The following is a 57,671-nucleotide window of genomic DNA, read 5'->3' on the forward strand; positions in this document are numbered from 1 at the left end:
GTCCGGTTCGTAGTCAGCGCGGGCCCCGCCGAGAGGCGGGGCCCCTCCTTTGTCCAGGAGCCGCACATGGAACTGAACAGACGCACGGTCATCGCAGGAGCCGCGGCGGCGGGTATCGCCGCCACCACCCTCGGCAGCGGGGTCGCCGAGGCCGCCTCGGGAGGCAGGAAGCCGGTGAAGGAGTCCTTCGGGAAGCTCGCCGACGGTACGAAGATCTACCGCTGGTCGCTGGAGAACGGCGGGACCCGGCTGAAGGTCCTCAACTGGGGCGGTGTCGTCCAGACCCTGGAACTGCCGGACCGCCGGGGCCACTACGCCAACGTGGTCAACGGCTTCGACACCATCGACGACTACGTGGCGAAGTCCCCGTACTTCGGCGCCCTCATCGGCCGCTACGGCAACCGCATCGGCAAGGGGCAGTTCACCCTCGACGGCAAGCACTACCAGCTGTCCGTCAACGACGGCGCGAACAGCCTGCACGGCGGCGCCCAGGGCTTCGACAAGCACGTCTGGGACGTCGAGCCGTTCGTGAAGGGCTCGGACGTCGGCCTCGTCCTGCACTACACCAGCGTCGACGGCGAGATGGGCTACCCGGGCACGCTCAGGACGAAGGTGACGTACACCCTCACCCGGCGCGGCGAGTGGATCATCGACTACGAGGCCACCACCGACAAGGCCACGGTCGTCAACCTGACCAGCCACGTCTACTGGAACCTCGCGGGCGAGGGCAGCGGCTCCATCGAGGACCACGAGCTGACGATCGCCGCGGGCCGCTACACGCCGACCGACTCGGGGCTGATCCCCACGGGCGAGCTGGCCACCGTGCGCGGCACGCCGTTCGACTTCCGGGAGACCAAGACGATCGGCCGGGACATCCGCGCCGGGCACGTCCAGCAGGTGCAGGCCAAGGGCTTCGACCACAACTGGGTGCTGGACAAGGGCGTCACCGCGAAGCCGGAGCACGTCGCGACGCTGCGGGACCCGCGGTCGGGCCGGACGCTGAAGATCGCGACCGACCAGCCGGGGCTGCAGTTCTACTCCGGGAACTTCCTGGACGGGACGCTGACGGGGACGGGTGGGCGCACCTACCGGCAGGGGGACGCGCTCTGCCTGGAGACGCAGCACTTCCCCGACTCGCCGAACCACGCGAACTTCCCGTCGACCGTGTTGCGGCCGGGGCACGTGTACAGGACGCGGACGGTGCATTCGTTCGGCGCCTGAGGTTGTGGGGGACTGCGCGGCCGGTAAGGGGCCGGCCGCGCAGTTCCCCGCGCCCCTGTCACGGGAGCTGACACCTTTTTTCACACCGGTTGAACAGGGACTCAACCGCCCCCGTATTCAGGGGTGGCCCGTGCTCCCCCGCGCGGGCCGCCCAAGACGACGGGCCCGGACGTCCCCATCGGGCCCGCCTCATACGGAGGTTCCATGGCCGGCAACGTCACCTCGTTGTTCCGCAGCGGTGCTCACAGCCCGTCGATGGCGGCGCTGGCGCGCGAGGGGGGCGACGGGACCGGCCCGGTCGACTTCTGCGTCCCCTGCAACCCCTACTTCCCCACCCCGGCCATGATGGAAACCATGGCCGCGCGGCTCAAGGACATCATCACCTTCTACCCGAGCAGCGCCGACACCATCACCGCCGAGCTGTGCAACCTCCTCCAGCTCCCGCCGCAGGCCGTGGCCATGGGCAACGGCTCCACCGAGCTGATCACCTGGATCGACCACCTGCTGGTCCGCGAGTCCCTCGCCGTCCCCGTCCCCACGTTCGGCCGCTGGACCGACCAGCCCATGGAGACCGGCAAGCGGGTCGACATGTTCCCGCTGCAGGAGTCCAACGGCTTCGCCCTCGACCTCGCGCAGTACGCCGACTTCATCCGCACCCGGGGGACCAGGGTCGCGGTCGTCTGCAATCCGAACAACCCCGACGGCGGGTACGTCCCCAAGCGCGCGCTCGTCCAGTTCATGGACGCCATGGCCGACCTGGACCTGATCGTCGTCGACGAGTCGTTCCTGGAGTTCGCCGACGCGGAGCAGGAGCCGAGCGTCGTGCAGGAGGCGATGATGCGGCCGAACGTCATCGTGCTGCGCAGCCTCGGCAAGAACTTCGGCCTGCACGGCATCCGCTTCGGCTACATGGTCGCCAACCCCTCGCTGGCCGGCAAGGTCCGCGCCATGCTGCCGAAGTGGAACCTGAACGCGTTCGCCGAGTACGTCGTCTTCATGCTCAAGGAGCACGGTGCCGAGTACGCGCAGAGCCTGCTCCAGGTCCGCAAGGACCGCCTGGAGATGGCGAGCCAGCTCTCCGCGCTGCCCGGCCTGACCGTCTACCCCTCCCAGGGCAACTTCCTCTTCGTGCGCCTTCCCGTCGGCGCCGAGGGCACCGTGGTCCGGGACCGGATGCTCACCGAGCACCGGATCCTGGTCCGCGAGTGCGGCAACAAGATCGGTTCTTCCAGCCGCTTCCTGCGTCTCGTGGTGCGCCCCGAGGTGGACGTGCGTCGCCTGGTGTCCGCCATGGAACAGGTGCTGTACGGGACCAGGAGGGGAGCCGCCGTACCCGAACTGGGCACCGGGACCAGCTACAGCTCGGGTACGGCGGCCGTCGACCGGCTGGTGAGTGAGACGAACGGGGCGGGGATCCCGTTGGCGCAGGCGGTGGGGGCCGGGCCGGTCCCGAGCCTCACGCCGGCTCCCGGGCCGGTGCTCGCCACGGCGCCCGCGGCCGGGCTCGGCATGCCGATGGCCGGGCAGTCCGGCGGGGCGGGGACGCCGCAGCCGATGATGGCACCGGTGCCGGCCGCTGCCGCTGCCGCTCCTCCTGCTCAGGTGCAGATGCCCATGCAGGCGCCGATGGCGCCGATGGCACCGCAGCCGATGATGACGCCCGTCCCCGCGCCCGCGCCCGCCCCGCCGATGCAGATGCCGCAGATGCCGCAGATGCCTGCCCCGGCGCCCGTCCCCGCGCCTGCGCCCGCTCCCGCGCCCATGCCTACGGGGCCCACGCCCCCCGGGGTGCCGGCCCGTGGCGGGCTGACCGCGGCGCAGGTGCGGGGGGCGACCGCGCCGCCGCCCGCGCCCGGGTTGTCGCCGGCGCCGGCGACGGGGTGGCCGAACGCGCAGAGCTGGCCGAACGCGGCGGGGATGGGACAGGCGGGCTGATCGACGGGGGCGTTCTGTGCGCGGCCGGGTGCGGGTGGTTCGTGGCTGGTCGCGCAGTTCCCCGCGCCCCTAAAGGGGCGTGTCCAGCCGTACGGCGTGGATCAGTGCGGCTCCCAGGGGCAGGGCGTGACATGCCGTCTGTCGGAAGCCTGCCTCCTCCAACAGGCGACGGTAATGGGACTCGTCCCGTTCCCGGCCCCCGACGTTGCACAGCATGTGGACGTCCCAGGCCGCCGCTGTGCTGCTGGGCAGCAGGCGTTCCACGACGAGGAGTTCGGCGCCGGGCCGCATCGCCCGGGCGCAGCTGCGCAGGATGGTCAGGCAGTGGTCGTCGTCCCAGTCGTGCAGGACGCGCGACAGGAGGTAGACGTCACCGTCCGGCGGGACGGAGTCGGTGAAGTCGCCCTCGGCGAAGGCGCAGCGGTCTTCGAGATCCGCCAGCTCCGGGCGCGCCGCCGCCAGCGCCTCCGGGCGTTCCAGCAGGACCCCCTCCAGGTGGCCGTGGGCGCGCAGGATCCGGCCGAGCAGCGCGCCGTTCCCGCCGCCCACGTCGATCACCCGCCGGGCGGCGGAGAAGTCGGCCAGCCGCGGTACCGGGGCGAACATCTCCGCGCTCGCGGCCATTCCCCGGTGGAAGAGGTCGGCGAGTTCGGGGTGTGCGGCGAAGTGGCGGAAGTGGTGCCGGCCGTGGCGGTGGGCGAAAGCTTCCTTCCCGGTGCTGACGGCGTAGGGCAGCCCGGCGAAGGAGTCGTAGAAGGGGCCGCCGTAGAGCAGCGCGAGCGGGTGCATGGAGAACTCGGTGCCGGTGCGCAGGGGTTCACCGAGGGCGGTGAGGCGGTAGGTGGCGTCGGCCGCGGTGAGCAGGCCGAGGCCGGCCAGGTAGCGCAGCAGGCGGCGCAGGGCGTCCGGGTCGGTGCCGGTCAGGTCCGCGAGGGCGGCGGCGTCGAGGCCGGGGCGGGCGGCCAGGTGGTCGGCGATGCCGAGTTCGGCCATGGTGCGGACGGCCTGGGTGGCCCAGGCGCCGGTCATGACGTCGAGGAGGGCGAGGGAGGGGTCGGGGAGGGGTTCCTGGCGGCCGGGGAGGCGCAGTTCGAAGCGGCGGTGGCCGGCGGTGCGGAAGTAGAGGACGGTGACGTTCTCGTGGTCGTTGTAGCCGCCGCCGTCCGGGACGGCGCCGCCGCGTTCGGTCAGCAGGGTGCGCAGTCCGGCGGGGATCACCGGGCCCGGCGCGGTCACGGCGAAGGCGTGGTGGGACTCGTGGCCTGCGGTGCGTTCGTCGGCGGCGACCGCCTCCAGCGGGGAGCCGGACGGCACGGCCAGCGCGAAGATCTCCACGGTCCGCCCGGCCACCGGCGCGTGCACGATCCCGACCGGGCTGTCGCCGAGGACGGCGCCGTAGCGGCGGGCCAGCCGTCCGCGCACCACCACGCTCGGGACGACGGGGCCCGGGTCCAGGCCGGCGTCGCGCAGTTCGTCGCGCAGCCCGTCGAGGGAGGCGGGGAAGACCAGTACGGCGGTGTGGTCGTACCCGAGGTGGCGGGCGACGTCGGCCCGCTCGTCGGCCGTCAGGCCAGGCAGCAGGTCGGCCAGGACCTGGTCCGTGTCGTGGTCGCGGACGTGGTCGGCGGCGCGCCGGATCCGGTCCAGGTCGGTTTCCGTCAGACATGCCTGTACGACGGAGAGGTTCATGAAGAATTCCCGGTGATCGTGGGGCAGGGAGAACCGGGGCCGAGACGCCCCGGGGGTCAGATGCCGGTGTAGTTCTCGGCGAAGAAGTCCTGGTGGGCGCGGGAGGTGCGCAGGCTCTCCAGGCGGGCGTACTGCAACTGGCGTCCGTAGCGGGCCTCGTCGCCGTCGCCGTCCGCACCGACGGGGCCGTGCAGCAGGCCGCTCATCCAGTGCGAGAACTCATGGGCGCGCCAGACCCGGGGCAGGCAGTCGGCGGCGTACCGGGCGAGGCCGCTGCCGTCGCCGCGCAGCAGCGCGGCCTCGAAGGCACGGGCCAGCAACTCGGCCTGGAGGACCGCCAGGTTGGCGCCCTTGGCCGCCGACGGGCTGATGAGTCCGGCCGCGTCCCCGGCCAGCCACAGCGGCCCGGCGCCCGGCGCCTCCAGCACGTCCGAGCGCAGGTCGACGACCGCCTGCTCCAGGACGGCTCCCGTGCGCAGCGGCCCGAACTCGGCCGTGCGCATCCGGGTGGCCAGCTCGGTCCAGATCCGGTCCTCGCTCCAGTTGGCGGGGTCGGTGCCGCGCGGACACTGGAGGTAGTACCGGGTGACGGACGCGGTGCGCGCCATGTGACCGGCGAAGCCGCGCGGGTGCAGGGCGTATCCGGTGGCCGGCATGCTGGGCGGGGCCGCGGCCAGCACGGCGAGCCAGGAGACGCCGTGGTCCCAGCGGGCGGTGCGGGTGCCGTGCGCGGTCAGGGTGGCGCGGCCGATCCCCCGGTGCCCGTCGCAGCCCGCGACGTACCGGCCGGTGACCTCCGTGCCGTCGCGCAGCCGGACCCGGCCCCCGGTGACGTGCGTCGCCTCGACGCCGAACCGGAGGTCGCCGCCGCGCCGCAGGTACTCGGCGACCAGGTCGCGCACCAGCTCCTGCTGGGGGTAGACGGTGTGCACCTCGCCGCGGCCCAACGTGGCGTAGTCGAGGGTGAATTCACCTCGGTCGCCGCGGAACTGGCAGGTGGTGTGGGTCCTGCCGCGGGTGAGCAGTCCTGCCGCCAGGCCGTTCTCCGTGAGGACGCGCACGGAGCGGGCCGCGAGGAACCCGGCGCGGGCCCGGCCGTCCACGGCGGCACGGTCGCGCCGCTCCAGGAGCACGCAGTCGATGCCCCGGTCCAGCAGCAGGTTCCCCAGGACGAGTCCGGCCGGGCCGGCGCCGACGATCACTACCCCGGCCTGTGCTGTTGCCATTCCCCGCCCGCCCCTGGAGTTCCCTTGTACAGACGGTTTCTTATCAGCCCAATCACCCGCACAAGCGGAGCAAGCGGACTAATTACCTCTAAAGGGTTGCGGGGGCGGGAGAAGCCGCCGACGGCCCGGGAAACAGCGCGGTGCCCGTCCGCCGGGAAGGCGAACGGGCACCGGATGGAGCGCCGGGCAGGCCTTGCACCTGCATTTCCCCGCAGGAAGCGGGGCGTCTTTCCTTGGACCACCAACGCAGCACCAGCCACCGCGAGTTGCGGCGACCAGCTCTGAAACGATCATACCGCGGTTTTCGGGGCCGCGACCCCGCGCCGCCGAAACCGCCAGTACCACTCGTTCTGCCTGGCCGTGGAGAACCCGATCGCCGCGGAGAGCAAGGCCTGGCAGGCGGCCGGCACGGCGGAGATCTGCCACCAGAAGGTGGGGGTCCCGGGCCGGGGACCCCGCCGCACCGGGAACTTGCCCTCCGGGTCGACGGTCACGGTGAGCCGGTCGCCCACGGCGAGGTGCGCGGCGCCCACCGTGCCGGGCAGCCGGTGACCCGAGAGATCGGCCAGCCGGGCCACCTGCCCCCCGTCGCTCAGGCCTCCCGCGCCGTCGGCGTGGAACACGGACGTCACGACCGCCCGCTCGACCCGCCCCCGGTCGTGCAGCGCCTGCTGCTCCAGCGCGTAGACGAACGCGGCCGTCGTCAGCGCGACGCACACCGCGGCCACCACATCCAGCTTCCCGAACTCCCGGTACCTGTCGAGGAGGAGGAAGACCAGACCGATCAGACAGCCGACCGCGAGGACGGCACCGACGAAGACGAGCTGCGACGCCCACCAGCCGGGCGCACGGGCCACTCCGTACGCGATGCCGAAGGAGCCGGCGGTCACCAGGGCGCTCGCGGGCACCGCCAGTACGGTCCACAGCGCCCGCACGGTCCACGTCCGCAAGCGGGTCGTCTCCTCGGCCTCTTTCATGACACGGTCTTGCCCAGAGCGTCACCGGATGAAGCCGGCCGGCGGCGTCGCAGGGGCAGGTCGACCTCGGCCCGTACGGTCTTGCCGGGCGCGTCGGCGCGGTCGCGGTCCAGCACCTCCCAACGGTCGGCCAGCGCGTCCACCAGCAGGAGCCCGCGCCCGCCGTCGTCCAGCGGCCCAGGCGGCGGTACGGCCCCGGGCGCGGGCGGTCGTTCAGCTCGCGTGTCGGTCACCTCGACGCGCACGCTCCCGGTCACCAACGTGACCCGCAACTCGAAGTCCCGGCCGGGCACGCGGCCGTGCGTCACGGCGTTCGCCGCCAGCTCCGCGACGATCACCGACACCTTGTCGACGACCTCAGCCGACGCGAACACCCCTCCCCACGCGTGCAGTTGGGCGACGGCGAGATGACGGGCCAGGCGGGCGCCACGCGGGGTGGCACTGAGCCGCTGGGAGAAAGTTCGACTCACGGTGACCGTGGTGGGAGGAGCTTCCATGCACCCAATCTGCCGCCTGTGACGGGCGGTTCTCCAGGTGACGGCCGCGTACGCCGGGCGGGCGTACGCGGTGACCGACTGGACCGTACTGGTCACTAACTGTGACCATGACGCTCGGGAGGTGGCCTGCATGGGCGAGGGAGTGGAGCCGGAGTCTTCCGACAGTCTGCGGACTTTCGGGGCGGTGGTCCAGGCGTTGCGGGAGCACGCCGGGCTGAGCAGGGAGGAGTTCGGCGAGCGGGTGCGGTTCTCGAAACACACGGTCGCGTCGGTGGAGTTGGGCCGCCGCATGCCGGACGAGTCGTTCGTGGAGGCGGCGGAGGGGGCCCTGGGCAACACGGGGGCGCTACGCCGGGCGGCGGGACACGTGGCCCGGCAACCGGGGTTGGCGGCCTGGTTTCGCCAGTGGGCGCGGATGGAGGCGTCGGCGATCACGCTGTACACGTACGAATGCCGGGTCGTGCCAGGCCTGTTGCAAACAGAGGCCTACACGCGGGCGGTCTTCCTGAGCGTGCCGCCGATCCCCAACGACCAGGAACTGGACGATCGGGTGTTCGCGCGCGTGGCCCGACAGGATCTGCTGTCCACCCGGCGGGAGCGGCCGTGTGCGTTCAGTTTCATCATCGAGCAGGCCCTACTGGAGCGACGAACGGGCGGCGACGAAGTGACGCGAGAGCTGCTCGACCACCTGCTGGAGGCGATCGACCACCACCGGAACGTGGAGATCCAGGTCATGCCGCTGCGGCAGCCCACGCACGCCGGCCTGGATGGCCCGTTGCAGCTGCTTGAGACCCCCGAGAATCAATGGTTCGCTTATTCGGAAGGGCAAAAGAACGGCCGCCTCATCGCCGATCCGAAGGAGATCAGCGTCCTCCACCAGCGATATGGAAAACTGCGCGCGCAGGCCCTCAACCTCCGGGACTCCAGGGCCCTGTTGGAGCAGATGCGAGGAGCGCTATGAGCACGTCCGTACCGACCTGGTTCAAGAGCAGCTACAGCAGCGGCAGCGAGGGCGACTGCGTAGAAGTCGCCGTCAGTCCCCCCACCGTCCACATCCGCGACTCCAAGAACCGCCAGGGCCCCCAGCTCGCCCTCTCCCCCGCCGCCTGGGCCAACTTCCTCACGTTCGCCGGAAAGTGACCGGGGGCCGCCCGCTTCTCTTGCATGGTCGTGCCTCCGCGACCCGCGTAAAGGGCGCTGCGCGTCGCCTTCGGCGATGGGCCTGCGGCCCACCCTTGACACGGCTCGCTCCATCACGAGGGAGAAGCGAGCGGGCAGCCCGGGAAAGTGGCCGGCTCAGGCAGACAGGTCCCACGGTCGGCTGCGTTCGCGCCCGGCGTGAAGGAACGCGATCGCACCTCGACGGCACGCCGGGCCGGTCAAGCGGCGAACGGCGGGTGGCGAGTGACCGAAGGCCGGGGCCGGAGCAAGAGCGCGAGCCATCGGCTCCGTATCGGCCAAGCAGGCCGGAACGGCAGGGGCCGGGTGCCCGCAGGCGGCCAGAGCGGCCCCCCGCGCCCCCCACCGGCCGTTCGTCGCTTGGCCGGCCCGGCGTGCCTGCGAGGCGCTGTCGCGCCCCCACTTCCGGCGCGGATCTGGCGACGGCTGGGAACACCCCGGTCGGCCCCCCGTTCCCCTCCGGCCGCCCGCACGCTTCTCTCCCGTGCGGGAGCGCACCTAGTCAAGGGTGGGCCGCAGGCCCATCGCCGAAGGCGACGCGCAGCGCCCTTTGCTCGGTGCGCGGACGCACGACACTGGCCGAAGAAGCGGGCGGCCCCACGGTTCTCCTCCCACGGGCGCGGACACTCTTCGTCCATACGACCTACACAGGAAGCGAACGGCGTGATTTGATCTCGGCACTGCGAGTGCACCGGGGGAGATCCAGCCATGTCCAGACGTCTTTTCGCCGTGTTCCTGGCGCTCAGCGCCGCCGCCCTCACCTCGTGCTCCGACGGCGGAGGGGCGGCCCTGGGGGGCAGCCTGCAGACCTACGGCATCTCCGGGTACGACCACGCCAAGGTCGGCGACGAGTACTGGGTGAGCCTGCCGCAGATGTCCGACACGTCGGGGAAGCCGCTCACCGTCCTGAGCGGGAAGATCGCCCACGTGCCGGCCGGGCTGCGCATCATGGGGTACCGGATCAACATCGCCGTCAGCGGCCACCCCCTGGGACCGATGCTCGTCGGCGGCCCGGAGGACGTCGCCCCCGACGGCGCCCACAAGGGCGGTTCGATCCCGGTCAAGGCGCACGGCACGTCGGACCTCTACTACGAGGCCCGGGTCAAAGTGACCGGCACCGTGCGCGGCGACCTGACCGACTGCCGCTACGCGTATCGGCAAGGTTCCATGACGTACCACCAGGACCTCCGCTGCGACACCCGGATCCGCCTCGGCAAGCCCCTCAACGGCTAGCCGAACCGCTTCCAGTCCCCCTCGGCCGATGGCCGGATATGTCACGAGCGATAGAATCGTGCCATGTCCGCCGACATCGACTTCCTGCCCGGCCGCCCGCACCGCGTCGTCGTGCTCGCGCTCGACGGGGTCTACCCGTTCGAGCTGGGGATCCCGAACCGGGTATTCCCCGGTGTTCCGGGCGCCTACGACGTGGTGACGTGCGCGGCGACGCAGGACCGTACGGTGGCGACCAGCGCGGACTTCTCGGTCACCGTCGAGCACGGGCCGGAGGCGCTGGAGCACGCGGACACCGTGGTCGTGCCGCCGTACGACATGGCGCGGATCTCGCAGGAGCTGCCGGAGCCCGTCGCCGCCGCGCTGGCGCGGATCCGGCCCGGGACCCGGATCGTCTCCATCTGCACGGGCGCGTTCGCGCTCGCGGCGGCCGGGATGCTCGACGGGCGCCCGGCGACCACGCACTGGGCGCTGGCGCCCCGGTTCCGGCGGATGTTCCCGCAGGTCGCCCTCGATCCCGACGTGCTGTTCATCGACGACGGGGACGTCCTCACCTCGGCCGGGGCGGCCTCCGGCGTCGACGTGTGCCTGCACATCGTGCGCTCCGACCACGGCAGCGCGGTCGCCAACAGCGTGGCCCGGCAGTGCGTCGTACCGCCGTGGCGGGACGGCGGCCAGGCGCAGTACATCGAAGCGCCGGTGCCGGACGAGGGGACCACGGGGACGGCGGCCACCCGGGCGTGGGCCCTGGAGAACCTGGAACAGCCGCTCACGCTGAAGGAGCTGGCCGATCACGCCCGGATGAGCCGGCGCACCTTCGCCCGCCGGTTCCAGGAGGAGACGGGGACGAGCCCCGGGCGCTGGCTGATCCAGCAGCGGGTACGGCGCGCCCGCGACCTCCTGGAGACCAGCGAGCTGTCGGTCGACCGCATCGCGGCCGAGGTCGGTTTCGCCACGGGCACGTCACTGCGGCAGCACCTGCACGCGGCGATCGGCGTCTCCCCGCAGGCCTACCGGAACACGTTCCGGGCCACGGCGGTGAGCAGGGCCTGAGCAGGATCCCGCCCCGGCGCGGGGTCCCGTCACCGGGACGCGTCGCGCCGGGGCGAGACGGGGGCCGATCCGGTGGGCTATGTGGCGGGGCAGTGCTTCCAGGCCAGGTGGTAGACGGTGCTGATGTCGCCGTCCGTGGAGTCCATGGTCATGAAGCTGACCTTGCCGGGGTTGGCGCTGCCGGCGTTCACCCGCAGCTCGGTGTTGATGTTGAAGTTGCGCTGGACCCCGCAGGGCGCCCAGACCAGCTGCGCCCAGTCGGTGGTGTCGGTGGCCTGCCAGTTGTCGTTGTAGGGGCCGCTGAAGGGGTGGCTGGCGGCGGCCGTGTTCGAGGAGCCCTGGAAGTAGTACGAGGCGCGCTGGGTGCCGGTGGCGCCCTGCTGGAGGGAGGCGAAACCGCGGTAGTCGGCGCTGGCGATGGCGTAGGTGAAGCCGCCCGGCACGTGCACCACCAGGTTGAGCTGGCAGTTGCGCCGGAAGGCGGTGGGGTCGGAGGTGCCGCCCGCCTGGGCGAGGTAGGCGCTGTAGGTGACGGTGAAGGCCTCGTTGTCCTCGGAGACGGCGACGGCGGTGGTCCCCGCCGGACAGCCGGAGCCGTTGACGGTGGCCACGTTGATGACGATCTTGTCCGGCGGCGGGTCGTCGAACACGGGCGACGACGCGGCCTTGGCCTGCGCGGGCAACCCGGCGGTGAGCAGCGCGGCGAGCGCTCCGCCGAGCAGGAGGCGGTGTCTCCTGGGTGCCATGGTTTCTCCAGTTCGGGTGATTCGAGTGGGGGGTTGCACCCGCGGTCCCGACGGTTCAACTTTGAAGAAACTGTGCGTTTTCTGTGAAGACCGGGGCGCTCGCATCGTAGGAACCATGGCATGAACCGGTCAGGTCGAACTCCGGCCATTCACAACGGCGGATTTCACAGCCCCCGCCCGGGACAGACGAGGGGGAGCCGGGGAGGAGCGGCCTCCGCGGCGGAGCACCCGACAGGAGCCCGATGTTCACGTACGCCGCAGCACTGGTCTTCCTGGTCTTCTGCGTCCGCGTGGTGCTGGACCCGCGCCGCTTCAGCAACGCCGTCCTCCTCGGGATCACCGTCGTCCTCGCGTCGGTCTCCGCGTTCGTACGGCCCGAACGGCCACCGGTGTCACTGCGGACGACGGCCCTGGCCGCCTGCGCGCTGCTCGTGCTGAGCGCCCTCGCCCTCGCGTTCCTGCTGATGGCGAACGGCGTGAAAATGGTCCGCAGGGAGGGCAGCCGCCCCGGCAACCTGCTCACGCTGCTCACCGGGCTCGCCGTCCTCGGCTTCCTCACCCTGCTCGGCACGGCCGCCGTCGGCCGCTCCCCCGCCCTGGTCCGCGTCGCGGCCTTCGCGACACCCCCGGTCGGCTACGTCTCCTTCCTCTTCCTCTGCTTCCTGGGCTACGCACTCCTCTACGGCCGGCTGCCGATGCGGCGCGACGTGGACTTCGTCGTCGTCCTCGGCTGCGGACTCGTCGGCGGCTCCCGGGTGGGGCGGCTGCTGGCGAACCGGCTGGACCGGGCCCGCCGGCTGTACGAGGCACAGGCCGCCCGCGGCAACCCGCCGCTCCTGGTCACCTCCGGCGGACAGGGCGGCGACGAGGAGCTGCCCGAGGCCGACGCGATGGCCGCGCACCTGGTCGCGGCCGGGATCCCCGAGGACCGGATCCTGCGCGAGGACCGCTCCCGCAGCACCGAGGAGAACCTGCTCTTCAGCAAGAGGATCATGCAGGAGGTGAAGCCGGAGTACCGGTGCCTCGTGGTCACCAACAACTTCCACGTGTTCCGGGCCGCGCTCACCGCCCGCCGGACCGGCGTCCGGGGCCAGGTCGTCGGCGCCCCCACCGCCCGGTACTTCTGGCCCGGCGCGACGATCCGCGAGTTCGTCGCGGTCTTCCTGCACTACGCGAAGACCAACCTGGGCATCTGCCTGGCCCTCGGCCTGCTGGGACTGGTCGCCTTGCGGTGAGCGGCGGTCACGGGTTCTCCCACGCCGCCGGTTCCGCCGCCAGCGCCCGTACCGGCTCCGGCAGCGCGTCCGCGGCGATGTCCGCCACCGTGACGCCTTCGAGGATCTTGCGGACGTTGGCGCGCAGCGCGATCCACAGGGGCAGCAACGGCTCGGCGATCCCCGTGTACGCGAGGCCCGTCGGACGCTCCCCGCGGACCGAGACGATCGGGCCGTCGACCGCGCGGATCAGGTCCGCCACGGTGATCGCGGACGCCTCCCGGGCCAGCCGGTAGCCGCCGCCCCCACCGCGCCGGCTGTCGACCACCCCGGCCCGCCGCAGGTCGCCGAGGATGCCCTCCAGGAACTTGTGCGGGATGCCCTGCGCACCGGCGATCTCCTCCGCCGTCACGGGACCGTTCCCCTGCCGTACGGCGAGCTCCAGTACCGCCCGTACCGCGTAATCCGCCCGCGCCGAGATCCTCATGCGTCCATTGTGAGGCGTGCTCCCGTGCAGAATGACCGGACCCGCGCCCCGTAAGATCGCCCGGGAGGATCCCTTGGCGCTCAGCAGACGTACCTTCAGTGCACTCGCCGGCTCGGCCGCGCTCGGCTTCGCCCTGGGCGGCAGCGGCGGCCCCGGGGCGCCCGCGGCGTACGCGGCCCGCAGCGTGCCCACCGGCCCGCCGCCGGCCGCGCCGCGCGCCGACGGACAGCGGCACACCATCGGCTACGACCACCACTCCCTCGTCGTCGACGGCAGACGGCTCGTGGTGTGGTCCGGCGAGATGCACCCGTTCCGGCTGCCGAGCCCGTCCCTGTGGCGGGACGTGCTGGAGAAGATGCGGGGGCACGGCTACAACACGGTCAGCATCTACGTGGCCTGGAACTACCACTCCCCCGCGCCCGGCAGATACGACTTCACCGGGGTGCGCGACCTCGACCTGTTCCTGCGCACGGCCGCCGAGACCGGGCTGTACGTGATCGTGCGCCCGGGCCCCTACATCAACGCCGAGGTCGACGCGGGCGGCTTCCCCGGCTGGCTGACCGCCACCGAGGGCACCGCCCGCACCACCGACCCCACCTACCTCGGGCACGTCGACGGCTGGCTGACGGCCGTCAACCGCATCGTGCGCCGCCACCAGCTCACGGACGGCGGCGGGACCGTCCTGCTGTACCAGATCGAGAACGAGTACGACGGACACGTCACCGACCCGGCCGGCCCCGCCTACATGTCCCACCTGTACGAGAAGGTGCGGGCCGACGGCATCGACGTCCCCCTCTTCCACAACGACAAGGGCCGCAACGGCTACTGGATCCCCGGCTCCTTCGACACCGGCCGCGGGCGCGCCAAGTGGCTGTACGGCTTCGACGGCTACCCCGACCCCTCCCACACCCCGCCCGACTGGGGGGACTACGGGATCGGCGGCCTCAAGGGCGGCGCGACCGCCAGCCCCCGTACGCCCGGGTTCATGCCCGAGTTCGGCGGCGGCTGGTTCGACCCCTGGGGCGGGGCCGAGTTCGACGGGAAGGGCTACGCCGGCTCCCGGGCGACCCGGGACGCCGCCTACGAACGGCGTTTCCACCTCACCCACCTCGCCAACGGCATCACCCTCCAGAACGTCTACATGACCTTCGGCGGCACCACCTGGGGCTGGCTGCCCGCCCCGGTCGTCTACACGTCGTACGACTACGGCGCGGCCATCGACGAGGCCCGCAACGTGACGACGAAGATCGCGCCGATGCACCAGCTCGGCCACCTCCTGCAACGCGTCCCGGACTTCGCGAAACTGGAGCGCGCGGCGGACGTCCACGCGGCCGGGCTCAAGGCGTACCACCTCACCAACCCCGACACCCGGGCGCACGTGTACGTGCTGCGCAACGACGGCGCCGGCGAGGTCACGTCCACGCTGCGGACCCACGCGGGCGACGACGTCGAAGTCACCGTCCCGGCCCACGACGCCCGGCTGCTCACCGCCGGACTCGCCCTCGGCAAGCGGAAGCTGCGCTACTGCACCGCCCAGCCGATGTTCGTCCTCACCGCGGGCCGCCAGGACGTCGCCCTGTTCACCGGCCGCTACGGGGAGATGGCCCACCTGGTCCTGGACTGCCCGTCCGAGCCGTTCGTCCAGCGCCTCGACCCGGAGGCCGCCTGGGTCTACAACCAGGACGTCCTGCACGTCACCGCCCCGCTCGGCAAGGGCGGCCTCACCCGGGTCCTGGTCCAGGGCGGCGAGAGCGACACCCCGCTGCTGCTGCTCTTCGCCGACGACGCGACCTCGGTACGGCTGTTCCCGTACGACACGCCGTCCGGGACCGTGCTGGTCTACGGCCCGGCGCTGGTGCGCCACGTGACGCTGGACGGGGACACCGTGCGGCTCACCGGGGACACGGTCGGCCCGACCGGCCTGGAGGTCTGGGCACCGCGCGGGATCACCGCCGTCACCTGGAACGGGCATCCGGTGCCGACCCGGGTGGGACTCTCGGGGAGCCTGGTCGCCACGTCGCTGCTGGCGGGCGCGCCGAAGCCGGCGCTGCCCGTGCTCGGCGGCTGGCGCCGCAAGGCCGAGAACCCCGAGTCGACGGCGGACTTCGACGACTCGAAGTGGACGGTCGCCGACCGGAAGACGTCGTTCAGCACCACGCCCGTGCCGGACGGTCAGCCGGTGCTCTTCGCGGACGACTACGGCTTCCACTACGGGGACGTCTGGTACCGGGGCCTGATCGAGGACGCCTCGCTGAGCGGCCTGGAGTCCGTCTCGCTCGCCTACAGCACCGGCACCCAGGGCATGCTCATGGCCTGGCTGGACGGGAAGCCGCTGGGCTCGCACCGGATGCCGGTGCCGGACGCGAAGACCGTCCGGCAGGGCAGCTGGACGGCCACCGCGACGTTCCCCGTGGCCGGGCTGTCCAAGAAGGCGCTGAAGAAACGGCGTCATGTGCTGTCCGTGCTGGTGCGGCGGATGCAGCACGACATGGACGGCCGGTCCGACGACGCCCAGAAGGCGGCCCGCGGGCTGACCGCGGTGACCTTCGAGGGGGCTGCTCCGAAGGTGCGCTGGCGGATCCAGGGGGCCGGTGCCGCCGACCCCGTACGGGGGCCGCAGAACAACGGCGGGCTGTACGGGGAGCGGGAGGGGTGGCACCTGCCCGGGTTCGCGGACGCGCCGTGGGAAGAGGTCTCGCTGCCGCGCGCCGACAAGGGGATGGGGGTCAGCTGGTACCGGACGGAGTTCCGGCTGGCGGTGCCGGACGGGGTGGACGCGTCGGTGGGGCTGGTGCTGGAGGACGATCCCGCGCGGGCCTACCGGGTGCAGATCTTCCTGAACGGGTGGAATCTCGGGCAGTACGTCAACGACGTGGGGCCGCAGCACACGTTCGTGCTGCCGAACGGGATCCTGCGGACCCGGGGTTCGAACACGTTGGCGTTGGCCGTGCTGGCGGACGGGACGAGCGAGGTCGGGCCCGGGGTGGTGCGGCTGGAGTTGCTGGGGAGTGCGGCCGGAGGGGTGCGGGTTGCGGGGGTGGAGTCCCCCGGCCGTTGACTGCGGGTTGTGGGGGGTGCTCGCGCAGTTCCCCGCGCCCCTTACGGGGCGCTGTGCCTTACGTCAGTCGGATTGTGTTCCAGGACATCGGCTCCAGGGTGGCCTTCAGGGTGCCGTCGGTCAGCGAGGTGCCCTCGGCCGGGTACGGGGTCACGCGGTCCGGGTTCTCCAACGTGTTGCGGGCGTCGGGGTCCGGGTCCGCCAGGACGCTGTGCTCCGCCACGGACGTCAGGCCGAGGCCGCCCAGGGCGACTTCGAGGGGCAGTGCCTCCGTGCGGCTGCGGTTGACGGCGAAGACGGTGACCGTGCCGTCGTCCGCGCGAACCGCCGTCGCGTGCAGCAGGTCCGTCTCGCCGTACTTCTTCGTCTCGTACGTCGGCGAGTCCACGCGCACGTCCAGGACCTGGCCCCGGCCGTGGCGCGACGCCTGGGCGAACGGGAAGAACGTCGTCTGGCGCCAGGCCGGGCCGCCCGGTTCCGTCATGATCGGGGCGATCACGTTGACCAGCTGGGCCAGGCAGGCGACCGTGACCCGGTCGGCGTGCCGGAGCAGGGCGATGAGGAGGGAGCCGAAGACCACCGCGTCCATGACGCTGTAGTTGTCCTCCAGCAGGCGGGGGGCCTCGGCCCAGTCCCGCGCGGCGGAGTTCTCGATCTCGTGCCACCTCGACGTGTACCAGACGTTCCACTCGTCGAAGGAGAGGTTGATCTTCTTCTGGGACTTGAGCCTGGCGCCCACGTGGTCGCAGGTGGCGACCACGTTCTCGATGAAGGACTCCATGTCCACGGCGGAGGCCAGGAAGGAGTCGAGATCGCCGTCCTGGGGCTCGTAGTAGGCGTGCAGGGAGATGTGGTCGACCAGGTCGTAGGTCTCCGCGAGGACCGTCGCCTCCCACTCGGCGAAGGTCGGCATGGACTGGCTGGAGGACCCGCAGGCGACCAGTTCCACGGACGGGTCCAGCTGGCGCATGGCGCGGGCGGTCTCGGCGGCGAGGCGGCCGTACTCCTGGGCCGTCTTGTGGCCGGTCTGCCAGGGGCCGTCCATCTCGTTGCCCAGACACCAGAGCTTGATGCCGAACGGGTCCTTGTCGCCGTGGGCGGCGCGCAGGTCGGAGAGGGCGGTGCCGGCGGGGTGGTTGGCGTACTCCTGGAGTTCCAGGGCCTCCGCCACGCCCCGGGTGCCGAGGTTGATCGCCATCATGGGCTCGGCCTGCGGGCCGACCTTCTTGAGGAAGGCGATGTACTCGGAGAGTCCGAAGCGGTTGGTCTCCGTGGACCGCCAGGCGAGGTCGAGGCGACGGGGCCGGTCCTCGGCCGGGCCGACCGAGTCCTCCCACTTGTAGCCGGAGACGAAGTTGCCGCCGGGGTAGCGGAGGGTGGTGACGCCGAGTTCGCGGACCAGGTCGAGCACGTCCCGGCGGATGCCTTCGGCGTCGGCCGTGGGGTGCGTCGGCTCGAAGATGCCGGTGTACACACAGCGGCCCAGGTGCTCGACGAAGGAGCCGAAGAGACGGGGGTTGACTTCGCCGACGGTGAAGGCGGGGTCGAGGGTGAAGCGGGCGGTGCGCAATGGTCGCCTTTCGAGGTGGGTGGTTCTCCGTCGTGGGCGGCCCGTTCGAGATACCGACTTGCGCCCGTGTCCTCGAACGGACCGTAAGATCGAAGCGCCCGCGCGTCAATGGGTCCGACGCGAATCCCGCGGTGGCTTCTCGGTTGCGATGCGGCGGGTGCGGACCGTTAGCCTGCCGGGGAACGTGGTCGTCGTCAGTCAAGGGAGCTCCGTCGTGCCCCGCATAGCCCTCGCCACCTACGACCCCGGCGCGGAACCGAGCAAGGACCAGGACCTGCCGGTGCTGCTGCGGGCGCTGGCCGACGCGGGGGCCGAGGCCGTGGCCCGGCCGTGGGACGACCCGGAGACGGAGTGGGGCGGCTACGACCTGGTCCTGCTGCGCTCCACCTGGGACTACAGCTGGCGTCTCGACGAGTTCGTGGCGTGGGTGGAGCGGGTGGGCAAGGCGACCCGGATCGCGAACCCGGCGGAGGTGGTGCGGTGGAACACCGACAAGCGGTATCTCGGTGACCTCGCGGCGGCCGGTGTGCCGGTGGTGCCGACCCGGTATCTCGCCCCCGGCGACCCGGCCGGCCCCGCCCTCCCCACCGACCGCGACTTCGTGGTCAAGCCCACCTTCGGCGCCGGCGCCCGGTTCGCCGCCCGCTACACACCCGGCGAGCACGACACCGCCCTGCGGCACCTGGCCCGGATGCACGAGGAGGGGCTGACCGCGATGGTCCAGCCGTACGTCTCGGGCATCGACGTCAGCGGAGAGCGGGCGCTGCAGTTCTTCGGCGGGCGGCTGCTGCACGCCAGCCGCAAGCGGGCCGTGCTCACGCCGGGCACGGCGTACGACGCGGACAAGGTGGCCCATCCGGACCTGGTGCCGTGGACGCCGACACCGGCCGAACTGGCCGTCGCGGAGCGCGCGTTGGCCGCCGTACCGGAGGCGCCCGAGCTGCTCTACGCCCGGGTGGACCTGGTCGACGGCGAGGACGGCCGGCCGCGGGTGATGGAGCTGGAGCTGGTCGAGCCGAACCTGTTCCTGTTCCTGCACCCCGGTTCGGTGGCCGAGGTGGCGGAGGCGGTCATCGGCGCGGCCCGTCGATGACGGCGGTGCGCTGGAGCAGGCCCCAGGTGAACTCGGCGACCGCCTGACGGCCGTCGGGGAGGGTGAGGGCCAGGCCCCACCGGGTGGGGGCGGTGCCCTCCAGGGGGCGGGCGGGGGCGAAGGCGCGGGCGGCCTCGTCGATCGTGCAGGACCAGGGGGTCAGGTCCGCGTAGGTCTCCAGGGTGGGGGCGGGCGCCTCCGGGTCGCGGACCAGCCACTCGTTCCAGACCGCGCCGCCGCCCGCGACCAGCACCTCGAAGCGCAGGGTGGGCCAGAGCGGGAGCCGCCACTGCCACACCGCGCACTCCAGGTCGCCGACCGTGCGTTTCGCCTCCCAATGAGGCGGCCCGAGCACTGAACGGTACCGGGCGGCGGCGGACCGGGACCGGGGCGAGCGGACCATCGCCTGCCAGCGCTTGTTGGCCTCCCTCATGTCCGCGAGGGACGCGCCCAGTTCGCGGCGGGCGTCCTCGACCAGGTCCGGATTGTGGTCGGCCATGCGGCGCAGCAGCACCAGCTGGAAGTCCAGTTGCACAGGACCCATGGTGCACCTCCGGGTGCCCGGCTCGTTCCCGGCCATTGCCCGGGCAATCCCCGATGGCTAGCCTGTGTTCGTCATGCCGATCGCCTGTTGATATCTCGAACGGCTCCGCCGCTCCGACGAGATCTGGCGCTTAGACCCAAGGGAGGGGGCCGGACGTGGGACGCTTTGTGCCTGCCGTGACCCGGGCTCTCGACATTCTTGAGCTCTTCCTGGACGGGGACGGGACCCTCTCCGCCCCCGACATAGTGCGCAAACTCCAGTTGCCGCGGACCACCGTGCACGAACTGGTGACCACGCTCGCCGCCCGCTCGTACATCGTGCCCGTACCCGGACAGCCCGGACGTTACCGGCTCGGCGTGCGCCCGTACCAGCTCGGCAGCCGCTACGCCGAGCAGCTCGACCTCGCCGCCGAGGGCCAGCAGGTCGCCCGCTCCGTCGCCGAGACCTGCGACGAGACCGTCCACGTGGCGATCCTCGAAGGCACCGACGTCATCTACATCGCCAAGGTCGACTCCACGCACGCGGTCCGCATGGTCTCCGCCGCGGGCCGCCGGCTCCCCGCGCACTGCACCTCCGTCGGCAAGATGCTGCTGGCCTCGCTGCCGGAGCCGGAGCTGTCCGCGCGCATCCCGGACGACGCCGACCTCGTCCGCATGACACCGAACAGCATCACCGACCCGGACGCGCTGCGCGCGGCCCTCACCGAGATCCGCGCGCGCGGCATCGCCGTGGAGAGCCGCGAGTCCAACCCCGACGTCTCCTGTGTCGCCGCGCCGGTCCGCGACCGCACCGGCCAGGTCGTCGCGGCGCTCTCCATCTCCGTACCGATGATCCGCTGGAGCGACGAGCGCCGGGACGAGCTGGAGCGGCTCGCCGTGAAGGGCGCCGCGGAACTCTCCGAGCGCCTCGGCCACCGGAGCGTGGCATGACGACGACGGTGCACACCGCGTACGAGGTCGCGGTCGCGGCGGAGGCGACGCTCGGGGAGGGGCCGACGTGGGACGCGGCGACCGGCCGCCTGCTCTGGATCGACATACTCGGCTCGCGCGTCCACACGTACGACCCGGCCACCGGGCGCCGTACGACCCGTACGACCGACCAGCACGTCGGCGCGGTGAAGCCGCGTGCGAACGGCGGGCTGGTGCTCAACCTCCGGGACGGGGTGGCGCTCCTCGACCCCGACGACACGTTCCGCTGGCTGCACCGCGAGCCGGTGCCCGGCCGCCGCGCCAACGACGCGGCCGTCGCGCCCGACGGCTCGCTGTGGGCCGGCACGATGCGCTACGACGAGGCGACCGGCGGGGGCACGCTGGCGCGGGTGGGGGCCGACGGAGCGGTGACGACGCTGCTGCCGGACGTCACCGTCAGCAACGGGACGGGCTGGAGCCCGGACGGCCGCCTCGTCTACTACGTCGACACCCCGACCCGCCGGGTGGACGTCTTCGACTACGACGGCGGACTCCCCCGCAACCGGCGGCCGTTGGTGACGATCGAGGAGGGTGCCGGGTTCCCCGACGGGCTGACGGTGGACGCGGACGGGTGTGTGTGGGTGGCGCTGTGGGACGGGGGTGCGGTGCGGCGCTACACGCCGACCGGTGAGCTGGACCGGGTCGTCACGCTGCCCACGCCCCGTACGACGGCGTGCGCGTTCGGCGGCGCCGGGCTGACCGATCTGTACGTCACGACGGCGCGCGTGGGGTTGGCTGCGCCGCAGGCGACGGCCGGGGCGCTGCTGGTGGTTCCGGGGGTCGGGCAGGGGGTTGTCCAGCCGGTGTTCGCGGGATAGGGGGTCAGGGTCCGGGGGGCGGGGCCATGTTTCGGCTGCGGGTGCGTGGGGGCTGATCGCGCAGTTCCCCGCGCCCCTTACGGGGCGCTGTGCTGGGCGTGGGTCGGGCGGTCGGCGGTGGACGGCGGCCGTGGTGGGGGTGGGTTCGGTGGGGTAGGAAGGAGGCGTTCGGGTTTCGATCGGTGAGGGGCGTGGCGTGTCGGGTCTGTTTCCGGAGCTGGTGGGCGAGCGGGTCGCGTTGCGGTTCGGGGGGCGGTCGCTGACGTACGGGCAGCTCGGCGGGGCGGCCGGGGCCGTCGCCGGGCGGGTGCGGGGCGCCGCGCGGGTCGCCGTGTGGGCGACCCCGGAGCTGGAGACCGCCGTCGCCGTCGTGGGCGTCCTGCTCGCCGGCCGGGCGGCCGTCCCCCTCAACCCCAGGTCGGGCGAGAAGGAACTCGCGCACATCCTGTCCGACAGCGCGCCGACGGCCGTGCTGGCCGCACCCGGCGCCGAGCTGCCGCCCGCCCTCGCCGGTCTGCCCCGCATCGACGTCGACACGCAGGCGGTGGGCCCGGTGCCGGAGGACGACTCCGCCGAGTCCGACCCCGCCCTCGTCGTCTACACCTCCGGCACCACAGGCCCGCCCAAGGGCGCCGTCATCCCCCGCCGGGCCGTCGCCGCGACCCTGGACGCGCTCGCCGACGCCTGGCAGTGGACCGGGGAGGACGTCCTCGTCCACGCCCTGCCGCTCTTCCATGTGCACGGGCTGGTGATCGGGATCCTCGGGCCGCTGCGGCGCGGTGGTTGCGTCCGGCACCTGGGGCGGTTCGACACGGCCGGCGTCACCCGTGAGCTGAGCGACGGCGCGACCATGATGTTCGGCGTCCCCACCATGTACCACCGCATCGCCGAGGCCCTGCCCGCCGACCCCGAACTGGCGCGGGCGCTGGGCCGGGCCCGGCTGCTGGTCTCCGGTTCGGCCGCGCTGCCCCTCCACGACCACGAGCGGATCGCGGCGGCCACCGGGCGCCGGGTCATCGAGCGGTACGGCATGACGGAGACCCTGATGAACACCAGCGTGCGGGCCGACGGCGAGGCCCGCGCGGGCACCGTCGGCGTACCGCTGCCGGGGGTGGAGCTGCGGCTGGTGGAGGAGGACGGGACGGCGATCACGGAGTACGACGGGGAGAGCGTCGGCGAGATCCAGGTGCGCGGCCCGAACCTCTTCACCGAGTACCTCAACCGGCCCGACGCCACCGCCGCCGCCTACACCGCCGACGGCTGGTTCCGCACCGGGGACATGGCGGTACGGGAGCCAGACGGCTATGTGCGGATCGTCGGCCGCAAGGCCACCGACCTGATCAAGAGCGGCGGTTACAAGATCGGTGCCGGTGAGATCGAGAACGCGCTCCTCGAACACCCCGGGGTGCGGGAGGCCGCCGTCACCGGGGAGCCGGACGCCGACCTGGGGGAGCGGATCGTCGCCTGGATCGTCCCGGCTGATCCGCAGTCGCCGCCCCCGGCCGAGGAGTTGGCCGGCCATGTCGCCGGCCGGCTCGCCCCGCACAAACGCCCGCGTGTGGTCCGCTACCTGGACGCCCTCCCCCGCAACGACATGGGGAAGATCATGAAGCGGGCCCTCGGTGAGCATGCCTGAGCGGCTCTCCGCCCGGCGGTTCCTCGACCTCGTCACCGACCCCGGCACCTTCGCCGAACTCCCGCACCGGGAAGGGGAGTCCGCGCCCGACGGCCCGCTCGGCTGGCAGGGGTACGACGCCTCGCGCGCCCGCGCCGCCGCACGCACCGGCGAGCGGGAGTCGGTCGTGGTCGGCACCGCGCGCGTCGAGGGCACGGCGGCCGTGCTGATCGCGTTCGAGTTCGGGTTCCTCGGCGGGTCGCTGGGCGAGCGGACCGGGGACCGGCTGGAGGCGGCGTACGGCCACGCCCGGACGCACCGGCTGCCGGTCGTCCCGCTGGTCGCCACCGGCGGCAGCCGGATGCAGGAGGGCATGCTCGCCCTGTCCCAGCTCCAGCGGGTGGCACGGCAGTCGGCGCTCACCCGCGAGGCGGGGCTGCCGCAGATCGCGGTCCTGCGGGACCCGACGACCGGCGGCGGCTGGGCCACCCTGGGCGCGGGCGCCGACGTGATCCTGGCGCTGCCCGGCGCCCAGGTCGGTTTCGCGGGCTCCCGGGTCCGCCCACCGGACGCGGACCCGGCCGCGTACACGGCGGACGCCCAGCTCGCGTCGGGGACGGTGGACGCCGTGGTGCCCCCTGCGGACCTGAAGGCGTGCCTGGGGCTGTGGCTGCGACTGCTGACCTCCCCCTCCACGCGGCCCGCCGAGCCGCCCGCCGCCCTCGGCGACGCCCGGTTGCCGGGCACCGGCTGGGCGGCCGTCGAGCGCGCCCGCGACCCGCGGCGCCCGCGCGCCGGCGCCTACCTGGACGCCTATTTCAGCCGCCGGGCCGCCCTGGTCGGCGACCGGTGCGGGGGCGCGGACCCCGAGGGGATGCTGTGCGGGTTCGGGGAGCGGGAGGGCCGTACCGTCGCCTACGCCGCGCAGACCGGTACGGCGACCCGGCCCGCCGGATTCCGCACCGCCGCCCGTCTGATACGGCTCGCGGACCGGCTGGGGATCCCCGTGCTGACGCTCGTCGACACCCCGGGCGCCGCCAACGACGCGGAGGCGGAACGGCAGGGCGCGGGCGCCGCGATCGCGGAGCTGTTCGGCGCGGTGGCCGCCGCCCGTACGCCGGTCACCACGCTCGTCATCGGCGAGGGCGGCTCCGGCGGGGCACTGGCACCGGCCGCCCCCGGCAACACCTGGGCCACCCCCGACAGCTACTTCTCGGTGATCGCCCCGGAGCTGGCGGCGGCGATCCTGAAACGCCCCCCGGAGGCGGTCGAGACCACCGCTGACCAGCTGCGCATCCGCCCCCAGGACCTGCTGTCCCTGGGCGTGATCCAAGGCATCGTGCCCACCGCACCCTGACCACGGCCGCCGCCCCTGCCCGGTGCCGTTCGTGCCCGAACCCCCCATTCAGCGGCGCCCCGCCCGGCCCCCTCCCGCAGGCGCGCCGTCGGCATCACCCAGAGGATGCGAAAGGAGCCGTCGTCCGCCGTCCCACGGCCCGCGCACTCGGGAGGATCGCCGTGACCGTCAGTCTGGAGCAGTTGCGCCGCTGCCATTTCGCCGTCGATCTCGGGGCCGCCCGCACCCGGGTGTACGTGAAGGGCATGGGGCTGGTGGTGGACCAGCCGTCCGTCGCCGCGATGAACACGCGGACGGGTGCCCTGATCGCCGTGGGCGAGTTCGCGGAGAAGATGACGGGCCGTACCCCCGACTACATCCGCGTGGTGCGTCCGATCTCCGGCGGCACGGTGGTCGACATCGAGATGGCCCAGCGGATGCTGCGGCAGCTGCTCGGCGACCGGACCCGCCGCATGCTGCGCCGCAAACCCCGGCTGAGGGCCGCCGCCTGCACCCCGCACGACGCCGACCCGCTGGCGCAGCGGGCCACCATCGAGACGCTGGTGGGGCTCGGCGCGCGGCGGGTGGAGCTGGTCGACACGCTGATCGCCGCGGCCGTGGGGTGCGGGCTGCCGGTGGAGCGGCCGGAGGCGACGATGATCCTCGTCTGCGGGGCGGCCGCCACCCAGGTGGCCGTGCTCTCCCTCGGGTCGATCGTGCGCGCGGAACGGATGCCCGTCGGCGGCGAGTCGGTGGACCACGCGATCGTGCAGCTGCTGCGCCACGAGCACGAACTGATGCTGCCGAGCCAGGCGGTACGGCCGTTGCAGCTGGCCCTCTCGGAGAACGGGCTCACCCCGCACGGGCCGACGTCCACGGAGATCCACGGCCGGGACGTGGCCACCGGCCTCGCCCGCAGCGTGCAGGTCGACACGGCGGCCGTACGGGACGCCATCCAGACGCCGCTGACCGCCGTCCTGGACGGGATCGGCAAGGTGCTGCGGGACTGCCCGCCCGACCTGGTCGCCGATCTCGCCGACCGCGGGATGGTGATGGTCGGCGGGTCCGCGCTGCTCCCCGGCTTCGACCAGCTGCTGCGGCAGGCCACGGGGATGCCGGTGCACATCGCCGAGCGACCGGACGTCTGCGCCGTCCAGGGCCTCGGCGAGATGCTGGAAGGCCGCATCGAACCCCTGCTGCTGGGCCCGCAGACCTGCTGAGAACCCAGGGCTTCGGCGTAGTCGGCGGGCGCCCGCTTTGTGATCACGTGAGGCCGAGGAGTGCGAGGGGGCGGCGGGCGTCGCGTGCGTTGCGGCGGAGGCCGGCGGCGATGTTCTTGACGCCGCTCAGCCGGAGGGCGCCGACGGCGAGGTTGCGCCAGGTTGCCATCGCGCGGGGTGCGTTGCAGGTCCGCAGCTGGGAGGCGTCTTCGGCGAAGGTGGTGTCGCGGACGTGGTGCAAGGCTTCGATCTTCCAGTGGTCGCGGATCAGTCTCGCGAGTTGGACGGGAGTGGCCTGCTCGGCGGTCAGGTCGGTGACCGCGTAGACGGTCGTGATGGTGGTCTTGCCGGTCTTGCGGTCGGTGCGGCGGCGCTTGATCTGGACGGCCTGATGGGCGCCGGGGAAGAGCAGGTTATTCAGGGTGGCGACCTTGATCCGACGGATCTTCACGCGGCCGTGGCCGGTACCCCGGGTGCGGTCCTGGAACGGGATGTCCCTCCAGGGAAGGGACTTCAGCTGCTTGCGTAGCTTCTTCCGATTGCCCTTGACGATCGCGATGTAGTGGGCCCTGCGGCCCAGGAGGTAGGCGGTGTGCTCGCGTTGCGTATGGAGCGCGTCGCTGGTGACCACGGTTGCGGCCAGGTCTGTGGCGGTGTCGAGCAGCGGCTGGAAGCGGGTGACCTCACCGGTTATCTCGCCGACGCAAGTTGGGCCAAGACCAGCCCGGTCGTGTGCTCCACCGCGGCGAGTAGGTGGATCCTCCGCCCCTGGGCCTTCGCCGCACCGCGCAGGGACTTGCCGTCCACGGACAGTCCACGCAGCTCGGCGCTCTTGGGCTGGCGGTCGGCAAGCCATCTGCCCACCGCCTGGTCCAGGGCATCACCGTCGATGCGGGCAAGCAGCCGACGGACCGTCGCCTCCGAGGGCACGAGCCTTCGGGGCAGTAAGGGATCGGGGCGCACGCCGAGTCGCTCCAGCACGTGCGGCGGCGCGTCCGCGATCCACTCACCGACCGCCAGTAGCGAGGTCGCGCCAGTCAGCACCGCGCAGGCGGTCAGCGTGAGCACGACGGCCAGAGTATGGCGCACGCCGCGTGGATCACGCGGATCCGGCACCTGAGCCAACCGCTCCAGCAGGCCAGGCACCTCCTGGGCCCGACGTCGGACTGCTCGCGGAGCCGGTCAAGGGCAGGTGGGATCAGGGATGATGCGTCGGCAGGCACGGTCTTCCAGGCAGGTCATGGACGTGGAGCACTCCGTGATCACGAGTACCTTTCCTCGCCCGCGCACAGCTACGCCGCGGCCTCGCCCGCAACCCAGGTCTGCCAGACGCGACGGGTGTTCGGCAGGTCAGGGCGATCAAGGAGCCAGAGCACGTACCCGGCGTGGCACCGGGCCCACGGACTGTCCGACTCTGCCGCCCGACCGAGCCTGCCCCGTAGATCAGCGCTGTCGACAGCCCGGGCAACCCGCACGTATTCGCGATCCTTGCAGCGATACGCCCGGTGGACGACGATGTCGACCAGGTCGGTGAGCTTCGCCTTGATCGCTTCGTCCTGGCGAGCACGGGCCACCGTCCGGATCAGGCTCTGCTTCGTACCCCACGCCTTCGCATGTTGCGTCCACTCCAGCGGGTACCTCGCCTCCCACTCCAGGAAGAGCACCACATAGGGCAGCCCCGGCCACGTCGCCAGATCCCCGTCCGCAGGACCACCCCACACCCCATCAGGCAGCGAACGCCTCTGGGCTTGCTGATGCCTCCGGCGCGCCTGCAGAAAGGCCGGCTCCCGGTACTGCTCGTCCGCTCCCAGGTGCCGCGTCCGCAGCCACATCTCGTTGGACCGGGCGAGCGCGTCTGTGACCTTGCTCTGGGCCTCCGTCAGATGGACGAGCGCTGCACCTCTCGCAGCCGGATCCTCCGCTATAAGCCCGAACGCCCAACCCGGCCGCTCAGCCCATGCGCAAGCATCGTCCGCATCCGTACCTGCCTCTTCAGCCACGCACGGGATCATCTCCTAGCGCAGTCGGCTCGCTCCACCCGACGGTGCGGGGGAGACGCAAGGGCTCCGGGGCGCAACGGACGTGATCAGGAACCGCCCACTCTCCCTCTCTTCATCTCAAGTGATCACGAAACGGACGCCCGCCGACTACGCCGAAGCCCTGAGGTCAGTCGTGCCGCTGCCCATTCATCTCCCCATGAACCCACTCGATACATTCAGGCCGATCACCGGTTCCGAGTCGACAGAACTCCTCAAGTGCAGCCCGAATTTGATCGACTGGAAGAGCACTTCTGGGCTCGAAGAAGTAGGGGACTCCGGGATCAGACACGACGCGTGGGTCGAATTCCGGAGGGCTAGGATTATTGGACACCCAGATATATTCGGAAATTTCATTCTTGGTGACACGCTCCTGGGTGGCGAACCAAACGAGCCCTCCATAGCCCGTCTCAGAGTTCACCGCGACCTGAAGGGTGTTATCCGGCCACCAGTCGCGTACCGATTCGGAGTGACACCCCTCAGCAAACATAAACAGAGCGATTTCGCCTGGGGCGAGCCACGGCAAATCACTTCGCTCTGACCGAAGATTTCCCGTGACTTCCGCGATTAGCGGTTCCATTTCGGACCAACTCCGGGCGTAACGATAGTTTCCATGAATCACTGCATTCAGAATCAAGGCGCAGCAGCCTCTCCGGAAATGATAAACGGCTTGGCCTCGCCAGGGTACCACACAGACATTGTGGAACCTCTTGGCAGAATTGCCTTGATTGCACTCTGGCATCCATACGGCCCACCACACACGCCTTCTGCGTTATTCATGACCACAGTCGCAGAAGTTATCCCCTTCTCGCGCATCAACATCGCATACTGAGACTCAACATGTTGCGCGGCCGGATAAAACCTAGCCTTCGGGTTAATGGGGGTGCCATGTTGCCTCAGATATGCGTCGGTATCCTTGACGAGATCACTGTTGCCGCCAGCCTCTATCCCTCCATGGATGAGATTCCCACCCGAATCCAAAAGCAGCCCGGTCGTTACGCGCTCAGCGGCTAGCTCGTCAAGCGCCCGCCCAACATTGGAGCCCTCGAAAGCACCCCCTTCCTCGGGGCCTACCTGGATGGTACCCGTAAGCGGTGCACAAGCCTCATTATCACGTTCCTGAGCGTTGGTGCACGTGCTCTTGCTCAGGAATTTCCAGTACTCCTTGAGCTTCTTTTGGATTTCGTTCAAGAATGGGGTGACGTTCCTGGAATTACTGGTGTCTCCCATGTCAGGGCTGTAAGAAGGAGTCGAGCACGCGGAGAGCGGCCAGCAACTGGAAGCGCCACTAGATACGCCGCTGCTTTTATGCGACGTACCGTTATAAGATTCGTGATTTTCCTCAAAGAGGGTGTTGGATGATTTCTTCGGCTTTCCGGGCTTGTGCCCGGGTGTTGTGTTCTCGTAGCCGGGGCCAGGGCGTGTGGGGCAGTCAATATCCGCGCAGAGACCGGTGGGGTCACTCTCGCTGACGGGATTGTCGCCAGCATAGGTGTAGCCGCCGAGTTCTTGAGGGCTGGTCGCTTCGAAGACCGGGTCGAGGCTGATGAAGCGGCCGATAGCGGGGTCGTACTCGCGGGCGCCGATGTCGGTGAGGGCGGTGGTGGTGTCCGTGGTTTTGTTGAGGAAGGTGCGGTTGTCGGCCCAGGTGGTGGTGGTGGTGCCGCGGGGGTTGCCGTAGGGGTCGAACTGGCGCCAGGTGGGGGTCTGGGCGGTGTAGTCGAGGTAGAGGCTGTTGGTGCCGTGCTGGTCGGCGGCGAGTTCGAAGCCGTAGTTGGTGCCGGTGCCGGTGCGGACGATGGTGGCGCCGCCGGGGGCTGTGTAGTAGCGGACGCCGGTGGCGGTGCCGGCGGAGTCGTTGAGGGTGATCTGTTCGCTGCCGAGGTACAGGGTGGTGGTGCTGGGGTCGACCTGGAGGAGCAGGTTGCCGTCGGCGTCGTAGATGTAGCTGGTGGCGGTGCCGGTGGTGCTGTTGGAGACGCTGGTCAGCTGTTCGACGTTGTTCCAGACGAGGGTCTGGTTGCCGGTGCTGGTGTTGCGGGTCTGGGTGTTGCCGGCACTGTCGTAGGTGTAGCTGGTCGAGCTGGTCGAGCCGCCGGTGTTGGTGGTGCCGGTCATGGTGTTGGGCTGGCTGCTGGACCAGACGCCGGTGGTGAGGGTGTCGCTGCCGGAGCCGGAGACGGTGTGCTGGGTCTGGGTGAGCCGGTTGCCGATTTCGTCGTAGGTCCAGCTGGTCCAGTAAGCGCCGCTGCTGATGCCGTCACCGACCATGCTGTGGTCACTGCTGGTGGGCGTGGCAGTGCAGGTGTCGGTTGCTGTCGAGGCGGTAGTCCATGCGGCGGTGAGGCGGTCGAGGGGGTCGTAGTTGTAGCACTGGGTTTCGGCCGTGGTGCTGGAGCCGGAGCGGGTCTCGGTCTGGCGGGTGATGTTGCCGGACAGGTCGTACTTGTACGCGGTCTCGTCGACGCTGGCGGGGCTGGTGGTGGAGCGGGTGACCAGTTGGTCGGTCAGGTCTCCGGTGTGTGCGTCGTAGGCGTCGGTGACGGTGGCGTAGGAGGTGGAGGAGCCGAGCTGGACCTGGGCGACCTGGTTGTAGGCGCTGTAGGTGGTGCTTTGGGCGTAGCCGTAAGAGGTTGTGGCCAGGCCATAGGGCTGACCGTCGTTGTTGTAGCTGTGGGTGACAGTCTCGGCGGGCAATCCGCCGCCGGCGCCGTAGGCGTCGGTCCACAGCAGGCCGTTGATGCTGCTGTAGGTGTGGGTGATCTTCCAGGTCTTGCCGAGGACCGAGCCCTGTGCGGCGGAGGGGACGATGGTCTCCTCGCCCAGGGACTCGCCGAAGACGTTGAAGTTCACGGCCTGCTGCACGTAGGCGTAGCCGCCGCTGTAGGAGGTGGCGGTGGTGACGTGGCCGACCGGGTAGGTCATGCCGGTGATGGCGGTGTCGGAGTTGTCGTAGACCCAGGACGCGGTCTGGTTGCCTGGCGAGGTGGTGGAGGCGTAGGCGGCCTGGGCGGCGGTCGCCGCGGCGTACTGGCCGGTTTTCCGGTCGAGTGCGTCGTAGGTGTAGGAGACGTACAGGCCGCGGGAGTCCTTGGCCTGAAGCAGGTTGCCGTCTCCGTCGTACGTCATAGCGGAGGTCTGGCCGGCCGTGGGGTCGGTCTTGGAGGTCACCTCGCCGGCCAGGTCGTAGGTGGTGGTCCACACGTGGTTCTTGGCGTCGGTGGTGGTGGACTGCTGGTTGTGGCCGTCGTAGCCGTAAGTGGTGGCGGTGGTGCTGCCACCGGTGAGGTAGAAGATTCCGGTGGCTGCGTTGAGCGGTGTGGTGAGCGTGGGTGCGGTGGTGTATTCGTCGAGTTCGTGGGTGCGGCCGACCGGGTCGGTGCGGGTGGTCTTGGTGACGCCGCCGGTGGGCGGGATGACGGTGGTGGCGTCGCCGTTGTAGACCGTGGTGGTGGTCGAGACGATCGAGCCGTTCTTCTCGGAGATGTCGTAGATCTGCCGGCCGAGACCGTCGTAGGTGTACACGTCCTGGTCGGCGACCTGGTTGTCGGGCACCGAGTCCAGCGCCAGGGTGGGGGTGGTGGCGCGGTCCCAGTAGTCGTTGTTCTTCTTCGCCGTCCAGCCGCGTGAGTCGTACAGGGTGTCGTCGATGAGACGGCCGCCCTGCGGGGTGTAGGTCTGGGTCTGGCGGGTGCGGCCGAGGGAGTCCTCGATGCTGACCGAGGTGAGGTAGCCGCTGTTGTCGTTGAGGGTGTTGGTGACCACACCCGACAGCGAGCTGTTGGACAGCGTGTAGGTGTAGGTGAGGTTCGCCAGCGAGGTGGTCGCGCGGGAGTTCTTCCACACCGACGTGGGCCGGCCCAGCGCGTCGTACTGGACGGTGGTGACCACATGATTGGCGTCGGTGCTGGTGAGGGTGAGCCCGCGTTCCGGGTCCAGCGTCGAGCTACTGGTGTGAGCGACCCCGCTCACGGTGGGCGCGGTGACTGTCTGTCCGGTGGTCAGGTAGGCGGAGTTGACCGTGTAGCTGGTCGTGGTGGTGTTGCCGTTGCCGTTGGTGGTGCTGGCCAGGCGGTGGTAGGTGCTGTCGTAGGTGTTCTTCGCGGTGGTCCGCCAGGTGAAGGCGCCCGAGCCGTAGTCGGTGGCCTTACGGGTCATGGTGACCAGGCCCATGGTCGGGGCGGCGGCCTGCGGGAAGGTGGTGGAGAAGGTGGGGTCGTCGTAGAAGGTCCGGGTGGCGGAGACGACCTGATCGGGCCGGTTGACGCTAGCGGGGGCGCTCAGGGTGTTCAGTCCGCTGGGTACGGAGGCGACCGAACCCTCGGTGAAGCCAGAGCAGGCGACGGAGTCTTCTTCGGTGCCGGAGACCAGGCCGACGAGGTTGGCGCTGGTGTTGGCCGGGGCATAGGTGGTGGTGGTGCACCGGTCGTAGTCGGTGTCGGTCGGCACGGTGTGCGTGTAGGTGTAGGTCGGCAGGCCGAAGTCGTCGTCGGTGCGGGTGGCGTCGTAGGTGGTGTCGGTCTCGTTGTAGCGCCAGCTGGTGCTGCCCTTGTCGGTCAGTCGTTGCCGGGTCCACTCCTCGGCGGTGCCGGTCGCGTTGGCAGTGAGGTCCGGCAGCCCGGACCGTGTGCGGGTCGCGGTGGCCGCGGAGATCCAGTACGAGGTGATCGTGGAGTGGTCGACACCGCCGCCGTTGCCGAGGTAGGAGGTGGACTCCAGTACGCTGCCGGCGAGTTGGGGGGAGTCGGTGTGGGTGCCGCCCTGGGAGTCGGTGAGCGGCACGCTGCGGGTCTTCGTGGACGAGAGCCAGTCGCCGTCCATGCCCTGGTAGTAGGAGTCGACCTGCTTGGTCTGAGCGTCACCGGAGCCGTTGCCGGTGGTGGTGGTCACCTGCTGGTAGCCGCGCCACTGCCCGTACGTGCGGTACTTGGCCTTGGTGGTCTCGTCGTCGTCGTAGTGCCAGGCCGCACCGCTGTAGGAGTAGTCGGTCTCCTTGATGGCCGAGCCGCCGGTGGTGTCGGTCTCCAGGACCTCCTGGACCGCGTACTTGTTGAACCAGTCCAGCATCGGGCTGATGTAGCCGCTGGGCGTCCAGTACTCCGGGAAACATGAGGCGGTGTTCGAGGACGGGGAGGCCGAGGTCGAGCAGGCGGTCGGGAGCGTGTAGGAGACGCCGGTGACCCCGCCCAGTTCGTTGGTGATCTTGGTGATGCGGTAGCGGAACAGGCCCGGGTAGGTGGCGGTGCTCACCCGGTTTTCCAGGGCCGAGCCGGTGAACTGCACCGCCGGCATGGTGATCGACGAGGTCGAGCCGCCCGCCGTGGTGTCCGAGCCGGTGCGCTGCACTGAGGACAGCCACAGGGTCGCGCTGGTCGCATCCCCGGTGGACGGCTCCGTTTGCGTCAACGCGTAGGAGTCGACCGTGACGTACGCGCTGGAGGCGACCGAGTACTGCTGGGTCGTGATGGACTTCAGGCGGACGGTGGAGAAGAACGACGGCGCGTACGGGGTGCAGGTGGCCCCCTTCGCGCAGACGAGGTCGTAGGGGACGTCGGGATAGTAGGCGGCGTTGGAGGAGGTCTCCGCGCTGCCGCAGTTGGTGCTGGTGGAGGTGCAGCGCACCGACGGGTTGTAGACGATCTTGTCGGGGACGGTGCCGTAGGGGCCGGTGGCGGTGGTGAAGCCGTAGTCGATGTGCGCGAGGTAGGAGTCGCGCACGTACTGGACTTCGGAGGCTCCGTTGTAGGCGCCGTAGTAGTTGGTGTCCTGCGTGTAGTAGTACGCCATCGCGTCACCGGTGGCGGTGGTGACGTAGTCCAGGTGCCACTTGTAGGCCATGGTGCAGTAGCTGCTGGTGGCCGTGGAGTTGTAGCAGGGATCCGTGGAGTGGGCGGCGTACACACGCTCGGAATCCACCGAGTTCGTCGTGTCCTTGCCGGACGCCCAGCCGGGCAGTTCGTTACGGCCGAAGTAGTACTTGGTGCCGTCCCGCTCGGTGATCACCCAGTACGACGTGTCGTACGTGCCAGAGCCGTTCGCCGAGCCGGTCACCTTCGTGACCATCTCGCCGTTGTCGTCGGCCAGCTTGTAGGTGGAGGAGTCCTTGTCGTAGACGATCGACGTCGACGACCCGTTCAGCGACATGGTCAGAACAGGGCCGTCGTAGCACTCGTCCGAGGTGGTCACCGAGCCGACACTGCCCTCAGGGGAGTCGGAGCAAGGTGTGAACTCCTGGGCGACAAACGAATCCTGCGTGGTCCAGCCGTCGCCCACCCAGGACGACTGTGCCTGCGTGTTGGCTGTCTTCCCGTCGACGCTGCCGGAGTCGTAGGACAGCGACGCGTCCGGTGCCAGTGACGTGGATGCTGCCGGCGAGTCCACCTTGTAGGTGTAGGTGAAGTCGCCGGAGGAGCCGGACTGTCCCCAGGAACCCGCGGAGGACAGAGTGGAGGCGTAGTTGCCTCCGGCCCCGCCTTCCTGGCCGGTCGAGTCGGTGGCCGCGATCACCGTTGCGGCGCCGGACGTCGACGCCGCCTGGGCTGTGGCAGATTGGGAGACCGGGCCGGTGTAGACAGCCGGCTTCGCCGCCCCGGCCGCGGTGCGGACGGCGCTGGTAGCGCTCTTCACCGAGCCGGTGCCGACGAGGGTGACCTCTGCGGAGACGGCGGTGTTACTGGGATCGTTGTGGGACGTCAGAGGGGTCTGCTTGCGGCACTTCGCCAGTTGGGGGGTCGTCAGCGCGCAGGCGGGCAGTTCCACCAGCCGCAGCCGGGAAGCGTAGTTACCTCCGATGACCTGGCTGAACGCTGCGTAGTCCAGGCCCACTTTCACCCGGCCGGAGGCGACGGCGGTGCTCCCGGAGCGTGGGACGGCTGCGAGCGACCAGATGGGGCCGGATACGCCCAGCCGTCGGGACAACGACCGCGACTTGACCGAAACCCCAAGCGTCGTTGGGCCGGCATAGCTGCCCTTGCTGGACGCTACAGCCTGCGCCCACACGGGTGTCCCCGACGCGATGGCTTTGGAGCCAGTGGCTGCCGAGTGCTTGGGCACCGTCAGCGTCAAAGTCCCGGCCTTGGCGGCCGGCCACGCCGTCCTGGTCGGTATGACGGTGTGCCGGGTGGCGCCGGAAAGACGCACGCTCTTGTGCGGAACGGGCTTGAGTCCCGTGACCGAGCGGCCGAGATCCGCCTTCGGCTTCGCAGCCGACGCGGCAGTCGTCGCGCTTGACAGGGGCAGCGCGGTCGCTGTCGCCCCGAAGGCCACGCTCAGGCACAGGGACCAGGCGAGCACCGCAGCCCATCCCGCCAAGAGCCTTCCGGCCGTGCGCCGGTATCGCGCCCTCACAGCTCCGCTGTTCCTGCGCACACGTCTACCGGACACGGCCTCCCCCTCAACATGACGACATGCCGAAATACCGAACGACCACCTCGGCCTATGGCAGCACCAGTGATCGTTCGCCCGATGGCAAGAAATACATGAAGGTTCAATGCAGAAGAATAAGGAGTTCGAAAAAAACGCGTCCAAGAAGGTTGACAATCTTCACCAGAAGGGGACATCCGAGTCATGTACATGCCGTGATCTGGGCCACATTACCCCGCGCCGGATCACCAACTCCCCGTACGTTGGCGCAGCCCAGACCACCCGCCGAGCCGACTCGACGCCATCTCGAAGCCAGTTGACCGACTTCGGCGAACCGTAAAGAAAAATCAAAATCACTTTACTAAAAATTGGACCGTATCCGGGATTGAGTAATGCCGGACGGGGTCAGGGCGTGCAGATTTTTTAATCAGTAGGCTTTTGGGGGAAAGAACATGCAAAAGACTTCGCGGCCGTCCCTGCCTCGTTCGCACGTGCGCCGCGTGCTCGTCGGTGCTACCGCTGTCGCGGTCTCCGGCATCTTGGGGCTGCCCGGCCTCGCCCACGCGGCCACCACGGCTCACGCCAGCACGACCGTCACATCAACGAGCGCTTCCGCCGGGCTGAGCGAGGACCAGGCCCTGACAAAGGCCCGGACCACCGGCAAGCCGGTCCTGGCGACAGCCGAGACCACAGACTCCTCTACCCTCACCGCGAACCCGAACGGCACGCTGACGCTCAGACAGACGCTCGCCCCTGTCCGCAAACGGGTGCACGGCAGATGGAAAGACCTGGACCCCACGCTGGTGCGTCACGCGGACGGCACCATCTCCCCCAAGGTGTCCACCAGTTCTCTGGCCCTGTCCGGTGGCAGCGCAACTGGCCCGCTGGCCACCATGCGGGCCGGCAGCGGCTCTCTGGCCGTCTCGCTCCCCGCAGCGTTCACCCTGCACGCGCCCACCCTGTCCGGCTCTACAGCGACGTACCACGACGTCTTGCCCGGCGTGGACCTCTCGGTCACCGCGCAGGAAACCGGCGGGTTCAGCGAGGTCCTGGTCGTCAAGAACGCCACCGCCGCTGCGAACCCTGCCCTCACCGACCTGAACCTGGCCACCAAGGCCATGGGCGTGACCCTGGCCAGTGACGCGGCCGGCGACATCACCGCCAAGGACCACGACGGGCAGACCGTGTTCTCGGCCACCGCTCCCACCATGTGGGATTCCAGCCGCCCAGCCGCGAACACACCGACAACGACCGACCCGCACTCCGGACAGACCGTCGACAAGCGCAGCGGCGTGCCCCTCGCCTCCAGCACCGCATCGCCGGGCGACGCGGCCCGCACGGCGAGCCTGAAGGCCGCCTACCACCGGGGACACATCAGCCTGTCACCCCAGCACACGCTGCTGAGGGGCAAGAACACCGTCTACCCCGTCTACATCGACCCCACATTCATCCCCTCGGGCCAGACGGACACCGTCCAGGCGTGGGCGTTCGTGGACAGCGAGTGGCCCGACACCTCGTTCTACAAGCCCGCCGCGTCCACCCCCGGTCCCCTGCACGTCGGCTACACCGACTGGACCTCTGACGTCTCCACCAACCGTGCCCTGTTCCAGACGAGCATCCACAGCAGCATCTGGGGCGCGCAGGATGTGATCTCGTCCAAGATCTCCTTCTACGAGAACTGGTCGGCCTCCTGCACCAAGACGGAGGTCGACCTGTGGCACACCGGCTCCATCTCCTCCAGCACCACCTGGAACAGCACACACAGCTCCGGTGACCCTTACAACAAGTTCTGGTTCAGCAAGCTCGACTCGCAGACTGTCGCCAACGGCTGGTCCACCAACTGCGGACCCGATGACGTCACCTTTGACATCACCTCGTTGATGAAGTCGGCTGCCAAGGGCAGGTGGACGCAAGCCACTTTCGGGCTGCGCGCCGCCAACGAGAGTGACGACCTGGCCTGGAAGCAGTTCAGCAAGCAGGCCACCATCACCAGCACCTACGACCACACCCCCAACACCCCCACCGCCCTGACCACCAGCCCCAGCACCAGCTGCACCGCCGCCACCCCCACCTCGCTCGGTCTGGGTGACGTCACGCTGCGCGCCGGGGTGTCCGACCCGGACGGCACCACCAGCCCACTCACCGCCAACTTCACCCTGAAGAACATGGCGAGCGGTACGACCTACACCCGTGCCATCAACGCCACCAGCGGTACCCCCACAAGCACCCTCTTCTCTCACACCAGCAGTTCAGGGCCCTTCCAGACGCTCACTGCGAAGACCGAGTTCGCCTGGTATCTCACCGTCACCGACCATGACCTGACCAGTGACCCGTCCAAGACCTGTCACTTCTACTACGACCCCACCGCCCCCGGCGCACCCACTGTCACCCCTGTCCCGTCCTCCACGAGCCAGTGCTCCGAACTCACTGACAGTCCCTCGGGCGACAGCCAGTGCACGGTGGGCACGGCCGCGAGCTTCACGATCACGGACACCGGCACCAGCACCGCGCCGGGCAGTTACCGCTACCAGCTCAACGGCGGCAACCCGGTCAGTGTCCCCGCCTCCACCACCAGCCCCTACACCGCTACCATCGCACTGAAGCCGACCACGCAGACCGACGTCCTGACCGTCACCGCCGTCGGCACCAGCGGGAACATCGGTGACACCTACGACTACCGGTTCATCGCCAGGGCTCCCGCCACCGCCACCGCCGACGACCTCAACGGCGACGGCAACGCCGACCTGCTGACCGTGGGCGGTAAGAACTCCCTGCCGGCCGGGCTCTGGCAGGCCACCGGCACCGGAAGCGGCAAGATCGACACTACTGCCCGGGACATCGGCATCGACGGCAACGGGGTGTCCACCGCCCAGACCGCAACTTCCTTCACCGGCACCCAGGCCATCACCGGCCACTTCGCGACCGCCACCGGTTTCACCGACGTCCTGGACTACTCCTACGACACGTCCAAGTCATCAGCCAGCGCCGAAATCCTGCGCGGCACCGGCGACGGAAGTCCCCTCGATCCCAACAGCGGCATCCCGGCCGCACTCGATACCACCGCCGCCTTCAGCCGCTCCGTCACCACACCCAACAGCGACGGCACCGCCAGCACAACCATTGCATTCGCGACATCCATCGCCAACGGCGGCGGCCTCTTCAACTACGCCGTCAGCGACACCAACGCTGACGGCACGTTCGATCCCACGGCCATGACCGGCTACTCCGACCTGCTCATGGTCATCGGCGGCAAGCTCTACCTGTCACCCGACAGCAACCAGCCCGGCGGCTACAACGGCGCCAACGCCGCCACCGAACTCACCGACTACAACCCCTACTGCCTCGCCCAGAACACCAGCACCACCACCAGCTGCACCACCGACTGGAGCGGCTGGACCATAACCAGCACCGTGCTGAACGGACTGCCCGCGGTCTTCGCCCGTGACGCCAGCAGCGACACCAGCGACCCCTCCCACGGCCAGCTGTGGTACCTCAGCCCCAACAACCTGACCAAACTCGCCGACGACGCGATCAACAACCAAGTCACCGACACCGCTCTCACTCCCGTCGAGGCAGCCGCCACCCTCTGGGACGCTGGCAACCAGCCCACCCTCCAGGCCGCAGACATCAACAACGACGGCACACCCGACTTGTGGACCGTCAACAGCACGGGCACCGCTACCGCCCATGAAATGACTCTCTCCGGCACCACGGCCAGCTGGACGATCCCCAACGGCACGGGGCAGGCGCTGAGCACCGATACCCACGACTGGCCCCTCAACGACTACAACGCCGATCCGCTGGCGCCGCTGACCGCGAAGGACGGCGGCACCAACGCAATCAGCCTTACCGGCAAAGGCACCAACGGCGTCACCGCACCCAGCGGCGGCCTGTTCGACCCCGACGTCCAACTCGACGCGAGCGACCACGACTACCTACAGGGCTCCAAGGCCCTGGACCTGACCAAGTCCTTTACCGTGTCCATCTGGGCCGACCCCACCGCCTACGGCGGCGCCGTCCTCTCCCAGAGCGGCAGCGCCGACTCCGGCATCCTGCTCCTGCCCACCAGCGACGGCTGGCAGTTCAGCCTCAATACCGGCGCCGGCACCACCTGGGCTTTCGACACCGTCACCGGCGGCACCGTCCACCTCGGCACCTGGGCCCACCTCACCGCCACCTACGACAAGACCACCGGCGTCATGAACCTCTACGTCGACGACGTCTTCGTGGCCACCGGCAACCACACCGCGCCCAGCACCGGCGCGAGCGGCAACTTCCAGCTCGGCAACGACTTGCACACCCTCGACGACGCCTCGCACACCATCGTCCACGACTACTTCGGCGGGGAACTCGCCCGCGCCCAGACCTGGACAGGGGCCGCCCTACCCCCGGCCCAGCCCTACACCCCGGCCGGCTACCACCAGGCCGTCACCCCCACCCGCATCCTCGACACCCGCAGCAGCAACGGCCTGGCCTACACCAGCGGCATCACCGCCGGCGCCAGCACTGTCAACGCTGACTCCGTCACCCACCTCAAGATCGCGGGAGACACCGTCACCACACCGGTCAGCGGCGCACCCGCCACCATCCCCAGCACAGTCACCGCGGTCGCCGTGGACGTCACCGCCACCGCGCAGACCGACAGCGGCTACGTCACCACCTACGCCGACGGCACCCAGCGCCCCAAGACCTCATCCACCAACTTCGCCGCCTCCACCACCGCGACCGGCTACCAGATCGTCCCCGTCGGCAACGACGGCAAGATCGACCTCTACACCCACATCGACAGCAGCACCGGCACCGCCGCCCTCCTCGTCGACCTCACCGGCTACTTCACCAGCGACCCCACCCTCACCGGCGACCAGACCTACACACCCCTGAGCAGCGCGGTCCGCGCCCTGGACACCCGCTCCAGCGTCGCGCACACCAGCCTGGCCAGCACCGGCACCGTGGCCGCCGGCACCAACTTCACCCTGCAGATCACAGGCCTCAACGGTGTGCCCAGCAACGCCACCGCCGTCGCCGTCAATCTTGCCGCCGCCAACGCCACCGGCAGCGGCTACCTCCAGGCATACGCCACCGGATACGCCCCCACCGCCGCCACCAGCCTCAGCTTCAACACCGGCAATGCCGTCGCTTCCCTCTCCGGAGACGTCCCCATCGGCACCTCCGGAACCATCACCGTCTCCGTCCACAGCAACGCCACTGCCGTCCTCGCCGACATCTCCGGTTACTACACCACCGGCACCGGCGGCCAGAAATTCCACACGGTCAATCCGACCCGGCTCGTCGACACCCGCAGCGGCATCGGCGGAACCAGCACTCCCGTAGCCGCCAACAGCACCTACACCCTCAGCACCGCCACCACCCAACAGATCACCACAGCCACCACCCCCACCCTCGCCGCCATGCTCACCGCCACCAACACGGTAGGCAGCGGCTACGGCGTCGCCTACCCAACCAGCACCGGCAAACCCGCCACCAGCAACCTCAACTGGGGCGCCGGCGACACCATCGCCAACCTCACCCTCACACCCACAGACGCCAACGGACAGATCAGCATCTACAACAACAGCTCCGGCGCCGTGGACTTCATCGTCGACTGCAGCGGCTACTACACCTGATCAACCCACCCCTCTATTGCGGAGGGTGCTTCCAAGAGGCCGAAGGCCCCCTCCTCTCGGTGAGGGCCTTCGGCCATGCCTGAGCGCCGAGGTCCAGTACTTGGGCGGTCATGCGTGGCTCAGCAGCCACCCGAACCGCCTCATCAAGTGCTCCCAGACGAGATGGAACATGCAGTAGTAGATCGGGGTGGCGAACGGGGACAGGACGCACTTGACAACAGCGGCGGTCCCGCCACTGAAGGAATCCCAGAGCAGGTGCGGCGCAGATTCCACGCCGATGCCGGTGAAGTACTGGAGGAGCCTGTCGAAGGAGACGAGGTCAGCGTGCTGCGCCGCGTTTGGGTCGTGATCCCTCGTGATGAGCCAAATGACACGCAGGTCGCACTGCGTGTCCCATCGCTTGCAGCAGTACCCCACGGGGTGGGGTACTGCCCCTGCAGCTCGGTTACGGGCTCCGATTCGGCAGCTCCACGCCGCCGTGGAAGGCCATTGTGCCGATGCGCCCCCTGCACGCCCGGTCAGCCCTCGGTTAGGCTGTACTCACCCAAGGTGACGGAAGGGGACGTTCCGTGACAGCCTCCGTGACAGCCGATTTCGCCGACCGTCCGGCCGAGGCGGCAGTGGTCCCCCGGCTCACCGTAACGCGGCTCGGTGTGACCGGGCACCGTGCGATCCCGCCGTCCGTGCTGCCCTTCGTGCGCACGGCCCTGCGGCTTCAACTCAGCCGTACCGGCGTGGCGTTGGAGGCGCTCAGCTGTCTCGCGGCCGGTGCGGACCAGCTGTTCGCGGACCTCGCCCTCGCCCATGGCGTCCCGGTGACGGCCGTGATCCCGGGCATGGACTACGAGGCCCACCTGGGTGACGACGCGGCGCAGGCGTCGTACCGCAGGATCCTGCGGTCCTGTGCGCACCGCGTCGACCTGCCGGTCCAACCCACCCACGAAGAGGCGTACTTCGCGGCGGGCCGGTGGATCGTGGAGCACTCCGACGAGCTGCTCGCCGTGTGGGACGGCCGTCCGGCGCGCGGGCTCGGCGGCACCGGTGACGTGGTGGCCCACGCGCGGCGCCTCGGCGTGCCGGTGACGGTGCTGTGGCCGGAGGGGGCGCTGCGGGACTGACCGCGCGCCGAGCCCCCCCTCAGGTGCCGAACCGCACCAGCCACTCCGTGTGGGCCGGCGACATCAGGCGCTCCGCCTCCCCGACCGCCTCGGCCCAGCCCGACTCCGTGACGGTGGTGGACATGGCGATCCGGGCGGTCTCCAGGTCCTGTTCGATGAGCGAGTGCGCGTACGTCAGCGGGCCGTGCCGCCGTACCTCCTGCCAGGCGACGCCCGCCGCGGCGGCCGCGCTGAGCAGGCCCGCGAGGTCCGCGCCGCCGAGCAGGCCGACGGTCCGCACCAGGGCGGCGGCCAGGGCGAGCAGGGTCAGCGCGGCGGTGACGGCCGACCAGCGGGCGGCGGCCCGGTGCGCCCGGGAGGCCCGGTTCTTGTACCAGACCGTCTGCTCCAGGAGCCGGTCGCGCAGATAGAGGTCCCGGCGCGCCGCGAACGACTTGGCGCGCTCGGCGCGCATCCGCGGCGTGATCTGGCCCCGGCCCCGTTCCCCGGCCCCGTCGCGGGAGTCCTCCCAGCCGCAGGCGCGCAGTTCGCGCAGCCGCTCCTCCAGACGCTCCGCGAACACCGCGTCCGGGTCGGCGACGGCGGAGTGGAAGGGACCCCCGTGCGCCATGTACTGCCAGGCCAGCGACTTCAGCAGCTCGGCGGCGGCCCGGTGCGCCTGCCAGTGGGCGCGGGACCGCCGCCGCGAGGTGTTCAGGCCGAGGACGATCGTCAGCGCGTACAGCAGCGCGGCGAGCACCGCCATGACGTGGCCGGACGCCTGCTCGGTCAGGACGGCGGCCGTGGTGGCCAGCAGCAGCACGAGCAGATGTGTCCGCACGGACCGGAACGAGTCACTCTGGTGGCGCAACGCGCACTGGTCACTCACCTGGAACAGCGGTGGCAGGTCCCGTTCGCCCAGCGTGGTGCTCGGTACCGGAGTGGTAGCGGCCCCCATGACGCCCCCCGAATGCCCTGCGCGCCCCCGAAGGCTTTCGCGCGCCCCCGAAAAACAGGTCTGAGACATCAATGAGTACGGAAACCCGGCCCGTGCACAAGAGGTTCGCACGGCATTCCTGGTATAGGGTCCGCACCATCGGGACCAGTCTCGGTTCCGCGAGCCCGAACCGGAGCGACGAAACAATCATGACGACCACCTCGACGCAGTTGCGCAACCCGGCGCCGGCCGCCCGGCACACCCCCCTGGCGGACATCGACCCGTACGCGGCCTCCACGGCGCGCGACACGGGCCGCGTGACCGAGGCCCCCGACCACCGGTCGAGCCGACCGGTCACGTTCAACTCGGCGGCCTGACCGGGCAGCACGCCACGGCAACGTCACCCGGACGTGGGTGCGCCGGCCCCGGCGCGCGCCGCCCGTACCCACGTCAGTGCGCTGACAGTGCGTCAATGTTTGTCGCCGTGATGCCGTTTGGGGCCCGTCGGGGGCGGGAAGTCTGACAGACTGCCTCCGGTGACGATCCAGTCGCCCGACAGCCCACCCCTGAGACAGCTGGTCCTCAAGATCCACAGCAGGTGCGATCTGCTCTGCGACCACTGTTACGTGTACCAGCACGCCGACCAGAGCTGGCGGTCCCGCCCTACCTTCATCCGCCCGGAAACCGTCCGCGCCGTCGCCGGGCGGCTGGCCGAGTACACCCGGGCACGGGCGCTGGAGTCCGTCTCGGTGATCCTGCACGGCGGGGAACCGCTGCTGGTCGGACCCGCCCGGTTACGGGACGTCTGCGCCGAACTCACCCGTGCCCTCGCCCCGCTGACCGCGCTCGACCTGCGCATGCACACCAACGCGGTCACCCTGAACCGGCGGCACCTGGACGTCTGCCGGGAGTTCGGGGTCCAGGTGAGCGTCTCGCTCGACGGCGACCGCGCGGCCAACGACCGGCACCGCCTCGACCGCAGGGGCCGCAGCAGCTTCGACCGGGTGGTCCGCGGCATCCGGCTGCTCCAGGAACCGGAGTACCGCCACCTGTTCAGCGGGATCCTGTGCACCGTGGACGTCGCGAACGACCCCGTCGCCGTGCACGACGCCCTCACCGAACTCGCCCCGCCGCGGATCGACTACCTGCTTCCGCACTCCACCTGGGACAGCCCGCCACCCCACCCGGACAAGGCCGCCACCCCGTACGCCGACTGGCTGCTCGCGGTCTTCGACCGCTGGGAGGAACAGGGCCGCCCGATGCCGGTGCGGACCTTCGACTCGGTGCTCAGCACCCTGCGCGGCGGGCCGCCCCTGACCGAGGCGATGGGGCTGGCGCCCAGCGACCTCGCCGTGATCGAGACGGACGGCACCTTCGAACAGGCCGACTGGCTGAAGATCGCGTTCGCCGGGGCGCCGGAGACCGGCTACGACGTCTTCCGGCACGGCTTCGCGGAGTACGCCGCGCATCCCGGGGTGCGGGCACGGCAGCAGGGGGTCGAGGGGATCAGCGAGACCTGCCGCCGCTGCCCGGTGGTGCGGTCCTGCGGCGGCGGGCTGTACGGGCACCGGTACCGCTCGGAGAACGGCTTCGACAACCCCAGCGTCTTCTGCGGCGACCTGCGCTCGCTGGTGGAGGGGATCGCCGACCGCGTGACCGACCGTTCCTTCGCCCCGGCCGTGCTGAGCCAGGACCGGCTCGGCTGGGCGCAGCTGGAGCTGGACCGGCTGCTGCTGCGCCGGACCCGGCAGCAGTTGGTGGCCGAGCCCGACGCGGCGGAGGCCTGGCGGCTGCTGCTGGCGCTGGACGCCGATCCCGAGACCGCGCCACGGCTCGACGAGGTGCTCGCCCACCCCTATGTGCGCACCGGCCTCCGGCGCTCCCTGCGCGGGCCCGCCGACACGGCCCGGTTCATGTCGCTGACCGCCGCGGCGGTCCTGCGCGCGGGACGGTCCGCCACGCTGTCCTGGGACCAACCCGGCACCCGGCTGCACCTGCCCACCTGGGGCACCTACCGGCTGGCCGCCCCCGGCCGCGTCGAGGTGACCGTGGCACCGAACGCCTTCCGGGTACGCGGCCCCGGCGAACCGACCGCACAGGACGGCGAGGACGACGCGTACACCAGGGACCGTGAGGACGGCCGGGTCCGCAGGGACCACGCGGAGACTGGGGACCGCGCGAGCACCGGACACCGCGAGGACGCCAGGCACCGCGAGGACGCCAGGCACCGCGAGGACGCCGGGGACGGTGAGGACGGCCGGGTCCGCAGGGACCGCGCGGGCACCGGGGACGGTGCGCTCACCGGGTCCGTCCAGGACGGCTGGGTCCGGCTGGACGGGGCGCCCGGTGCCCGCTGGCGTCCGCTCGGGCGGCTGCTGGCCCAGGGCGCCCCGCTCGTCGACGACGCCGATCCCTACCGCGACTGCTACCCGGCCACGGTCGCCCCGCCGCTCGTGAGCGGCGACTTCGTGGAGCGGCTCGGCCGGGGCTACGAACTGCTCGACAAGGACGCGTCCGGCCCCCGCCCCGACGCGGACGCGTTCCGGCCCACCGTGCTCACCCCGCTGGAGGCGGGCAGCGGACTGCTGCTCGGTGCGCACGGGTTCGGGGCGCTGGGCGTCGCGGTGGACGTGACCCCGGAGGAGTTCGCCCGGGAGCTGCCCCGCATCGGCCGCCGGGCCCGGCTCACCGCCCTGCGCGAGACGGCCGACCTGCACCGGCCGGGCAGCCCCGCGGGCGACCTGCTGGACCGCGCGGACGACGAGCTGGGCCGGGCGGCCTACCCGGCGGCGGCCCGCGCCCTCACCGCGCTCACCCTGCTGCCGGAGTCCGAACTCACGGCGACCGGAGCCGTGCTGGTGGCCCGGATGTGGTCGCAGTGGGCGGGCCGCCGTGGCTGAACAGGCGTGTGCCACCGCGGGCGACGCGGCGCGGAAAGCAGAACTGAGCGACCTGTTCGGCTCGTTGGGGGTGCGGCGGGGCGGGGTGCTGATGGTGCACGCCTCGCTGAGCGGTACCGGGGCCGCCCCGGAGCTGGTCCGGGACGCGCTGCGGGCCGCGCTCGGCCCCGCGGGCACCCTGGTCGTGCCCACCTTCACCCCGGAGAACTCCGACACCTCCCGGGCCCACCTGGAGGCCGTCGCGGGCCTGAGCGAGCGGGAGGCGGCCGAGTACCGCGCCGCGATGGCCCCGTTCGACCCCGACGCCACCGAGTGCCCGACGATGGGCGCGCTCGCCGAGTGCGTACGGACGACGCCCGGCGCCGTGCGCAGCGCGCACCCGCAGACCTCGCTCGCCGGACTCGGGCCGCTGGCACCGAAGTTGCTCCGGCGGCACCCGCTGCGCAGCCACCTCGGCAGGCTCTCCCCGATGGCACGGCTGTACCGGGCCGACGCGCAGATCCTGCTGCTGCGGGTCGGGTTCGAGGTGTGCAGCGCGTTCCACTACGCCGAGTACCTGATGCGGCCGAGGCCGCCCCGGCGCGTGTACCGGTGCGTGGTGGGCGACAAGGGGAACTGGGTCCCTTACCGGGATCTCTCCCTGGACGACAGCGACTTCGGCGAGATCGGCGCCCGGCTGCCGGGCGGGCTGCTGACCGCGGCCGAGTGGGCGTCGAAGCCGGTCGTGCTGTGCTCCATGCGGGACGTGGTGAGACACGCCAAGGGTCAGATGTCTGGATATCGTCGGGCTTTGGCCTGAAAACAGTGAACCGGAAGCGGGGTCCTTCGGGCACATTGTTGAGTCCGGCTCAGGCGTTGACGACGGGGGCGGTCCAGCTGCTTGCCGAGGGGCAGGGAGACGTGCGGACATGGGGGAACGGGTGCAGAATCGGGCTCCGGACAACCGGCCCTATTTCTTCCTGTCGTACGCCCACACCCCGCAGTGGAGCCCGGACAGCGGGGACCCGGACCACTGGGTGCGGGTGCTCTTCAACGACCTGTGCAGCCACATCATGGCGCTCACCGACCTGCCCGCCGGGTCCCAGGCCGGCTTCATGGACCGGGACATGCGCTCCGGGGAGGGCTGGCCCGAGAAGCTGAGCGAGAACCTCGCCACCTGCCGGGTGTTCGTACCGCTGTTCTCGCCGCGCTACTTCTCCAGCGAGATGTGCGGCCGCGAGTGGTACGCGTTCCACGAACGGATGCTGAACGCCCGCACCACCGGGACGGCGACCGCGTCGGCCATCGTGCCCGCCCTGTGGACCCGGGTCGACATGAGCGAACTCCCCGACTCGGTACGCCGCATCCACGTCGAGGACACCTCGTCCGGCGGGCGGTACCTGAGCAGCGGCATCTACGGGCTGATCAAGCTGAGCCGGCTGCGCGACGAGTACGACGAGACGGTGTACGGCCTGGCCGAACGGATCGTCCAGGCGGCCCGCGAGTCCCGGCTGCCGCCCGGCCGTCCGCGGGACTACGAGAGCACGCCGAGCGCCTTCAAACCGCCCGGCACCGGGCCGCGGCACATCCGGCTGACGGTGGCCGCGCCCACCGAGGACAGCGTCCCGCACACCCGTGACCCCGGGCCCTACGGGGACGACGCGCTGGACTGGAACCCGTACCAGACCGAGTCGACCCGGGCGCTGTCCACGCACGCCGAGGAGCTGATCCGGTCCCTGGACTACCGGGTGAGCGTCGTCGCCTTCGACGACGAGAGCCCCGGCGAGGAGACACCGGCGTCCGGGGACCGGCAGCCCGGGATCCTGCTCGTGGACCAGTGGGCGTTGACCGACGAGGAACGCCGCAGCAGGCTGAAGACGTTCGACGCGTACGCCCGCCCGTGGGTGAGCGCGATCGTGCCGCGCTGCCGTGCCGACCTGCAGAACCACGGCGAGCAGGGGCGCCGGCTCGCCGAGGAGCTGGAGCGGGTGATGCCGACCATCCTGGAACGGGCGCGGCGCGGCGACGCCCGGCTCCCCGTCAACGGCGTCCCCACGCTCAAGGCCTTCACCAGGGTGCTGCCCGAGGTGGTGGCGTACACGACCAGGCAGTACCTGAAGAACGCGGAGGTCCGACTGCCGCCGGGCCCGGACATCCCCAGGCCCCGCCTGGCGGACCCCTACCCACCGTCCGACCCCGACGCGGGCGACGAACCCGGAGGAGACGCATGACGGCCGCACCGGACGGACGCATCATCACCTTCTACTCGTACAAGGGCGGTACCGGACGGACGATGGCGCTCGCCAACACGGCGTGGATCCTCGCCGCCAACGGCAAACGCGTCCTCGCCGTGGACTGGGACCTGGAGGCCCCGGGCCTGGACCGCTTCTTCCACCCGTTCCTGGACCCCAACGTGCTCGCCGCCACCGGGGGCGTCCTGAACATCCTCCAGGACTACGCCTGGGCGGCCACGGACGGCATCACCCGCTCGGGACCCTGGCACCTGGAGTACGCGGACGTGGAGCAGCACGCCGTGTCGCTCTCCCCCGAGCGGCAGGGACTCGGCTTCGAGAACGGCGGCTCGCTCGACTTCCTCTCCGCGGGCAAGCAGTTCCGCGCCTACTCGGGCACGGCGTCCTCCCTGGAGTGGGACAACTTCTACGACCGGCTGCGCGGCGGCATGTTCCTGGAGGCACTGCGCGACAGCATGAAACGGTCGTACGACTACGTGCTGATCGACTCGCGCACCGGGCGCTCGGACACCGCGGACATCTGCACCCTGCAGATGCCCGACATCCTCGTGGACTGCTTCACCTTCAGCGACCAGGCCCTGGACGGCGCCGCGGACGTGGCGTACAGCGTCGGCGACGAGCACCGCAACCGGCGGATCCGGGTGCTGCCGGTGCCGATGCGCGTGGACGACGGCGAGAAGGACAAGGTGGAGGCGGGCCGCGCGCTGGCCCGGGCGAAGTTCGCCGGACTGCCGAAGGGGCCGGGCGGGGAACGCCTCAGCGCCGACGAGATCACCGCCTACTGGGGCAGCGTCGAGATCCCGTACAAGCCGTACTACGCGTACGAGGAGACGCTCGCCGTCGTCGGGGACAAGAAGGGCGACCCGAAGTCGCTGCTGGCCGCCTTCGAACGGCTCACCGCGTTCGTGACCGACAACGAGGTCACCGCGCTGCCGCCGATCCCGGACGCGGTACGGCTGCGCTGCCGGGACGCGTTCATCCGGCGGCGGCCGCAGACCACCGCGATGCAGGTGGCCGTGGTGTACGCGGCGGAGAACCGGATGTGGGCCGACTGGGCCGAGTCGCTGCTGAAACGGGCCGGCTGCACCGTCGCGCTGCACGACCTGACCGCCGGACCGCTGGAGCGTCCCGCCCCCGGCACCCGCGTGCTCGTCCTGTGGTCCAAGGCGCTGTACGGCTCCCGGCACACCGCCCTCCTGCCGGGCCCGGCGGCGGGCACCGACGGGCCGGCGGGCACCCTGATCCCGGTACAGGTCGACGACGTCCCGCCACCGGAGTCGTACCGGCACCAGGCCGACGTCGTCGACCTGCACGGCCGCGACGAAGCGGGCTGCGAGAGCGTGCTGCTCGGCGCGCTCGAACTGCCCGCGCAGCTGCCCAAGGCCGGACCCGCGGCACCCCGGTTCCCCGGCCACGTCCCGGACCACTGGAACGTGCCGCAGCGCAACAGCACCTTCACCGGCCGCGGTTACATCCTGGAGAAGGTGCGGGAGCAGCTGCGCAGCGGCATGACCGCGGTACTGCCCCAGCACCAGGCGCTGTTCGGGATGGGCGGGGTCGGCAAGACCCAGATCGCGCTGGAGTACGTGCACCGGTTCAGCGCCGACTACGACCTGGTGTGGTGGGTGCCGGCCGAGAACGTCGACAACGTGATCGCCTCGCTCGCCGAACTCGGGGCCCGCATCGGCGCGCCCGGCGGCGAGGACATGGCGCTGGCCAGCAAGGAAACCGTCCGCATGCTGTCGCGCGGCAACCCGACCAAGCGGTGGATCCTCGTCTTCGACAACGCCGACGACCCCGACGACCTCACCGGTTACCTGCCCACCACCGGCGGCGGGCACATCCTGGTCACCTCCCGCAACCAGGCCTGGTCGGACAAGGGCGAGACCCTGCCGGTCGACGTCTTCCAGCGGCAGGAGAGCGTCGAGCACCTGTCCCGGCGCGCCCCCGGCCTCTCCCCGGCGGAGGCCGACCAGGTCGCGGAGGCCGTGGGCGACCTGCCGCTCGCGGTGGAACAGGCGGGCGCCTGGCTGGCCGAGACGGCCATGCCGACGGCCGAGTACCTGCGCCGCCTCACCGAGGAGACCGCCGCGGTGATGGGGCTCAACCAGCCCTCGGACTACCCCGAGACCGTGGCCGCCACCTGGAACATCTCCATCGAGCGGCTCAAGGAGCGCTCGCCCGCCTCGGTACGGCTGCTGCAACTGTGCGCGTTCCTCGCCGCCGAGCCGATCTCCTCCAAGCTGCTCTACGACAGCGACGAGATGCTCGGCGCCCTGCGCCCCTTCGACGCCGCCCTGACCGAGAGCCTGCTCATCGGCCAGCTGGTGCGGGAGATCGGGCAGCTCGCGCTGGCCAAGGTCGACCAGATCTCCCGTTCCATCCAGGTGCACCGCCTCGTGCAGGCGGTGATCCGCTCCCAGATGACGGAGGACGACCGGCGCCGGGCCCGGCACACGGTGCACGAGATCCTCCGGGGAGCCCGCCCCAAGGGCGACGAACCCACCGACAACCGCGAGAACTGGCCGCAGTTCGACATCGTCTGGCCGCACCTCACCGCCTCCGACATCCGCAACTGCACCGAGGCGGAGCCCCGCAGGCTGCTCATCGACCGCGTCCGCTACCTGTGGAAGCGCGGCGAGTTCCCCCGCGCGCAGCGGCTCGCCGAGGAACTCCTCGACCACTGGAAGGAACCCCTCGGCGAGAACGACGAGCAGTACCTGTACCTGCGCTGCCAGCTCGCCAACGTGCTGCGCTCCCAGGGCCTGTACGTCGAGGCGCGGGAGATGGACGACGACGTGCTCGACCGGCAGCGCCGGCTGCTCGGCAACCGGCACCCGCACACGTTCATCACCACCTCCGGCCTCTCCAGCGACCTCGCGGCGCTGGGCGAGTACACCAAGGCGGTGGAGCTGGCGAAGGAGGCGCACGACGGCTTCAGCGACCTCTTCTACGAGGCCCACCCGCGCACCCTGAACGCCGCCAACAACCTCGCCCTGGCGCTGCGCATGGTCGGCAGGTACCGGGACGCCCGCGGCATCGACGAGGTCACCCTCGCCCGCCGTACCCAGGTGCACGGCGCCGACCACATCTACACCCTGTCGTCCGCCGAGAACCTCGGCCGCGACCTGCGCGAGGTCGGCGAGTACACGGCGTCGGTGGCGGTCCTGTCACGGGCGTACGAGCAGCACAAGCGGGTCCTCGGCAAGGAGTTCCCCGGCACCCTGCGGTGCGCGAAGTCGCTCGCGGTGTCGCTGCGCCGGGCCGGCGAGCTGGAGGACGCGCGGCGGCTGACGGCGGCGACCCTGGAGCAGTACCGGGCGCAGTACACCGCGCCCACCCCGGACTCGCTCGCCTGCGAACTGAACCTGGCCGCCGACCTGTTCGCGGCCGAGGACCCGGAGGCCGCGCGGGACGTCGCGCAGAAGGTGCTCACCGAGTACGTGAAGAAGCCGGGCGAGGCCCACCCCTACACCCAGACCGCGATGAACAACCTCGCGGTCTTCCACTGGGGCTGCGGTGACCGGGACGAGGCCGAGGAGGTGTTCCGCAAGGTGCTGGAGCGGATGACCGAGGTGCTCGGCGCCCATCACCCGCACACCCAGTTCTGCTCCGCCAACTACGCCATCGTGCTCGCCGAGACCGGCCGCCTGGAGGAGGCCTGGGAGCGGGAGCGGCACAGCGCCGACGCGCTCCGCGCCGACCTCGGCGCCCAGCACCCCGAGGCGCTGGCCGTGGTCAGCAACAGCGCCGTCACCCTGGGCGCCCTCGGCCGCACGGAGGAGGCCCGCGCCCTGCGCGAGGACACCGTCAGGCGGCTGAAGGGGCTGCGCCAGCAGCTCGGCGAGAACAACGGCATCACCCGGTACGCGGTGGAGGAACGGCGGGTGTACCGGGACCTGGAGCCGCTGGCGGTGTGAGCGGGCCCCCGGAACGCGCCGGGGGCGGGCGCGGAGGCCGTCAGTCCGGTGTCCCCGCCAGCAGCCAGTCCAGTACGGCGGGCAGGGCGCGCAGGGATCCGAAGTGGGCCGCCGTGGGCTCCAGGACGGCCTGGGCGCGCGGGATGCGGGCAGCGAGCCAGGAGAAGTGGGAGGCGGGCGAGAACACGTCCTTCGCGCCGTGCCACAGCAGCACCGGCACCCCGATGTGCGCCGGGTCGAAGCCCCACGGGCGGGTCAGCGCGAACGCGTCGTCGATCCAGCCGTACGGCGAGGTGCGCAGCGCCTCGTGGTAGGTGCGCAGCAGCATCGAGCGGATGCTGCTGTCGGAGACGATCAGCCGGTCCTCGTCGGTCAGGTCCGAGCGCAGGTCCTCCAGCAGCCGCGCCGGGTTGGCGCGGATGTCGGCCGAGCGGGGGATGATCCCGGCCGCGTAGCCCTCCGGGTCGGTGACGGCCGTGTGGAACTCCCGGACGTTGAAGGGCGTCATCCCGGCGAACCAGTCGAGTCCCTCGGCGTCCCGCGGCGCGAGGGCCACCAGGGCCGCCGCCCGCGTCACCCGGCCCGGCAGCAGGGCCGCGCAGGCCAGGGCGTGCGGTCCGCCGCCGGAGCGGCCGGCCACCGCGAACCGGTCGAGACCGAGGGCGTCCGCCACGGCCGCCACGTCCTCGACGACGTCCACGACCCGCCGTCCGGGCCGGCGGTCCGAACCCCCGTAGCCGGGGCGGTCGAAGCTGATGAGCCGGGTGCCGTGCTGGTACAGGAACATGGGCCGGGGCCGGGGCCCCACCCTGCTGCCGGGCATGCCGTGCAGCAGGAACACCGGCCGCCCCCGGGGGTCCCCCGACACCTCCACCCGCAGCCGCCGCCCACCCGTCGTGCGCACCAGATCCGGCACCGCCGTGTCCCCCTCCCGCGGCCCTGGCCGGGACCACGTTGCCCCACCATTTCCCACCCGGCCCCGGGACGAAACGAACGTACCGGTCGACCGGACGGGACCGGCGGCCGACAGCAACTCGACTCGTAGACCGTCCAGTTCGGACGCAGCCGACCCGGGGAGGGGAAGCCGACGGCCGACGCGCACCAGGCTTGCGGTCCACCCGATCCGTGCGCACCCGCGGACCCGGCGGGGGACCGGCGGGCCGAAGCCGACCGGGCTCAGGTGCGGGGGGCGAGAACGGTGGTCAGGGGGTGAACCAGCGGCGGATCGTCAGGCGGCCCTTTCACGCACCTCGAACTCCAGCTGACCGCGCCCTCCTCCTGAGGGTGGCGGCCCGGCCACCCCGCACAGCCGTCCCGGCCACGAGCGCGCCCCGCGTGCACGGATGGGGCCAGGGCCTGGCCGACAGGCCCTAGTAGGGCAGGATGCGCCCGGAAGGCGTCCTGCGGTCGATCTCCTGCCCCCGGGGAGCGGGGCGACGAACGACGCGTACTCGGATCCGACCGTCCATGACGCCCTCCTCGTGCCGAACCGTGACCGGCACCCGGTGTCCGGTAGGAGGGCTCTGCCCCGCACGCGGCAGATCCAAGCCTCGTGCGGGGCAGCAAAGTTGGCGGGGTCAGCCGAGGCCGAGGCTGGACAGGGCGGTCGTCCAGTCGGTGATGATCGCGTCCTGGGCGTCGGAGAGGCTGACGGTGCCCGCGCAGACCGCCTTCTTGAGCTTGTTCTCGACGGTGTCCTTGTTGGCGGCGGTCTTGGTGCCGTACTCCGGCTCGGGCCAGAGGTTGAGTTCGCTCTTGGGGGCGCCGCCGAGTTCCAGCGGCACGAAGTGGTCCTCCTCGTAGTCGGAGGTGCTGGTGTCGGTGTACCCGTACTCGACGATCTGCTTCTTCTTCAGCGCGGTGGTGTAGGAACTGGACGGGCGTACGGTCGCCGTCCAGCCGGAGACGCAGATGGTGGAGTCGATGGTGCTCTGGGTGACGTCGGGGTTGAGGTCACCGGGCTGGCAAACGGGGTCGGGCAGCGGGAGGTAGGCCTGGCTGCACGACTGGGCGTGCGCCGTGCCGGTGGTGAGGGTGAGGCCCGCGAACGCGAGGGCGAACGCGGAGACGGTGGTCACGAGGGGACGGTGTATTCGGGACATGTGGGGGTCTCCCGGGGAGGCGCCCGGCAGGGTTCCGGGCAGACGTGAGCATGACAGCACCGCCTGCTCTATGCGGGTAGATCTCTTTGCCCGCCCCGGGATTCCTTGGGCGAAGATTGGCCACCGCCGGGACAACCGGCCGCCAGGTCATGGCCGTGGCTTGACCGTCGGGCACCCGGCGTTCATCTGACCACCGGGCCGGCCCCTCTCCCCCGCACACGGAACGTTCGACCAGTCGGACATCGTTCGAAAAGCCTTGACGCCCCCATGGACAGCGTTTGACACTCTCGCAACGCGATGTCATCTCCATGTAACGGCAAGGGACTTGCAGGGAGCCCCCCATGACGCACACCGCACGACCCCGTGGCCGCGCGAGACGCCGGGCGGGCCGTCTCGCCGCCCTGGCCGCCGCCGCCACCCTCCTCGCCCTCGCCGGACCGGCACTCCCCGCGACGGCCGGGACCGGGGCCGCCGCCGAAGCCGGCGCCCCCACCGACGGCCTCGCCCTCTGGTACCCCCTGGACGCGAGCACCGGCAGCACCGTCCGCGACGCCTCGGGCAACGGCCGCGACGGCACGGTCAGCGGCACCGCCGACTGGTCGGCCACCGGCCAGGGCCTGGGCTTCAACGGCTCCGACACCTACGTCAAGGTCCCGGACGACGTCATGAAGGGCATGTCCGCCATCACGGTCTCCATGGACGTGCGCATCGACTCCGCCCAGTCCACCCCGTACTTCCTGTACGGCTTCGGCAACTCCAGCGGCAGCAGCGGCAACGGCTACCTCTTCGCCACCGGCAACCCGTTGCGCACCTCCCTCGCCAGCGGCAACTGGTCGACGGAGCAGACGACCAGGCCGTCCGACTCCCACGACCTGGCCCGCTCGGTGTGGAAGCACATCGCGTACACCCAGACCGGCACCACCGGCGTGCTCTACGAGGACGGCGTCGAGGTGGGCCGCAACACCTCCGTCACCCTCACGCCCGGCGCCATCGGGTCCGGCAGGACCGTCGCCGACTACATCGGCAGGTCCCTCTACTCCGGCGACAAACTCTTCAAGGGCCGCATCCGCGACTTCCGCGTGTACGACCGCGCCCTCGACGGCTCCGAGGTCGGGCGACTCGCGCTGCCCGTCGACACCCAGGGCGTCGCCGACGACAAGGCGGCGCTGAGCCTCGGTGACACCGGCGCGGTGACCGCCGACCTGGACCTGCCGAAGACCGGCACCGCGGGCGGCTCGTCCGTCACCTGGTCCAGCGACCGCCCCGGCGTCGTCTCGGACTCCGGCAAGGTGACCCGCCCCGCCGCCGGCTCCCCCGACGCCCACGCCACCCTCACCGCGACCCTCACCAAGGGCCCGGTCACCGACACCAAGGCCTTCGACATCACCGTCCTCGCCGACCCCGACGACGCCACCGCCGCCCGGCAGGCCGCCGGCCTGCTCACCGTGCACCACCTCGACGACGTCCGCGGCAACCTCACCCTGCCCGCCGACGGCGCCCACGGCACGAAGGTCACCTGGACCTCCACCGCCCCGGACGTGGTCTCCCCCGACGGCACGGTCCACCGCCCCGCGCACGGCGCCGGGGCCACGACGGCCGACCTGACCGCGACGGTCACCAAGGGCACGGCCTCCGCCACCCGCACCTTCACCGCGCGGGTCCCCGAACTTCCCTCACGGCAGGCCCTCAAGGGCTACATGTTCAGCTACTTCACAGGCGAGGGCACCGCCGACGGCGAGCAGCTCCACGCCGCCCTCAGCAAGGGGAACGACCCGCTGAACTGGCGGGAGCTGAACGACGGCAAGCCCGTCCTCACCTCCACGCTCGGCGAGAAGGGCCTGCGCGACCCGTTCATCATCCGCTCCCCGGAGGGCGACAAGTTCTACCAGATCGCCACCGACCTCAGGATCTACGGCAACGGCGACTGGGACGCCGCCCAGCGCACCGGCAGCAAGTCGATCATGGTCTGGGAGTCCACCGACCTCGTCCACTGGACGGACCAGCGGCTGGTGCGCGTCGCCCCGGACAGCGCGGGCAACACCTGGGCCCCCGAGGCCTTCTACGACGCGAAGCTCGGCGAGTACGTCGTGTTCTGGGCATCCAAGCTGTACGACGACGCGGCGCACTCCGGCGACACGTACAACCGGATGATGTACGCCACCACCCGGGACTTCTACACCTTCAGCGAGCCCAAGGTGTGGATCGACCGCGGCTGGTCGGTCATCGACTCCACGATGATCCAGAAGGACGGCACCTACTACCGGCTCTCCAAGGACGAGCGGAACAACAGCTCCTCGACGCCCAACAGCAAGTTCGTCTTCGAGGAGAAGAGCGACTCGATCCGCAGCACCGACTGGACGCCCGTCGCCGAGGGCATCGGCAAGGGGGCGATGACCGCCGCCGAGGGGCCGCTGGTCTTCAAGTCGAACACCGAGGACAAGTGGTACGCGTTCCTCGACGAGTTCGGCGGGCGCGGGTACATCCCGTTCGAGACCACCGATCTCGACTCCGGGGTCTGGACCCCGGTCGCGGACTACGACCTGCCCGCCAAGCCCCGCCACGGCACCGTGCTCCCGGTCACCCAGGCCGAGTACGACCGGCTGCTGCGCGCCTACCAGCCCGACCAGGTGGTGGAGAGCGTCGAGGACGTGCGGGTGCGGACGAGGACCGGGCAGGCCCCGGTCCTGCCCGCCACCGTCATCGCCTCCTACGCCGACGGCGTCGACCGGCCCGTGGCCGTCACCTGGGACGCCGTCCCGGCGTCCGCGTACGCGCGGCCCGGCACCTTCACCGTCACCGGCAGCCTGCCGGACGGCACCGCGCTCCCGGTGCGGGCCGAGGTCACCGTGTCGGAGGAGGGCCCCGACGTCCCGGCCGACCTGCTGCTGCACTACGACTTCGACGAGAGCGGCGGCACCATCGCCGTCGACTCCAGCGGACACGGCTACCACGGCACGTACGTCGGCACGCCCGCCTTCGGTACGGGGGTGAAGGGCGGCTCCTTCAAGATGTCCGGGGACGCGACGAGTTCGCCGTACGTCAAGATCCCGAACGGGGTGCTGAAGGACGCGGACAGCGTGACCGTCTCGGCGTACGCCAAGTGGAAGGGGGGTGACAGCTTCCAGTGGCTGTTCGGGCTGGGCCCCGACAGCGACAGGTACCTCTTCGCCACCCCCTCCAACGGCGGCTCCAGCCTCTACGCGGCCATCACCAAGGCGAGTTGGCCGGCCGAGTCGAAGCTGACGGCCGGCTCGCAGCTCACGCCCGGTCAGTGGCGGCACGTCACCGTCACCCTCGACGGCTCGACCGGCACGATGGTCCTCTACGTCGACGGCGTCCAGGCCGCCCGCACCACGACCACCGTCAAGCCGTCCGAGCTGTACGACGCGAGCAAGGACCACTCCGGCTACATCGGCCGCTCGCTGTACTCCGCCGACCCCTCCTTCGGCGGTGAGGTCGACGACTTCCGCATCTACGGCCGGGCGCTGTCACCGGCCGAGGTGATGGAGCTCAGCGGCAACACGGCGGGGATCGCCGCGGTCGCGCAGGCAGGCCTGAAGGTCGACGCCATCGTCGACGACGCGGACGGCAGGATCACGCTGCCGATGACCGAGGGCTCCGATCTCACCTCTCTTGCGCCGGAGTTCACCCTCGCCCACGGCGCCGCGATCAGCCCCGCCTCCGGGAGCGTCCGGGACGTCAGCAAGCCGGTGACCTACGAGGTGACGGGCTCCGACGGCACGAAGCGCACCTGGACGGTCTCGGCTCTCGTCATGAGGAGCCCGG

Annotated in this window: 39 protein-coding genes (2 of these 39 only partly in view); 23 read left to right on the top strand and 16 right to left on the bottom strand. The window is 70.8% G+C overall.

Annotation, left to right across the window (positions count from 1 at the left end; translation table 11 throughout):
* The 3 genes from mmsB to AB0G52_RS18175 form a co-directional block, all read left to right on the top strand.
* Nucleotides 1-13 carry the end of a multiple monosaccharide ABC transporter permease gene (mmsB, locus tag AB0G52_RS18165; protein ID WP_132886601.1) on the top strand. Its footprint begins 1,232 nt before the window's first position, so only the last 13 of its 1,245 coding nucleotides appear in the window; its start codon lies beyond the left edge, outside the window; its stop codon occupies nt 11-13.
* Between the two features lie 53 nt (nt 14-66).
* Complete coding sequence (locus tag AB0G52_RS18170; protein ID WP_361337234.1) at nt 67-1,221, top strand: aldose epimerase family protein; 1,155 nt, start codon at nt 67-69, stop codon at nt 1,219-1,221.
* 204 nt (nt 1,222-1,425) lie between these two features.
* Nucleotides 1,426-3,156, top strand: a complete 1,731-nt coding sequence (locus tag AB0G52_RS18175; RefSeq protein WP_361337235.1) for a histidinol-phosphate transaminase — start codon at nt 1,426-1,428, stop codon at nt 3,154-3,156.
* Between the two features lie 69 nt (nt 3,157-3,225).
* Here AB0G52_RS18175 and AB0G52_RS18180 read toward each other — a convergent pair whose 3' ends face one another.
* The 4 genes from AB0G52_RS18180 to AB0G52_RS18195 all read right to left on the bottom strand — a co-directional run bounded on the left by AB0G52_RS18180 (nt 3,226) and on the right by AB0G52_RS18195 (nt 7,545).
* Entirely contained in the window at nt 3,226-4,845 is a 1,620-nt protein-coding gene (locus tag AB0G52_RS18180; protein WP_361337236.1) for a methyltransferase, read from the bottom strand.
* Nucleotides 4,846-4,901: 56 nt separating this feature from the next.
* Nucleotides 4,902-6,071 carry a 4-hydroxybenzoate 3-monooxygenase gene (locus AB0G52_RS18185; protein ID WP_361337237.1) on the bottom strand — a complete coding sequence of 390 codons (1,170 nt, stop codon included), beginning with the start codon at nt 6,069-6,071 and terminating at the stop codon, nt 4,902-4,904.
* 290 nt (nt 6,072-6,361) lie between these two features.
* Nucleotides 6,362-7,021: a hypothetical protein gene (locus tag AB0G52_RS18190; RefSeq protein WP_361337238.1), complete on the bottom strand. Its 660-nt coding sequence runs from the start codon at nt 7,019-7,021 to the stop codon at nt 6,362-6,364.
* A gap of 23 nt (nt 7,022-7,044) precedes the next feature.
* Nucleotides 7,045-7,545: an ATP-binding protein gene (locus tag AB0G52_RS18195; protein WP_361337239.1), complete on the bottom strand. Its 501-nt coding sequence runs from the start codon at nt 7,543-7,545 to the stop codon at nt 7,045-7,047.
* A gap of 130 nt (nt 7,546-7,675) precedes the next feature.
* Here AB0G52_RS18195 and AB0G52_RS18200 point away from each other — a divergent pair, with 130 nt between their 5' ends.
* The 4 genes from AB0G52_RS18200 to AB0G52_RS18215 all read left to right on the top strand — a co-directional run bounded on the left by AB0G52_RS18200 (nt 7,676) and on the right by AB0G52_RS18215 (nt 11,007).
* Nucleotides 7,676-8,506, top strand: coding sequence for a helix-turn-helix transcriptional regulator (locus AB0G52_RS18200; RefSeq protein ID WP_361337274.1), 831 nt, complete (start codon nt 7,676-7,678; stop codon nt 8,504-8,506).
* Nucleotides 8,503-8,685 (top strand): DUF397 domain-containing protein, encoded by a 183-nt coding sequence (locus tag AB0G52_RS18205; protein ID WP_361337240.1) that lies wholly within the window; start codon nt 8,503-8,505, stop codon nt 8,683-8,685. The genes AB0G52_RS18200 and AB0G52_RS18205 overlap by 4 nt, the downstream gene beginning before the upstream one ends.
* Before the next feature lie 747 nt (nt 8,686-9,432).
* The gene (locus AB0G52_RS18210; RefSeq protein WP_361337241.1) at nt 9,433-9,957 is read left to right on the top strand and encodes a hypothetical protein; all 525 of its coding nucleotides are present in this window, start codon (nt 9,433-9,435) and stop codon (nt 9,955-9,957) included.
* Nucleotides 9,958-10,020: 63 nt separating this feature from the next.
* Entirely contained in the window at nt 10,021-11,007 is a 987-nt protein-coding gene (locus AB0G52_RS18215) for a helix-turn-helix domain-containing protein (protein ID WP_361337242.1), read from the top strand.
* Nucleotides 11,008-11,084: 77 nt separating this feature from the next.
* Here the strand turns inward: AB0G52_RS18215 and AB0G52_RS18220 are convergent, their stop codons facing one another.
* Nucleotides 11,085-11,753 carry a DUF4360 domain-containing protein gene (locus AB0G52_RS18220; RefSeq protein ID WP_361337243.1) on the bottom strand — a complete coding sequence of 223 codons (669 nt, stop codon included), beginning with the start codon at nt 11,751-11,753 and terminating at the stop codon, nt 11,085-11,087.
* Between the two features lie 242 nt (nt 11,754-11,995).
* Between AB0G52_RS18220 and AB0G52_RS18225 the strand changes: the two genes are divergently transcribed.
* Nucleotides 11,996-12,988, top strand: a complete 993-nt coding sequence (locus AB0G52_RS18225; protein ID WP_361337244.1) for a YdcF family protein — start codon at nt 11,996-11,998, stop codon at nt 12,986-12,988.
* Nucleotides 12,989-12,995: 7 nt separating this feature from the next.
* On the opposite strand, the gene AB0G52_RS18230 is transcribed toward AB0G52_RS18225, so the two are convergent.
* Complete coding sequence (locus tag AB0G52_RS18230; RefSeq protein WP_361337245.1) at nt 12,996-13,454, bottom strand: Rrf2 family transcriptional regulator; 459 nt, start codon at nt 13,452-13,454, stop codon at nt 12,996-12,998.
* A gap of 73 nt (nt 13,455-13,527) precedes the next feature.
* Between AB0G52_RS18230 and AB0G52_RS18235 the strand changes: the two genes are divergently transcribed.
* Entirely contained in the window at nt 13,528-16,512 is a 2,985-nt protein-coding gene (locus AB0G52_RS18235; RefSeq protein WP_361337246.1) for a beta-galactosidase, read from the top strand.
* Nucleotides 16,513-16,570: 58 nt separating this feature from the next.
* On the opposite strand, the gene AB0G52_RS18240 is transcribed toward AB0G52_RS18235, so the two are convergent.
* Nucleotides 16,571-18,082, bottom strand: a complete 1,512-nt coding sequence (locus AB0G52_RS18240; protein WP_361337247.1) for an alpha-N-arabinofuranosidase — start codon at nt 18,080-18,082, stop codon at nt 16,571-16,573.
* A gap of 214 nt (nt 18,083-18,296) precedes the next feature.
* Here AB0G52_RS18240 and AB0G52_RS18245 point away from each other — a divergent pair, with 214 nt between their 5' ends.
* Complete coding sequence (locus AB0G52_RS18245) at nt 18,297-19,175, top strand: hypothetical protein (protein ID WP_361337248.1); 879 nt, start codon at nt 18,297-18,299, stop codon at nt 19,173-19,175.
* Here the strand turns inward: AB0G52_RS18245 and AB0G52_RS18250 are convergent.
* A complete protein-coding gene (locus AB0G52_RS18250) occupies nt 19,153-19,719 on the bottom strand; it encodes a hypothetical protein (protein WP_360565412.1) in 567 nt (188 codons plus the stop codon). The genes AB0G52_RS18245 and AB0G52_RS18250 overlap by 23 nt on opposite strands.
* Before the next feature lie 155 nt (nt 19,720-19,874).
* Here AB0G52_RS18250 and AB0G52_RS18255 point away from each other — a divergent pair, with 155 nt between their 5' ends.
* The 5 genes from AB0G52_RS18255 to AB0G52_RS18275 all read left to right on the top strand — a co-directional run bounded on the left by AB0G52_RS18255 (nt 19,875) and on the right by AB0G52_RS18275 (nt 25,676).
* Complete coding sequence (locus tag AB0G52_RS18255; protein WP_361337249.1) at nt 19,875-20,648, top strand: IclR family transcriptional regulator; 774 nt, start codon at nt 19,875-19,877, stop codon at nt 20,646-20,648.
* Nucleotides 20,645-21,505, top strand: coding sequence for an SMP-30/gluconolactonase/LRE family protein (locus AB0G52_RS18260; RefSeq protein WP_361337250.1), 861 nt, complete (start codon nt 20,645-20,647; stop codon nt 21,503-21,505). Before AB0G52_RS18255 ends, AB0G52_RS18260 begins: the two co-directional genes overlap by 4 nt.
* A gap of 196 nt (nt 21,506-21,701) precedes the next feature.
* Nucleotides 21,702-23,141 (top strand): acyl-CoA synthetase, encoded by a 1,440-nt coding sequence (locus AB0G52_RS18265; protein WP_361337251.1) that lies wholly within the window; start codon nt 21,702-21,704, stop codon nt 23,139-23,141.
* Nucleotides 23,134-24,477: a carboxyl transferase domain-containing protein gene (locus AB0G52_RS18270; RefSeq protein ID WP_361337275.1), complete on the top strand. Its 1,344-nt coding sequence runs from the start codon at nt 23,134-23,136 to the stop codon at nt 24,475-24,477. The genes AB0G52_RS18265 and AB0G52_RS18270 overlap by 8 nt, the downstream gene beginning before the upstream one ends.
* A 161-nt stretch (nt 24,478-24,638) precedes the next feature.
* Nucleotides 24,639-25,676 (top strand): rod shape-determining protein, encoded by a 1,038-nt coding sequence (locus AB0G52_RS18275; protein ID WP_361337252.1) that lies wholly within the window; start codon nt 24,639-24,641, stop codon nt 25,674-25,676.
* A gap of 43 nt (nt 25,677-25,719) precedes the next feature.
* On the opposite strand, the gene AB0G52_RS18280 is transcribed toward AB0G52_RS18275, so the two are convergent.
* From AB0G52_RS18280 to AB0G52_RS18300, 5 genes are all read right to left on the bottom strand, one after another.
* Nucleotides 25,720-26,370, bottom strand: coding sequence for an ISAs1 family transposase (locus AB0G52_RS18280; protein ID WP_361337276.1), 651 nt, complete (start codon nt 26,368-26,370; stop codon nt 25,720-25,722).
* Nucleotides 26,367-26,765, bottom strand: a complete 399-nt coding sequence (locus AB0G52_RS18285; RefSeq protein ID WP_361337253.1) for a transposase family protein — start codon at nt 26,763-26,765, stop codon at nt 26,367-26,369. Before AB0G52_RS18285 ends, AB0G52_RS18280 begins: the two co-directional genes overlap by 4 nt.
* A 203-nt stretch (nt 26,766-26,968) precedes the next feature.
* The gene (locus tag AB0G52_RS18290; RefSeq protein WP_361337254.1) at nt 26,969-27,676 is read right to left on the bottom strand and encodes a hypothetical protein; all 708 of its coding nucleotides are present in this window, start codon (nt 27,674-27,676) and stop codon (nt 26,969-26,971) included.
* A 166-nt stretch (nt 27,677-27,842) separates the two neighbouring features.
* The gene (locus tag AB0G52_RS18295; RefSeq protein WP_361337255.1) at nt 27,843-28,454 is read right to left on the bottom strand and encodes an Imm1 family immunity protein; all 612 of its coding nucleotides are present in this window, start codon (nt 28,452-28,454) and stop codon (nt 27,843-27,845) included.
* Complete coding sequence (locus tag AB0G52_RS18300; protein ID WP_361337256.1) at nt 28,346-34,543, bottom strand: DddA-like double-stranded DNA deaminase toxin; 6,198 nt, start codon at nt 34,541-34,543, stop codon at nt 28,346-28,348. Before AB0G52_RS18300 ends, AB0G52_RS18295 begins: the two co-directional genes overlap by 109 nt.
* Nucleotides 34,544-35,574: 1,031 nt before the next feature.
* Here AB0G52_RS18300 and AB0G52_RS18305 point away from each other — a divergent pair.
* On the top strand, nt 35,575-40,698 hold the full coding sequence (locus AB0G52_RS18305) for a LamG-like jellyroll fold domain-containing protein (protein ID WP_361337257.1): 5,124 nt from the start codon (nt 35,575-35,577) through the stop codon (nt 40,696-40,698).
* 620 nt (nt 40,699-41,318) lie between these two features.
* Entirely contained in the window at nt 41,319-41,816 is a 498-nt protein-coding gene (locus AB0G52_RS18310) for a hypothetical protein (RefSeq protein ID WP_361337277.1), read from the top strand.
* A gap of 19 nt (nt 41,817-41,835) precedes the next feature.
* On the opposite strand, the gene AB0G52_RS18315 is transcribed toward AB0G52_RS18310, so the two are convergent.
* Complete coding sequence (locus AB0G52_RS18315) at nt 41,836-42,753, bottom strand: DUF4231 domain-containing protein (protein WP_361337258.1); 918 nt, start codon at nt 42,751-42,753, stop codon at nt 41,836-41,838.
* A gap of 188 nt (nt 42,754-42,941) precedes the next feature.
* Between AB0G52_RS18315 and AB0G52_RS18320 the strand changes: the two genes are divergently transcribed.
* The 5 genes from AB0G52_RS18320 to fxsT all read left to right on the top strand — a co-directional run bounded on the left by AB0G52_RS18320 (nt 42,942) and on the right by fxsT (nt 51,783).
* A complete protein-coding gene (locus AB0G52_RS18320; protein ID WP_165939236.1) occupies nt 42,942-43,109 on the top strand; it encodes a hypothetical protein in 168 nt (55 codons plus the stop codon).
* A gap of 159 nt (nt 43,110-43,268) precedes the next feature.
* Nucleotides 43,269-45,632 carry an FxsB family cyclophane-forming radical SAM/SPASM peptide maturase gene (locus AB0G52_RS18325; protein WP_361337259.1) on the top strand — a complete coding sequence of 788 codons (2,364 nt, stop codon included), beginning with the start codon at nt 43,269-43,271 and terminating at the stop codon, nt 45,630-45,632.
* A gap of 91 nt (nt 45,633-45,723) precedes the next feature.
* Entirely contained in the window at nt 45,724-46,431 is a 708-nt protein-coding gene (locus AB0G52_RS18330; protein WP_361337278.1) for an AAC(3) family N-acetyltransferase, read from the top strand.
* A gap of 109 nt (nt 46,432-46,540) precedes the next feature.
* Nucleotides 46,541-47,842: a TIR-like protein FxsC gene (locus AB0G52_RS18335; RefSeq protein WP_165939237.1), complete on the top strand. Its 1,302-nt coding sequence runs from the start codon at nt 46,541-46,543 to the stop codon at nt 47,840-47,842.
* Nucleotides 47,839-51,783 carry an FxSxx-COOH system tetratricopeptide repeat protein gene (gene fxsT, locus AB0G52_RS18340; protein WP_132886624.1) on the top strand — a complete coding sequence of 1,315 codons (3,945 nt, stop codon included), beginning with the start codon at nt 47,839-47,841 and terminating at the stop codon, nt 51,781-51,783. The genes AB0G52_RS18335 and fxsT overlap by 4 nt, the downstream gene beginning before the upstream one ends.
* A 40-nt stretch (nt 51,784-51,823) precedes the next feature.
* Here the strand turns inward: fxsT and AB0G52_RS18345 are convergent, their stop codons facing one another.
* Together AB0G52_RS18345 and AB0G52_RS18350 are read right to left on the bottom strand one after the other, a co-directional pair.
* Nucleotides 51,824-52,699 (bottom strand): alpha/beta hydrolase, encoded by an 876-nt coding sequence (locus AB0G52_RS18345; protein WP_132886625.1) that lies wholly within the window; start codon nt 52,697-52,699, stop codon nt 51,824-51,826.
* Nucleotides 52,700-53,360: 661 nt separating this feature from the next.
* Nucleotides 53,361-53,861: a hypothetical protein gene (locus AB0G52_RS18350; protein WP_361337260.1), complete on the bottom strand. Its 501-nt coding sequence runs from the start codon at nt 53,859-53,861 to the stop codon at nt 53,361-53,363.
* Nucleotides 53,862-54,226: 365 nt separating this feature from the next.
* Here AB0G52_RS18350 and AB0G52_RS18355 point away from each other — a divergent pair, with 365 nt between their 5' ends.
* Nucleotides 54,227-57,671, top strand: partial view of a family 43 glycosylhydrolase gene (locus tag AB0G52_RS18355; protein WP_361337261.1) — the 5' portion only. Its footprint extends 1,397 nt past the window's final position; the window shows 3,445 of its 4,842 coding nt (coding positions 1-3,445); the start codon lies at nt 54,227-54,229; the stop codon falls past the right edge of the window.

The sequence above is a fragment of the Streptomyces sp. NPDC021562 genome (genome assembly GCF_040640875.1).
Lineage (GTDB): Bacteria > Actinomycetota > Actinomycetes > Streptomycetales > Streptomycetaceae > Streptomyces.

Excerpts from the sequence above, each read along its gene's own strand:
- AB0G52_RS18170 (WP_361337234.1), top strand. The coding sequence starts at position 67 with ATGGAACTGAACAGACGCACGGTCATCGCAGGAGCCGCGGCGGCGGGT.
- AB0G52_RS18175 (WP_361337235.1), top strand. The coding sequence starts at position 1,426 with ATGGCCGGCAACGTCACCTCGTTGTTCCGCAGCGGTGCTCACAGCCCG.
- AB0G52_RS18180 (WP_361337236.1), bottom strand. The coding sequence starts at position 4,845 with ATGAACCTCTCCGTCGTACAGGCATGTCTGACGGAAACCGACCTGGAC.
- AB0G52_RS18185 (WP_361337237.1), bottom strand. The coding sequence starts at position 6,071 with ATGGCAACAGCACAGGCCGGGGTAGTGATCGTCGGCGCCGGCCCGGCC.
- AB0G52_RS18195 (WP_361337239.1), bottom strand. The coding sequence starts at position 7,545 with ATGGAAGCTCCTCCCACCACGGTCACCGTGAGTCGAACTTTCTCCCAG.
- AB0G52_RS18200 (WP_361337274.1), top strand. The coding sequence starts at position 7,676 with ATGGGCGAGGGAGTGGAGCCGGAGTCTTCCGACAGTCTGCGGACTTTC.
- AB0G52_RS18205 (WP_361337240.1), top strand. The coding sequence starts at position 8,503 with ATGAGCACGTCCGTACCGACCTGGTTCAAGAGCAGCTACAGCAGCGGC.
- AB0G52_RS18210 (WP_361337241.1), top strand. The coding sequence starts at position 9,433 with ATGTCCAGACGTCTTTTCGCCGTGTTCCTGGCGCTCAGCGCCGCCGCC.
- AB0G52_RS18215 (WP_361337242.1), top strand. The coding sequence starts at position 10,021 with ATGTCCGCCGACATCGACTTCCTGCCCGGCCGCCCGCACCGCGTCGTC.
- AB0G52_RS18220 (WP_361337243.1), bottom strand. The coding sequence starts at position 11,753 with ATGGCACCCAGGAGACACCGCCTCCTGCTCGGCGGAGCGCTCGCCGCG.
- AB0G52_RS18225 (WP_361337244.1), top strand. The coding sequence starts at position 11,996 with ATGTTCACGTACGCCGCAGCACTGGTCTTCCTGGTCTTCTGCGTCCGC.
- AB0G52_RS18230 (WP_361337245.1), bottom strand. The coding sequence starts at position 13,454 with ATGAGGATCTCGGCGCGGGCGGATTACGCGGTACGGGCGGTACTGGAG.
- AB0G52_RS18250 (WP_360565412.1), bottom strand. The coding sequence starts at position 19,719 with ATGGGTCCTGTGCAACTGGACTTCCAGCTGGTGCTGCTGCGCCGCATG.
- AB0G52_RS18260 (WP_361337250.1), top strand. The coding sequence starts at position 20,645 with ATGACGACGACGGTGCACACCGCGTACGAGGTCGCGGTCGCGGCGGAG.
- AB0G52_RS18270 (WP_361337275.1), top strand. The coding sequence starts at position 23,134 with ATGCCTGAGCGGCTCTCCGCCCGGCGGTTCCTCGACCTCGTCACCGAC.
- AB0G52_RS18295 (WP_361337255.1), bottom strand. The coding sequence starts at position 28,454 with ATGCCAGAGTGCAATCAAGGCAATTCTGCCAAGAGGTTCCACAATGTC.
- AB0G52_RS18315 (WP_361337258.1), bottom strand. The coding sequence starts at position 42,753 with ATGGGGGCCGCTACCACTCCGGTACCGAGCACCACGCTGGGCGAACGG.
- AB0G52_RS18320 (WP_165939236.1), top strand. The coding sequence starts at position 42,942 with ATGACGACCACCTCGACGCAGTTGCGCAACCCGGCGCCGGCCGCCCGG.
- AB0G52_RS18330 (WP_361337278.1), top strand. The coding sequence starts at position 45,724 with ATGGTGCACGCCTCGCTGAGCGGTACCGGGGCCGCCCCGGAGCTGGTC.
- AB0G52_RS18335 (WP_165939237.1), top strand. The coding sequence starts at position 46,541 with ATGGGGGAACGGGTGCAGAATCGGGCTCCGGACAACCGGCCCTATTTC.
- fxsT (WP_132886624.1), top strand. The coding sequence starts at position 47,839 with ATGACGGCCGCACCGGACGGACGCATCATCACCTTCTACTCGTACAAG.